The organism is Streptomyces sp. NPDC004031, from assembly GCF_053604375.1.
The window spans coordinates 115,343-168,474 of sequence record NZ_JBSGHL010000014.1 but is presented as its reverse complement, the minus strand read 5'-3'; the positions used below and the strand labels follow the sequence as shown (position 1 = coordinate 168,474).

General features: G+C 72.8%; 50 protein-coding genes and 7 tRNA genes (1 of these 57 cut by a window edge). 42 read left to right on the top strand and 15 right to left on the bottom strand.

Annotated features, from left to right (window positions below; translation table 11 throughout):
• Window positions 1-53: 53 nt before the first annotated feature.
• The 5 genes from ACWERV_RS12155 to ACWERV_RS12135 all read right to left on the bottom strand — a co-directional run bounded on the left by ACWERV_RS12155 (window position 54) and on the right by ACWERV_RS12135 (window position 525).
• Window positions 54-128: transfer RNA gene (locus tag ACWERV_RS12155), tRNA-Val, on the bottom strand.
• A 37-nt stretch (window positions 129-165) separates the two neighbouring features.
• Window positions 166-237: transfer RNA gene (locus ACWERV_RS12150), tRNA-Val, on the bottom strand.
• A gap of 34 nt (window positions 238-271) precedes the next feature.
• Window positions 272-343 (bottom strand) — tRNA-Val (locus ACWERV_RS12145).
• Window position 344: 1 nt separating this feature from the next.
• Window positions 345-418, bottom strand: a tRNA-Cys gene (locus tag ACWERV_RS12140).
• Window positions 419-452: 34 nt separating this feature from the next.
• Window positions 453-525 (bottom strand) — tRNA-Gly (locus ACWERV_RS12135).
• 290 nt (window positions 526-815) lie between these two features.
• Between ACWERV_RS12135 and ACWERV_RS12130 the strand changes: the two genes are divergently transcribed.
• The 3 genes from ACWERV_RS12130 to ACWERV_RS12120 all read left to right on the top strand — a co-directional run bounded on the left by ACWERV_RS12130 (window position 816) and on the right by ACWERV_RS12120 (window position 3,703).
• Window positions 816-1,964: a chorismate-binding protein gene (locus ACWERV_RS12130; protein WP_452931822.1), complete on the top strand. Its 1,149-nt coding sequence runs from the start codon at window positions 816-818 to the stop codon at window positions 1,962-1,964.
• Complete coding sequence (locus tag ACWERV_RS12125; protein ID WP_398180442.1) at window positions 1,961-2,782, top strand: aminotransferase class IV; 822 nt, start codon at window positions 1,961-1,963, stop codon at window positions 2,780-2,782. The genes ACWERV_RS12130 and ACWERV_RS12125 overlap by 4 nt, the downstream gene beginning before the upstream one ends.
• Before the next feature lie 117 nt (window positions 2,783-2,899).
• Window positions 2,900-3,703, top strand: a complete 804-nt coding sequence (locus ACWERV_RS12120; RefSeq protein ID WP_452931819.1) for a GNAT family N-acetyltransferase — start codon at window positions 2,900-2,902, stop codon at window positions 3,701-3,703.
• Between the two features lie 27 nt (window positions 3,704-3,730).
• On the opposite strand, the gene ACWERV_RS12115 is transcribed toward ACWERV_RS12120, so the two are convergent.
• Window positions 3,731-4,246: a DsbA family protein gene (locus ACWERV_RS12115; protein WP_452931817.1), complete on the bottom strand. Its 516-nt coding sequence runs from the start codon at window positions 4,244-4,246 to the stop codon at window positions 3,731-3,733.
• A gap of 123 nt (window positions 4,247-4,369) precedes the next feature.
• Between ACWERV_RS12115 and ACWERV_RS12110 the strand changes: the two genes are divergently transcribed.
• Together ACWERV_RS12110 and ACWERV_RS12105 are read left to right on the top strand one after the other, a co-directional pair.
• On the top strand, window positions 4,370-4,834 hold the full coding sequence (locus ACWERV_RS12110; protein ID WP_452931814.1) for a hypothetical protein: 465 nt from the start codon (window positions 4,370-4,372) through the stop codon (window positions 4,832-4,834).
• A 139-nt stretch (window positions 4,835-4,973) separates the two neighbouring features.
• Window positions 4,974-5,309 (top strand): hypothetical protein, encoded by a 336-nt coding sequence (locus ACWERV_RS12105; protein ID WP_452931849.1) that lies wholly within the window; start codon window positions 4,974-4,976, stop codon window positions 5,307-5,309.
• A 14-nt stretch (window positions 5,310-5,323) separates the two neighbouring features.
• Here ACWERV_RS12105 and ACWERV_RS12100 read toward each other — a convergent pair whose 3' ends face one another.
• A complete protein-coding gene (locus ACWERV_RS12100) occupies window positions 5,324-5,899 on the bottom strand; it encodes a CGNR zinc finger domain-containing protein (protein ID WP_452931812.1) in 576 nt (191 codons plus the stop codon).
• Between the two features lie 202 nt (window positions 5,900-6,101).
• Window positions 6,102-6,515, bottom strand: a complete 414-nt coding sequence (locus tag ACWERV_RS12095; RefSeq protein ID WP_003959770.1) for an SsgA family sporulation/cell division regulator — start codon at window positions 6,513-6,515, stop codon at window positions 6,102-6,104.
• A 191-nt stretch (window positions 6,516-6,706) separates the two neighbouring features.
• On the opposite strand from ACWERV_RS12095, the gene ACWERV_RS12090 reads away from it, so the two are divergent.
• From ACWERV_RS12090 to ACWERV_RS12075, 4 genes are all read left to right on the top strand, one after another.
• Window positions 6,707-7,120, top strand: coding sequence for a TIGR02611 family protein (locus ACWERV_RS12090; protein WP_452931809.1), 414 nt, complete (start codon window positions 6,707-6,709; stop codon window positions 7,118-7,120).
• Window positions 7,121-7,172: 52 nt separating this feature from the next.
• A tRNA-Val gene (locus tag ACWERV_RS12085) sits at window positions 7,173-7,244 on the top strand.
• A gap of 90 nt (window positions 7,245-7,334) precedes the next feature.
• On the top strand, window positions 7,335-7,796 hold the full coding sequence (locus ACWERV_RS12080; RefSeq protein ID WP_398180420.1) for an SRPBCC family protein: 462 nt from the start codon (window positions 7,335-7,337) through the stop codon (window positions 7,794-7,796).
• A gap of 38 nt (window positions 7,797-7,834) precedes the next feature.
• Window positions 7,835-7,906, top strand: a tRNA-Val gene (locus ACWERV_RS12075).
• A 78-nt stretch (window positions 7,907-7,984) separates the two neighbouring features.
• Here ACWERV_RS12075 and ACWERV_RS12070 read toward each other — a convergent pair.
• Window positions 7,985-8,425 carry a response regulator gene (locus ACWERV_RS12070; protein ID WP_452931807.1) on the bottom strand — a complete coding sequence of 147 codons (441 nt, stop codon included), beginning with the start codon at window positions 8,423-8,425 and terminating at the stop codon, window positions 7,985-7,987.
• Window positions 8,426-8,698: 273 nt separating this feature from the next.
• On the opposite strand from ACWERV_RS12070, the gene ACWERV_RS12065 reads away from it, so the two are divergent.
• From ACWERV_RS12065 to thrS, 5 genes are all read left to right on the top strand, one after another.
• Window positions 8,699-10,267 (top strand): sensor histidine kinase, encoded by a 1,569-nt coding sequence (locus tag ACWERV_RS12065; RefSeq protein ID WP_452931846.1) that lies wholly within the window; start codon window positions 8,699-8,701, stop codon window positions 10,265-10,267.
• Complete coding sequence (locus ACWERV_RS12060; RefSeq protein ID WP_452931804.1) at window positions 10,264-11,514, top strand: PP2C family protein-serine/threonine phosphatase; 1,251 nt, start codon at window positions 10,264-10,266, stop codon at window positions 11,512-11,514. The genes ACWERV_RS12065 and ACWERV_RS12060 overlap by 4 nt, the downstream gene beginning before the upstream one ends.
• A gap of 69 nt (window positions 11,515-11,583) precedes the next feature.
• Window positions 11,584-11,889, top strand: a complete 306-nt coding sequence (locus ACWERV_RS12055; RefSeq protein WP_398180408.1) for a DUF6400 family protein — start codon at window positions 11,584-11,586, stop codon at window positions 11,887-11,889.
• Window positions 11,873-12,118 (top strand): hypothetical protein, encoded by a 246-nt coding sequence (locus tag ACWERV_RS12050; protein ID WP_398180405.1) that lies wholly within the window; start codon window positions 11,873-11,875, stop codon window positions 12,116-12,118. Before ACWERV_RS12055 ends, ACWERV_RS12050 begins: the two co-directional genes overlap by 17 nt.
• Before the next feature lie 116 nt (window positions 12,119-12,234).
• Entirely contained in the window at window positions 12,235-14,217 is a 1,983-nt protein-coding gene (gene thrS, locus ACWERV_RS12045) for a threonine--tRNA ligase (protein ID WP_452931801.1), read from the top strand.
• 26 nt (window positions 14,218-14,243) lie between these two features.
• Here the strand turns inward: thrS and ACWERV_RS12040 are convergent, their stop codons facing one another.
• A complete protein-coding gene (locus ACWERV_RS12040) occupies window positions 14,244-14,903 on the bottom strand; it encodes a potassium channel family protein (protein WP_452931799.1) in 660 nt (219 codons plus the stop codon).
• Window positions 14,904-14,969: 66 nt separating this feature from the next.
• On the opposite strand from ACWERV_RS12040, the gene ACWERV_RS12035 reads away from it, so the two are divergent.
• Window positions 14,970-15,527 carry an HIT family protein gene (locus ACWERV_RS12035; RefSeq protein ID WP_452931796.1) on the top strand — a complete coding sequence of 186 codons (558 nt, stop codon included), beginning with the start codon at window positions 14,970-14,972 and terminating at the stop codon, window positions 15,525-15,527.
• An 18-nt stretch (window positions 15,528-15,545) separates the two neighbouring features.
• On the opposite strand, the gene ACWERV_RS12030 is transcribed toward ACWERV_RS12035, so the two are convergent.
• The gene (locus tag ACWERV_RS12030) at window positions 15,546-17,195 is read right to left on the bottom strand and encodes a hypothetical protein (protein WP_452931795.1); all 1,650 of its coding nucleotides are present in this window, start codon (window positions 17,193-17,195) and stop codon (window positions 15,546-15,548) included.
• A 190-nt stretch (window positions 17,196-17,385) separates the two neighbouring features.
• A complete protein-coding gene (locus ACWERV_RS12025; RefSeq protein WP_452931792.1) occupies window positions 17,386-19,602 on the bottom strand; it encodes an elongation factor G-like protein EF-G2 in 2,217 nt (738 codons plus the stop codon).
• 361 nt (window positions 19,603-19,963) lie between these two features.
• Between ACWERV_RS12025 and pgsA the strand changes: the two genes are divergently transcribed.
• The 15 genes from pgsA to ACWERV_RS11950 all read left to right on the top strand — a co-directional run bounded on the left by pgsA (window position 19,964) and on the right by ACWERV_RS11950 (window position 35,423).
• Window positions 19,964-20,632, top strand: a complete 669-nt coding sequence (gene pgsA, locus ACWERV_RS12020; protein WP_398180386.1) for a phosphatidylinositol phosphate synthase — start codon at window positions 19,964-19,966, stop codon at window positions 20,630-20,632.
• Window positions 20,629-21,591 (top strand): phosphatidylinositol mannoside acyltransferase, encoded by a 963-nt coding sequence (locus ACWERV_RS12015; protein WP_452931789.1) that lies wholly within the window; start codon window positions 20,629-20,631, stop codon window positions 21,589-21,591. The genes pgsA and ACWERV_RS12015 overlap by 4 nt, the downstream gene beginning before the upstream one ends.
• Window positions 21,588-22,748: a glycosyltransferase family 4 protein gene (locus ACWERV_RS12010; RefSeq protein ID WP_452931787.1), complete on the top strand. Its 1,161-nt coding sequence runs from the start codon at window positions 21,588-21,590 to the stop codon at window positions 22,746-22,748. The genes ACWERV_RS12015 and ACWERV_RS12010 overlap by 4 nt, the downstream gene beginning before the upstream one ends.
• Before the next feature lie 11 nt (window positions 22,749-22,759).
• Window positions 22,760-23,311 (top strand): LemA family protein, encoded by a 552-nt coding sequence (locus ACWERV_RS12005; RefSeq protein WP_398180377.1) that lies wholly within the window; start codon window positions 22,760-22,762, stop codon window positions 23,309-23,311.
• A 144-nt stretch (window positions 23,312-23,455) separates the two neighbouring features.
• Window positions 23,456-24,367 (top strand): pyridoxal 5'-phosphate synthase lyase subunit PdxS, encoded by a 912-nt coding sequence (gene pdxS, locus ACWERV_RS12000; RefSeq protein ID WP_398180374.1) that lies wholly within the window; start codon window positions 23,456-23,458, stop codon window positions 24,365-24,367.
• Between the two features lie 6 nt (window positions 24,368-24,373).
• Window positions 24,374-24,964 carry a pyridoxal 5'-phosphate synthase glutaminase subunit PdxT gene (pdxT, locus tag ACWERV_RS11995; RefSeq protein WP_452931784.1) on the top strand — a complete coding sequence of 197 codons (591 nt, stop codon included), beginning with the start codon at window positions 24,374-24,376 and terminating at the stop codon, window positions 24,962-24,964.
• A gap of 64 nt (window positions 24,965-25,028) precedes the next feature.
• Window positions 25,029-25,781: a YebC/PmpR family DNA-binding transcriptional regulator gene (locus ACWERV_RS11990; RefSeq protein ID WP_398180368.1), complete on the top strand. Its 753-nt coding sequence runs from the start codon at window positions 25,029-25,031 to the stop codon at window positions 25,779-25,781.
• Between the two features lie 116 nt (window positions 25,782-25,897).
• On the top strand, window positions 25,898-26,557 hold the full coding sequence (ruvC, locus tag ACWERV_RS11985) for a crossover junction endodeoxyribonuclease RuvC (RefSeq protein WP_452931843.1): 660 nt from the start codon (window positions 25,898-25,900) through the stop codon (window positions 26,555-26,557).
• Window positions 26,554-27,165, top strand: coding sequence for a Holliday junction branch migration protein RuvA (gene ruvA, locus ACWERV_RS11980; RefSeq protein WP_452931781.1), 612 nt, complete (start codon window positions 26,554-26,556; stop codon window positions 27,163-27,165). Before ruvC ends, ruvA begins: the two co-directional genes overlap by 4 nt.
• Window positions 27,166-27,269: 104 nt before the next feature.
• Window positions 27,270-28,379 (top strand): Holliday junction branch migration DNA helicase RuvB, encoded by a 1,110-nt coding sequence (ruvB, locus tag ACWERV_RS11975; RefSeq protein ID WP_398180362.1) that lies wholly within the window; start codon window positions 27,270-27,272, stop codon window positions 28,377-28,379.
• Window positions 28,380-28,539: 160 nt separating this feature from the next.
• Window positions 28,540-29,028, top strand: coding sequence for a preprotein translocase subunit YajC (locus ACWERV_RS11970; protein WP_452931778.1), 489 nt, complete (start codon window positions 28,540-28,542; stop codon window positions 29,026-29,028).
• A 79-nt stretch (window positions 29,029-29,107) separates the two neighbouring features.
• Window positions 29,108-30,892 (top strand): protein translocase subunit SecD, encoded by a 1,785-nt coding sequence (secD, locus tag ACWERV_RS11965; RefSeq protein WP_452931776.1) that lies wholly within the window; start codon window positions 29,108-29,110, stop codon window positions 30,890-30,892.
• Window positions 30,892-32,076, top strand: a complete 1,185-nt coding sequence (gene secF / locus ACWERV_RS11960) for a protein translocase subunit SecF (protein ID WP_452931774.1) — start codon at window positions 30,892-30,894, stop codon at window positions 32,074-32,076. The genes secD and secF overlap by 1 nt, the downstream gene beginning before the upstream one ends.
• Window positions 32,077-32,237: 161 nt before the next feature.
• Window positions 32,238-32,798 (top strand): adenine phosphoribosyltransferase, encoded by a 561-nt coding sequence (locus ACWERV_RS11955; RefSeq protein WP_398180350.1) that lies wholly within the window; start codon window positions 32,238-32,240, stop codon window positions 32,796-32,798.
• 165 nt (window positions 32,799-32,963) lie between these two features.
• Window positions 32,964-35,423 carry a RelA/SpoT family protein gene (locus ACWERV_RS11950; protein WP_452931771.1) on the top strand — a complete coding sequence of 820 codons (2,460 nt, stop codon included), beginning with the start codon at window positions 32,964-32,966 and terminating at the stop codon, window positions 35,421-35,423.
• A gap of 115 nt (window positions 35,424-35,538) precedes the next feature.
• On the opposite strand, the gene ACWERV_RS11945 is transcribed toward ACWERV_RS11950, so the two are convergent.
• Complete coding sequence (locus ACWERV_RS11945) at window positions 35,539-36,768, bottom strand: DUF349 domain-containing protein (RefSeq protein WP_452931769.1); 1,230 nt, start codon at window positions 36,766-36,768, stop codon at window positions 35,539-35,541.
• 170 nt (window positions 36,769-36,938) lie between these two features.
• The gene (locus ACWERV_RS11940) at window positions 36,939-37,799 is read right to left on the bottom strand and encodes a peptidylprolyl isomerase (protein ID WP_452931766.1); all 861 of its coding nucleotides are present in this window, start codon (window positions 37,797-37,799) and stop codon (window positions 36,939-36,941) included.
• Between the two features lie 358 nt (window positions 37,800-38,157).
• Here ACWERV_RS11940 and ACWERV_RS11935 point away from each other — a divergent pair, with 358 nt between their 5' ends.
• The 5 genes from ACWERV_RS11935 (at window position 38,158) to rpsD (ending at window position 43,240) form a co-directional block, all read left to right on the top strand.
• Window positions 38,158-38,871 (top strand): MBL fold metallo-hydrolase, encoded by a 714-nt coding sequence (locus tag ACWERV_RS11935; protein ID WP_398180338.1) that lies wholly within the window; start codon window positions 38,158-38,160, stop codon window positions 38,869-38,871.
• An 11-nt stretch (window positions 38,872-38,882) separates the two neighbouring features.
• Entirely contained in the window at window positions 38,883-40,145 is a 1,263-nt protein-coding gene (gene hisS / locus ACWERV_RS11930) for a histidine--tRNA ligase (protein ID WP_452931764.1), read from the top strand.
• Window positions 40,146-40,248: 103 nt separating this feature from the next.
• Window positions 40,249-40,908, top strand: a complete 660-nt coding sequence (locus ACWERV_RS11925) for a vitamin K epoxide reductase family protein (RefSeq protein ID WP_398180333.1) — start codon at window positions 40,249-40,251, stop codon at window positions 40,906-40,908.
• A 90-nt stretch (window positions 40,909-40,998) separates the two neighbouring features.
• The gene (locus ACWERV_RS11920; RefSeq protein WP_452931761.1) at window positions 40,999-42,357 is read left to right on the top strand and encodes a replication-associated recombination protein A; all 1,359 of its coding nucleotides are present in this window, start codon (window positions 40,999-41,001) and stop codon (window positions 42,355-42,357) included.
• A gap of 268 nt (window positions 42,358-42,625) precedes the next feature.
• Window positions 42,626-43,240, top strand: coding sequence for a 30S ribosomal protein S4 (rpsD, locus tag ACWERV_RS11915; RefSeq protein WP_398180326.1), 615 nt, complete (start codon window positions 42,626-42,628; stop codon window positions 43,238-43,240).
• A 21-nt stretch (window positions 43,241-43,261) separates the two neighbouring features.
• On the opposite strand, the gene ACWERV_RS11910 is transcribed toward rpsD, so the two are convergent.
• Entirely contained in the window at window positions 43,262-45,412 is a 2,151-nt protein-coding gene (locus ACWERV_RS11910; protein ID WP_452931758.1) for an ATP-binding protein, read from the bottom strand.
• 269 nt (window positions 45,413-45,681) lie between these two features.
• Here ACWERV_RS11910 and ACWERV_RS11905 point away from each other — a divergent pair, with 269 nt between their 5' ends.
• The 7 genes from ACWERV_RS11905 to aroC all read left to right on the top strand — a co-directional run.
• Window positions 45,682-46,098, top strand: a complete 417-nt coding sequence (locus ACWERV_RS11905; protein ID WP_398180319.1) for a DUF948 domain-containing protein — start codon at window positions 45,682-45,684, stop codon at window positions 46,096-46,098.
• 5 nt (window positions 46,099-46,103) lie between these two features.
• Window positions 46,104-46,442 carry a DUF6167 family protein gene (locus ACWERV_RS11900; RefSeq protein WP_398180316.1) on the top strand — a complete coding sequence of 113 codons (339 nt, stop codon included), beginning with the start codon at window positions 46,104-46,106 and terminating at the stop codon, window positions 46,440-46,442.
• Entirely contained in the window at window positions 46,442-49,111 is a 2,670-nt protein-coding gene (gene alaS / locus ACWERV_RS11895) for an alanine--tRNA ligase (protein WP_398180313.1), read from the top strand. The genes ACWERV_RS11900 and alaS overlap by 1 nt, the downstream gene beginning before the upstream one ends.
• A 44-nt stretch (window positions 49,112-49,155) precedes the next feature.
• Window positions 49,156-49,620: a Holliday junction resolvase RuvX gene (ruvX, locus tag ACWERV_RS11890; RefSeq protein ID WP_398180870.1), complete on the top strand. Its 465-nt coding sequence runs from the start codon at window positions 49,156-49,158 to the stop codon at window positions 49,618-49,620.
• Between the two features lie 101 nt (window positions 49,621-49,721).
• Window positions 49,722-51,623 carry an endolytic transglycosylase MltG gene (gene mltG / locus ACWERV_RS11885; protein ID WP_452931754.1) on the top strand — a complete coding sequence of 634 codons (1,902 nt, stop codon included), beginning with the start codon at window positions 49,722-49,724 and terminating at the stop codon, window positions 51,621-51,623.
• The gene (locus tag ACWERV_RS11880) at window positions 51,620-52,441 is read left to right on the top strand and encodes a shikimate dehydrogenase (protein WP_452931751.1); all 822 of its coding nucleotides are present in this window, start codon (window positions 51,620-51,622) and stop codon (window positions 52,439-52,441) included. Before mltG ends, ACWERV_RS11880 begins: the two co-directional genes overlap by 4 nt.
• A 117-nt stretch (window positions 52,442-52,558) precedes the next feature.
• Window positions 52,559-53,132 carry the 5' portion of a chorismate synthase gene (aroC, locus tag ACWERV_RS11875; protein ID WP_398180304.1) on the top strand. It continues 611 nt past the right edge of the window, so the window shows 574 of its 1,185 coding nt (coding positions 1-574); it begins with the start codon at window positions 52,559-52,561; its stop codon lies off the right edge, out of view.

Genomic DNA, 53,132 nt, shown 5'->3' with positions numbered 1-53,132 from the left:
GGCGCACCGGCCGTGGGCCCGTTATGCTGTGGCTGCGGGGCCCTCGGCCGTGCTGGTGGACGATACTGGGATTGAACCAGTGACCTCTTCCGTGTCAGGGAAGCGCTCTCCCGCTGAGCTAATCGTCCGGGATGGCGGGGCGCCGCCAGGGGGCGCCGTACCGAGTGCGCGATACTGGGATTGAACCAGTGACCTCTTCCGTGTCAGGGAAGCGCTCTCCCGCTGAGCTAATCGCGCGGGAAGGTGCTGCTCAGGGCCCGGTGGGGCCCAGTGGACGATACTGGGATTGAACCAGTGACCTCTTCCGTGTCAGGGAAGCGCTCTCCCGCTGAGCTAATCGTCCTTGGAGGTGGAGACGGGATTTGAACCCGTGTAGACGGCTTTGCAGGCCGTTGCCTCGCCTCTCGGCCACTCCACCAACAGCGGAGGATCCCGGAGGATCCCCCACATCGAGCGGACGACGAGATTCGAACTCGCGACCCTCACCTTGGCAAGGTGATGCTCTACCAACTGAGCCACGTCCGCAGGTCTGCTCCGCAACAACTCCGGGGCGACGCGTTGAACTCTAGCGGATTCCGGGTCCAGCTCAAAAACCGGTTTCCGCAGCGTGCCGGGCCAATGACGGCGAGTTGGTGCGCCCGGCGCCGCGGGAGCGCCCGGCACGCGCCCTCCGGGGCCCCTGTGCGGGCGGCGTGAAAGCCCTGCGTGCGTGCGGTGCGCGCCACCGCGCGACGCCCGCCCTGCCCCTCCCGCGGCCACCGGTCCGCTCACCCTAGACTCGGGTTCCGACCGCTCCAGCCTCCCGGGGAAGCACCGTGCGCGATCTCGTCCCGCTGGCCCGTTTCCACGGGCTCGTCGCCACCGGACTGCGTGATGTCACCGACGATCCCGCCGCCCTGGACTCCACGGGCTTCTGGGCGGTCGTCGCGGACTTCGAGGGCCGCACCGTCTGCGCGCGCTTCGCCGACGTGCACCGCACCCCGCGCTCCGGCGCCGGCCCGGACACCGGGGCCGCGACCGCCGCCCGTGCCGCCCGCTGGCGCGGCCCCGACCCGGCCGCCTGGACGTCCTCCATGGACCGCGCCGCCTACGAGGCGGGCGTGCACGCGATCCGGGCCCGGATCGCCGCCGGCGACGTCTACCAGGTCAACCTCTGCCGCGTCCTGCACGCCCCGCTGCCGCCCGGCCCCGGCGGCGAGGCCCCCGACGTCGACGCGCTCGCGGCCGTTCTGGAGCTGGGCAACCCCGCCCCGTACGCGGCGACCGTCCGGCTGCCCGGCCACGGGGTCGAGGTCGCCACCGCCTCGCCCGAACTCTTCCTGCGCCGCACCGGCACCACCGTCGAATCCGGCCCGATCAAGGGCACCGCGACCACCGCGGACGACTTCCTGCCCAAGGACCGGGCGGAGAACGTGATGATCGTCGACCTGGTCCGCAACGACCTGGGCCGGGTCTGCGCCACCGGTTCGGTCACCGTCCCCGCGCTGTGCGCGGTCGAGCCGCACCCCGGGCTGGCCCACCTCGTCTCGACCGTGCGCGGCGAGCTGCGACCGGGCGCGGGCTGGCCCGACCTGCTCGCCGCCGCCTTCCCGCCCGGCTCCGTCACCGGCGCGCCCAAGTCCAGCGCCCTGCGCATCATCGACGAGCTGGAGACGGCGCTGCGCGGCCCGTACTGCGGCGCGGTCGGCTGGGTCGACGCCGACCGCCGCACCGCCGCCCTCGCGGTCGGCATCCGCACCTTCTGGGTCGCCCGCGACGCCGCCGACCGCCCCGAACTGCGCTTCGGCACCGGCGCCGGCATCACCTGGGGATCGGACGCCGCGGGCGAGTGGGAGGAGACCGAGCTCAAGGCCCGGCGGCTGCTGGCGGTAGCGTCGGGTGCGGCGGGTCCCGAACCCACGCACGGGAACGGCACCGGCGACAGGAACGGCAGCGTCAGCGTCAGCGGGAGGACACAGCGGTGAGGATCTGGGTGGACGGTGGGCTGCGGGACACCGCGGACGCCACCGTGTCGGTGCTCGACCACGGCCTGACGGTCGGCGACGGCGTCTTCGAGACGCTCAAGGCCACCGACGGGCACACCTTCGCGCTGGACCGGCACCTGCGGCGGCTGACCCGCTCCGCGCTCGGCCTCGGCCTGCCCGAACCGGACACCGCCGAGGTCGCCCGCGCCTGCGAGGCCGTCCTGGCCGCCAACCCGCTGCCGCACGCACGCCTGCGGATCACCTACACCGGCGGCATCTCCCCGCTCGGCTCCGACCGCGGCGAGTCCGGCCCCACCCTCGTCGTCGCCGCGAGCCCCGCCCCCGCGCACCCCGCCGCCGGCGCCGTCGTCACCGTCCCCTGGACGCGCAACGAACGCGGCGCCCTCACCGGCCTGAAGACCACCTCGTACGGCGAGAACGTCGTCGCCCTCGCCCGCGCCCGCGAACAGGGCGCCACCGAGGCGATCTTCGCCAACACCACCGGGCGGCTCTGCGAGGGCACCGGCTCCAACGTCTTCGTCGTCCTCGACGGCCGCCTGCTCACCCCGCCGCTCTCCTCCGGCTGCCTCGCCGGCATCACCCGCGAACTCGTCGTCGAATGGTGCGGCGCCCTGGAGGAGGACCTGCCGTACGAGGCCCTCGGCGAGGCGGAGGAGGTCTTCGTCACCTCCTCCCTCCGCGACATCCAGCCCGTCACCCGCGTCGACGCCCGCGAACTGCCCGCGGCGCCCGGCCCGGTGACCGCGAAGGCGATGGAGGTCTTCGCCGAGCGGGCCGCGGCGCACCCCAACCCGTGACGCGCTGCGGCCCATGGCCAAGTGCCTTCTAGGCACCTGGCCTTGGGCCGCGCCGTACACTCGGCCGCACCCCGCCCGGGTGCCGCGCGGGGGAGGAGTGAAGGGGGAGCGGGACGCATGACGACGACGCTCAGACCGGCCGGGGAGGAGTACGCCCTGCGCGGTGGCGCCCGCTCCCGCGACTTCACCGTGTGCGTCAACGGCCGCCCCGTCGGCGGGCTCCGGCTGACCGCCGAGGCACCGGGCGGCTCGGGCCGTATCGACGCGCTCACCGTGGCCGAGCCCGACCGGCGGCGGGGCCGCGGCACGGTCGCCGCGCTCGCCGCGGAAGAGGTGCTGCGGCAGTGGGGCTGCACTCGGGTGACCGCCGAGATCCCGCGGGGCGCGGCCCACGGGCTGCGGATCGCGCACGCCCTCGGCTACACCGAGACCAACCGCGCCCTGGCCAGGGAACTGCCCGCCGGAGCCGCGCCCGCACCGCTCCCGGCCGGCTGCCGCCTCCACGAGGTGGACACCGGATCCGCCGCCGAGTGGCTCGCCGAACTGGAACACGGGTACGCCGCCGAGCTCGTGCGGACCGGCGTCCCCGCCGGGCGGGCCGCCGAGGAGGCCGCGGCATCGACCGCCGCCGCGCTTCCCACCGGCCGCCTCCTCGCCCTCGACGCGGACGGCGCCACGGTGGGCCGCCTGTGGCTCCGCACGGAGCCGCTGCCCGCGTGGGTGCTGGCCGTGGAGGTCCTCCCCGCGCACCGCGGCCGCGGCTTCGGCCGCACCCTGATGCTGGCCGCCGAATCCGCGTGCCGTTCCGCGGGGGTGCGGGAGGTCGGCCTGAACGTCTTCACCACCAACGCGGTGGGCCTCCACCTCTACGCCGCGCTGGGCTACGAGGTACGGTCCCGCTCCTTCTCGAAGGGCCTGTAGCCGGGGGCCTCCTTCGCCCCGGTACGCCTACGACAGGAGTGCGTCCGCCAGGGACTCGATGCGGGTGCGCAGGCCCTCCTGGGAGGCGCCGCCGTCGAGGCGTTCGCCGCCGATGACGTACGTGGGCGTGCCGGTCACGCCGATCGCGCGGCCCTCCGCCTCGTCCGCGTCCACGACGAGCAGGTGCCGTCCGTCGACGAGCGCGGTGTCGACCTCTTCCGCGTCCAGGCCCAGCTCGCGCGCGACCTCGACGAGCAGCGGCTCGCCCTTGGTGCCGAGTTCCTCCGCGCGGGCGAGCACCGCGTGCGCGTACTCCCAGCCGCGGCCCTGCGCGTGGGCCTCCTCGTACGCCTGCGCGGCGGCCAGCGCGTGCTGGTGCTTGGGCAGCGGGAAGTGCCGCAGCTGGATGTCGAGGGAGGCGCCGTACCGCTCGCGCAGGGCGGCGATGTCGCCGAGTGCGGTGCGGCAGTCGGGGCACTGGAGTTCGCACCAGACCTCGAGGACGACGGGCGAGGCGGGGGCGGCGGGGCCGGGGTGTTCCATGGGGCCAGTCTCCCACTCGCGGAGGAGGCGCCCCGGAGATCCCCCTGAACATCCGCGCCGACCGTGGCCCTTGGCGCCCGCGGCGAGGCACGATGGGGAGGGACCGACCGACGGGAGCCGCGAATGCTGACCACGACGCTGTGTGCCGCCCTGTCCGCGGGTGGACTGGGCATCGCCGTGATGACCGCCTACCGGCGCCGCTTCCTGGCGGCGACCAGGATCGCCGCGGTGTCGCTGCTGCCGGTGGGGCTGGCGATGGCGGGACTGGTGACGCTGGGCCGCAAGATCGGCACCGCCACCGCGCACTGGGCCGCCGACCTGGTCTTCAAGCCGACCGTGTGGATGGGCTTCGGTGTGCTCGCGGTCGCCGCGCTGCTGTACGGGGTGACGCGGCTGATCTCCGCCCGCCTCCCGGAGGGCGGCGGTGCGGCGGAGCGCGGCCCGGCGTCCGTGCGGGGCGGTGCGGCGGCTCCGGCGATCGCCGGGAACCGTCCGGCGGCGGTGTCCGGCCGCCGCTCGCGCGGGTCCGACAGCGGCCTGTCGGAGTTCGCCGACGTCGAGGAGATCCTCAAGCGCCGCGGCATCTGACCGCGTCCCGCCCCGCCCGCGTCCGCGGTGCGGGGCCCGTTCGACCGCGCTGCGAACGGCTCCCCCCGGAGTGCTGAAGATCACGGCGAAGTCCGCCGGGGGTGCCTCGGCACCCTGCGGGCTAGGCGAAGATCATCGTGTGCTGCCCACCACCGGCGACCGTGTCGCCGCACAGCGGCGGCCGGAGAGTGCCGTGCCGGCTGCCCCCGACGTCCTCGCCGTCCCCGCTCCGCGCACACCCGTGCGCACCCGGACCGTCGCGTGTCCGGCCCCCGCGGCCGCGGAGCCCGCGGGGCGTCCGCAGCCGGTGGCGGGCGAGGGGGAGGGGCGCGCCGAGGACGCCGTACCGGCCGGGCCCGCGGTGGAGCCGCAGGGGTGCCTGTACGCGCTGTCGCAGCCGCCGCTGATGCTGTTCCTGCTGGTCGTCGGCGGCCTGCTGGGCACGGGCGCCGCGTACGACCTGATCTTCCTGTGAGCCTGGGGCAGGTCCTAGACGGCTGCTTCCGCCGGGTCGCCCGACTCGCGGCGCCGGGCGCGGTACGCGGCGACGTGCAGCCGGTTGCCGCAGGTCCGGCTGTCGCAGTAGCGGCGGGAGCGGTTGCGGGAGAGGTCGACGAAGGCGCGGCGGCAGTCGGGGGCGTCGCAGCGGCGCAGCCGCTCCCGCTCGCCGGCGACGATCAGGAAGGCCAGCGCCATGCCGCAGTCGGCCGCGAGGTGGTCGGCGAGGGAGGCGCCCGGCGCGAAGTAGTGCACGTGCCAGTCGTAGCCGTCGTGGTCGGTGAGCCGCGGGGTGGTGCTCGCGGCGGCGATGAGCGTGTTGAGCAGGCCCGCGGCGGCCGCGTCGTCCTCGGCGGCGAAGACCTCGGCGAAGCGGGCGCGGACCGCCCGGACCGCGCTGAGGTCCTGCCCGTCGAGCCGTCCGACCTCGCTGATGTCCCGCCGTTCGACGAAGGCCCGCAGGTCGGAGAGTTCGGCGAGCCGCTCGCGGCCCTCGCTCGCGGGTGCGGTGTTGAGCAGATCCACCGCGCTGTCGAGCGCGCACCTGGTGTCATGGTTGATCAGCACGAAACGCTCCCTGCGCCGGCGTCGTCGTTCGGCTGCGTTCCGGTGACTCTAGCGTGCGAGAGCCGCCGCCGTGGGGTGTGTCGGCCCCACCGCGGCGGCTCTCGTTCCTGCGGTGTCAGGCGGCCGGCGCGGGCCTGCGCCGCCTTGGGTGTCCGGGCGGTCCCCCCGAGTAGGACCGGCCGCGGACGGTCGGTGACCGCGGCTAGCTCTCCGCGAGGATGTGGGAGAGCTCGGTGTCGAGGTCGAAGTGGCGATGCTCGGTGCCCGGCGGGACCGCGGCGTCCGTCCGCTTCAGGAAGGACTCCAGGGCCCGTGCGGGGGCTTCGAGCAGGGCTTCGCCCTCCGGGGAGCTGAGGGCGATGCAGACGACGCCCTGACCGTGGCTGCGGGACGGCCAGACTCTGACGTCGCCGGTGCCGGTGGGGCGGTGCAGCCCCTCGGCGAGCAGGTCGCGGGCGAAGACCCATTCGACCGTCTCTTCGGCTCCGGTGTGGAAGGTGGCGTGCACGGCATACGGATCGGCCGTGTCGTACCGCAAGCCCGCGGGTACGGGCAGTGAGGATTCGCTCGACACAACGAGGCGCAGGTGCAGCTCGCAGCTGACCGTGGTGTTCATAAGCGCCAGGGCCTTTCGCTCAGTGTGCGCTCGGGGATTCGCACGTCGGCGAAATCGACATGCCACCTGCGGGGACGTTGTAAACCCCTCTGAGGGGTTTGTGAGGCTTCTGGTAGCTCGTCCGGACTAGTGGCGAGAAGGGCGGAAGGGCCGTTTCGGCTAATGCCCCGACGTCCGGTACGTTGGCATATGTGATCGCGGAGAGTGACCAGATCGATGAAGCTGTGGCCAATGGTTCGCGGCTCGGTTCGCGTGCGCCGGAGTTCGTCAAGCGGTCACGGCCGCTGCACGCGGCGTGGCGGGCGGGGATCTTCGTCGTCGGCCTCGCGGTCATCGGCGGCGGCATCGTGCTGCTGCCGCTGCCCGGACCCGGCTGGCTGATCATCTTCGGCGGCATGGCGATCTGGGGGACCGAGTTCGTCTGGGCGCAGAAGGTGCTGCGCTGGACGCGCCGCAAGGTCGCCGACTTCGCCAGGGCCGCCGCCGACCCCCGGGTGCGCCGCCGCAACCTGCTGATCACCACGGCGGTCGTGCTCGTGCTCGCCGGGCTGGCGGTCTGGTACGTGCTCGCCTTCGGGTTCACGATGCCGTGGAAGGCGGTGTGAGGCCGACTGGTCGGGAGGGCCGCGCGGGTGCGGTAAAGTAGTCCGCACGCCGGGGCGATTAGCTCAGCGGGAGAGCACTTCGTTCACACCGAAGGGGTCACTGGTTCGATCCCAGTATCGCCCACCCCGGACCGAGGGTCCCGGAGCCGTCACAGGCTCCGGGACCCTCGGCGTTTCCGCCCCCGCCGCCCGGTCCCGCGCGCACACTGGCCCCATGGACTGGAGTCACTACCGATTCCGCAGCGTCTGGCGGCTGGCCGCCGATCCGGACACCGTCTACCGCGTCCTGGAACGCCCGGACGCCTACCCGCGGTGGTGGCCGCAGATCCGCGAGGTCCGGCAGACCGGCGCCACCACCGGCGTGCTGCGCTTCCGCTCCCTGCTGCCGTACGACCTCGTCGTCACCGCCCGCTCCACCCGCCAGGACCCCGGCGCCCGGGTCCTCGAAGCCGCGATGGAGGGCGACTTGGAGGGCTGGGTGCGCTGGACGGCCGCCCCGGAGGGCACCGGCACCCGGCTGCTCTTCGAGCAGCAGGTCGTCGTCCGCAAACCCCTGATGCGCCTTCTCGCCGCCCCCGGGCGGCCCTTCTTCCTGGCCAACCACACGCTGATGATGTACGCGGGCCTGCGCGGACTGCGCGCCCTGCTGGCGGACGGGCGCGGCCATGTCGTTTGAACGCGCGCCGCGTTCACCTGTAAGGTTCTCGATGTCCCGGGCGATTAGCTCAGCGGGAGAGCACTTCGTTCACACCGAAGGGGTCACTGGTTCGATCCCAGTATCGCCCACACTTTCCGAGACGTTCAGGGCCGCCCTTTCCGGGCGGCCCTTTCGTCGTTCCCGGGGGCGGGTCCCCCCGGCCGGGCTCAGTCCTCGCGGTGCGGGACGGTCGCCGTCTCCAGGAAGAACTGGTCGATGCTGCGCACCGACTCCAGGAAGTCGTCGAGGTTGACCGGCTTGGTGACGTACGCGTTGGCGTGCCGCTCGTAGGCCCCGCTCACGTCGGCGGGGGTCGCGGAGGTGGTGAGCACCACGACCGGGATGCTGCGCAGCTCGCCGTCCTCCTTGAGGACGCCGAGCAGCTCGCGGCCGTTCATCCGGGGCATGTTGAGGTCCAGGACGATCAGGTCCGGGCGCGGGTTGGCCGGGTCGCGGAGGTGGTCGAGCGCTTCGATGCCGTCGTCGGCCCGGGTGATGTCCCGGTCGATCCCCCTGCCGGTGAGTGCCTCCTCCACGAGGAGTGCGTCGGCGGGATCGTCCTCGACGAGGAGCACGCGGTAAGCGGGGTGCGGGACGAGGGAGTTCACTGCGGTGCTCCTGACGTTGTGGACGGCGGGGCGCCCGTACGGTCACCCGCAGGATATGCAGCCCCGGCGGCGTGGACAATCGAGCCTCCGCGAGACAGCGGCCGGGGCCTGTTCCCGGCGGCCGTTACGGGTACGATGGCGCCGTCCGCGACCGGGCCCGCAGTTCGCGTGTCACGCGGCAATCAGCACCGGCCGGTCGTGAGGAGCAGGGTGGACATCCGGATACCGCAGCAGTCCGCCGGGCCGCAGGAGGCACCGCGGCAGCCGCAGCCCGTGGAGGCCGGCCCGGACGGGGCCGGGCGCTGGACGACCCGGCGGTGGCTCACCGTCGGCGTCGCGTCCGCCCTCGCCGTCCTGCTGCTGCTCGGAACGGCGGGCGGCCTGCTGCTGGCCCGTTCCGCGACACTGACCGACCGCGTGCTGGCCGCCGACTCCGCCTTCGTCGCCGCCGTCCGGCTGGAGACCGCCCTGACCGACCAGGAGACCGGCGTCCGCGGCTACGGCCTCACCGGCCAGACCGGCTTCCTCGACCCCTACCGCACCGGTGTCAGCGACCAGCGCACCTTCGCCACCCGGCTGCGGACGGTCATGGGCGACCACGCCGACGTCGTCCGCGACCTCGACACGCTGGAGCAGCGGGCCGCTGTCTGGCAGGGGCGCATCGCCGAGCCCGTCGCCACCGCCCCGCCCGGCGCCCCGGTCGCCCTGGCCTCCGAGCGCGCCGACGAGGGCAAGAGCGAGTTCGACGCCGTACGCGACGCCGCAGGCCGGCTCCAGCAGACCATCCAGCACGCCCGCGAGGACTCCCGCGCCCAGCTGCACTCGGCCACCACCGAACGCGACGTCCTCTTCGCCGCGATCGGCGCGCTCATCGTCGGCCTGACCACCGCCGTCTTCGTCGGGCTGCGCCGCGGTGTGACGCGCCCGCTGGAGCGGCTGTCCGGCGACGTACGGCTGGTCGCCGACGGCATGTTCGACCACCCCGTCACCCCGACCGGACCGGCCGACCTGCGGCAGATGGCCGCCGGTGTGGAGTCGATGCGGGTCCGGCTGGTCCGCGAGCTCGCCCGCACCGACGCCAACCGGCTGCAACTGGACGAGCAGGCCACCGAACTGCGCCGCTCCAACGCCGAGCTGGAGCAGTTCGCCTACGTCGCCTCGCACGACCTCCAGGAACCGCTGCGCAAGGTCGCCAGCTTCTGCCAGCTGCTCCAGCGCCGCTACGCCGACCGGCTCGACGAACGCGCCGGGCAGTACATCGGCTTCGCCGTGGACGGCGCCAACCGCATGCAGACCCTCATCAACGACCTGCTCGCCTTCTCCCGCGTCGGGCGGCTGAACGCCGAGACCTCCGAAGTGGACCTGGAGCAGCTCTTCACCCGCACCGCCGACGCGCTGAGCGTCGTGGTCGAGGAGGCGGGCGCCGAACTGGAGCACGACCCGCTGCCCACGGTCACCGGCGACGCCACCCAGCTGGGCATGCTGCTGCAGAACCTGCTGTCCAACGCGGTCAAGTTCCGCAGCCCCGACCGACCGCCGCGGATCCGGCTCAGCGCCCACGCCGACGACGACGGCCTGTGGCACTTCGCCGTCAGCGACAACGGCATCGGCATCAGCCCGGAGTTCGCCGAGCAGGTCTTCGTCATCTTCCAGCGGCTGCACACCCGCGAGACCTACCCGGGCAACGGGATCGGCCTGGCCCTGTGCAAGAAGATCGTCGAATTCCACGGCGGGACCATCGCCGTCGACCCCGTCCACACCCCCGGGACGCGTATCGCCTTCACGCTCTCCGGGCCGTCCCCCGCCGCGGCGGCCGCCGCGACGCAGGAGAACCATCGGTGAACCTTGCGGCAACCGGGCCGGCGGACGCGCCGGCCCACCCCAGGCTGCGCGTTCTGCTCGTCGAGGACGACCCGGGCGACGCGCTGCTCGTCGAGGAGTACCTCGCCGACACCACCCTCGACGTCGACCTGACGTGGGTGCAGAGTCTGCACGAGGGCATCGCGCTGGCCACCCGGCAGGCGCCCGACTGCGTCCTGCTCGACCTGCACCTGCCCGACGCGCAGGGCGTCGGCGCCGTGCGCCGGGTGCAGGAGGCCTGCGGCGTCGCGGCCGTCATCGTGCTGACCGGCCTGGCCGAGGACACCGCGGGCGCCGACGCGGTGGCCTCCGGCGCGCAGGACTACCTGGTCAAAGGCTCCGTCACCGGCGAGCTGCTGGACCGGGCGATCCGCTACGCCGTGCACCGCAAACAGGTCGAGCACACCGCGGCGCAGCTGCGCGCCAACCAGCAGCGCGCGCAGGAGAACCAGCGGCTGGAACGCGGCCTGCTGCCCGTCCCGATGCTGCCGCCCGAACCCCGGGTCGTCCCGGCGTCCCGCTACCTGCCCGGACGCGAGGGCGCCCTGCTGGCCGGGGATTTCCTCGACGTCGTGGAGACCGCCGACGGCGTCGTGCACGCCGTCATCGGCGACGTCAGCGGCCACGGGCCCGACGAGGCCGCGATGGGGGTGTGCCTGCGGATCGCGTGGCGCACGCTGGTCCTCGGCGGCTACCGGGACGCCGCGCTGCTCGCGCTGCTGGAACGGATCCTGGTCGCCGAGCGCACCGACCCGGCCATGTTCGCCACCGTCGCGACGCTGCGGCTGGACCCGGCGGCCGGCCACGCCGACGTCACCCTCGCCGGGCACGAGGCACCGCTGCTGGTCGAGAAGGGCCAGGCGGCCCAGATCGCGGCCCGGCCCGGTATCGCGCTCGGCTTCCTGCCCGGCACCCAGGACTGGCGCACCTCACAGGTCGTGCTGCCCCCCGCCGGGGCCCTGCTGCTGTACACCGACGGGCTCACCGAGGGGCACGCGGGCAGCGGCCCGGAGCGGCTCGGCACCGAGGGCCTCATCACCGTCATCGCCGCCGCGCCCGAACCGTACGGCCAGGCCCTCCTTGACCACCTCACGGCCGCCACCCGCGCCCTGGACGGCGGGCGGCACCTCGACGACGTCGCCGTCCTGCTGCTCACCTGGGTGGCCACCGGCAGGCTGCCGGAGCCCAGGGCGCCGCAGAACGGACATGAGGTCGGTCACGGCAGGTAAGGGGACCCTTCCCTCGGGGCGGAACGGCTGGTAAGGATGGAAGGGTCCCCCCAGATCGGAAGTCCTGCCATGAACGCCGCCGATGCCCGCGATCCCCGCAATCCGGACCGCCCCGACCTCGTGCCCTTCAGCCTCGACCTGACGCGCGACGAGGTCCGGCGGCGTGCCGAGGTCGTCGCCGCGCTGGGCCCGGACTGGGACCCGGTCGAGGTGCTGCGCGGCGAGGCCGAGGCGTACGCGCTGCTCTACTCCGGGCTGGACGCCGAGCAGCAGCGCGTCCACGACGAACTGGTCGCGGCCGGGGTCCTGCCGGGCCGCGGGCCCGGACCGCAGGACGGGCCGGGGGAGGGGCCGGGCCGTGCGGCTGCCCATTGACCCCCAGGCCGACCCCGCCCGGCGGGCCTGGGTGGCCTGCCCCGGCTGCGACGACGCGCGTGACTGCGCGGCCTGCGCCGGCCGCCGCACCTGCGGGGAGCACTGGCGCTACCTGCTGTCCAACCGCGGCCCCGTCGTCCACCTCCAGTGCCCGCGCTGCACGCATGTGTGGTCGCTGAACACCCGGCCGGGCGCCGCGGGCCCCGGCGGCGGCTCCCCCTGCCCCTGAAGGCGGCCCCGCGGGCACCTGTGGACGGCCTGCGCGGGGGGACCTCCCGGCTCGGTACGATTCAGGCGTGCGGCGACCTCCGCCGCGGTCCGTAGACCTCAGTCAGGAGCAGACCGGTGTCAGACCTCCGTGTGATCATCAGACGCGATTCCGCCGAACCGGAAGAGCGGACGGTCACGACGGGCACGACGGCCGCCGGGCTCTTCGAGGGCGAGCGGTCCGTCGTCGCGGCCCGGGTCGGCGGCGAGCTGCGTGACCTGACGTACGTCCTGGCCGACGGCGAGACCGTCGAGCCGGTCGAGATCACCAGCGACGACGGCCTCAACATCCTGCGGCACTCGACCGCGCACGTCATGGCGCAGGCCGTGCAGGAGCTGTTCCCCGAGGCCAAGCTCGGTATCGGCCCGCCCATCAAGGACGGCTTCTACTACGACTTCGACGTCGACAAGCCCTTCCAGCCCGACGACCTCAAGGCCGTCGAGAGGAAGATGCAGGAGATCCAGAAGCGCGGCCAGCGCTTCTCCCGCCGCGTCGTCACCGAGGACGAGGCCCGCGCGGAGCTGGCCGCCGAGCCGTACAAGCTGGAGCTCATCGGCCTCAAGGGCTCCTCGGCCGGCAGCGAGGACGGCGCGGACGTCGAGGTGGGCGGCGGCGAGCTGACCATCTACGACAACCTCGACGCCAAGACCGGCGAGCTGTGCTGGAAGGACCTGTGCCGCGGCCCGCATCTGCCGAGCACCCGCCTCATCCCGGCCTTCAAGCTCATGCGCAACGCTGCGGCGTACTGGCGCGGCAGCGAGAAGAACCCGATGCTCCAGCGCATCTACGGCACCGCCTGGCCGACCAAGGACGAGCTGAAGGCGTACCTGGAGTTCCTGGAGGAGGCCGCCAAGCGCGACCACCGCAAGCTCGGCAGCGAGCTGGACCTCTTCTCCATCCCCGAGCAGATCGGCTCGGGCCTCGCGGTCTTCCACCCCAAGGGCGGCATCGTCCGCCGGGTCATGGAGGACTACTCGCGCCGCCGGCACGAGGAGGAGGGCTACGAGTTCGTCTACACCCCGCACGCCACCAAGGGCACGCTGTTCGAGACGTCGGGCCACCTGGACTGGTACGCCGACGGCATGTACCCGCCCATGCAGCTCGACGAGGGCACGGACTACTACCTCAAGCCCATGAACTGCCCGATGCACAACCTGATCTTCGACGCGCGCGGCCGCTCCTACCGCGAACTGCCGCTGCGGCTGTTCGAGTTCGGCACGGTCTACCGCTACGAGAAGTCGGGCGTCGTGCACGGCCTGACCCGGGCCCGCGGCTTCACGCAGGACGACGCGCACATCTACTGCACCAAGGAGCAGATGGCCGAGGAACTCGACAAGACCCTCACCTTCGTCCTCAACCTGCTGCGCGACTACGGCCTCACCGACTTCTACCTGGAGCTGTCCACCAAGGACCCGGAGAAGTACGTCGGCTCCGACGAGGTGTGGGAGGAGGCCACCGAGACGCTGCGCCAGGTCGCCGAGAAGCAGGGCCTGCCGCTCGTGCCCGACCCGGGCGGTGCCGCCTTCTACGGCCCGAAGATCTCCGTCCAGACGAAGGACGCGATCGGCCGCAGCTGGCAGATGTCCACCGTGCAGCTGGACTTCAACCTGCCCGAGCGCTTCGATCTCCAGTACACCGCCCCCGACGGCTCGCGGCAGCGCCCCGTCATGATCCACCGGGCGCTGTTCGGCTCGATCGAGCGCTTCTTCGCGGTGCTGCTGGAGCACTACGCGGGCGCCTTCCCGGCGTGGCTCGCGCCCGTCCAGGCGGTCGGCATCCCGGTGGGCGACGCGCATGTGTCCTACCTGGAGGAGTTCGCGGGCGAGGCGAAGCGCAAGGGGCTGCGGGTCGAGGTGGACGCGTCCTCGGACCGGATGCAGAAGAAGATCCGCACGCACCAGAAGCTGAAGGTCCCGTTCATGATCATCGTCGGCGACGAGGACATGACGAACGGCACGGTGTCCTTCCGCTACCGCGACGGTTCGCAGGAGAACGGCATCCCGCGGGACCAGGCGCTGGCCAAGCTGGTGGACGTCGTGGAGCGCCGCGTCCAGGTGTGAGCGCCCGCTGCCCCCGGTGCCGCCGCTCAGCGGTCCGGGGGCAGCTCGCCCTCGCGGGCGAAGACCTGGAAGAGCCAGGAGGAGAAGGAGCCGGTCACCGCGCCCAGCAGGGCCAGGCCCATCGCCATCAGGAAGGCCGCGATGGTCCGGCCGCCCACCGTGACCGGCGTGACGTCGCCGTAGCCGACCGTCGTGAGCGTCTCGCACACCCACCACACCGCGTCCCCGAAGGTGCGGATGGTGGCGCCCGGCGCGCCCCGCTCCTGCTGGTAGACGGCGAGCGCGCCCGCGAAGCCCATGAGCAGCGTCGAGATGCCCGCGTACGCGATGACGCGGCCGTACAGGCTGAGCCGCGGCTGCGCGTTGCGGCGCTGCATCACCTGGTAGATCTGCACCGCCCGCAGCGGGCGCAGCAGCGGCAGCAGCAGCACGACGGTGTCCAGCAGGTGGTGCGCGACGTAGCGCGGGCCGAAGCGCCGGCCGCTGAGCCGGACCCGCACCACGTAGTCGGCGAGGAAGCCCGCCCAGGTCGTGCCGATGACGGCGAGCAGCGCGGTGTGCGCGGCCCGCGGCAGCCCGGTGTCGAGCACGTGCACGGCGTAGGCGGCGAGGTAGAGCGTCGACAGCAGGAAGAGCGGGGTCTCGCTGCGGTTCTGCCAGCGCTCCAGCCGGTCGTGGTCCTCCATCGGGACAGGATCGCGGTACGGGCCCGGGGCCGGGCCCGGCGACACGCGCCCCGCCGGGGAAGTCCTATGCTGAGCGGCATGACGAGTGAGCCGGAGCACAGGCACGGGGCGGGGGTACCGGACGCGTTCCAGCGGCTGTGGACCCCGCACCGCATGGCGTACATCCAGGGGGAGAACAAGCCCACCGGTCCCGGCGCCGGCGACGGATGTCCGTTCTGCGCGATCCCGGCCGAGTCGGACGAGGACGGGCTGGTCATCAAGCGCGGCGAGCACGTGTACGTGGTGCTCAACCTCTACCCGTACAACAGCGGGCACCTGATGGTGGTGCCCTACCGGCATGTCGCCGACTACACCGAGCTGGACGCGGCGGAGACGCTGGAGCTGGCGGAGCTGACCAAGCGGGCGATGACGGCGCTGCGCGGCGCCTCGGGCGCGCACGGCTTCAACATCGGCATGAACCAGGGCGCCGTGGCGGGCGCGGGCATCGCCGCCCATCTGCACCAGCACGTGGTGCCGCGGTGGGGCGGCGATGTGAACTTCATGCCGGTCGTCGGCCACACGAAGGTGCTCCCGCAACTCCTGGCCGACACCCGCAAACTCCTCGCCGACGCCTGGCCCCGCTGAGGGCCCGGCCGCGCGGCGTCACGCGTCGTAGGCGTCGGCCTTCTTGGGCTCGGCGCTCTGCACCGCGCCGCTGAGGGAGGACGAGCGGCTGCTGAAGTGCGTGGTGTCCACGCCGTTCTCGGCCATGACCTGGATCGCGGCGGCGTGCACCGCGCGCAGCACGGGGGTCGCGGTGCGCAGCGCGTCGTCGGCCATGAAGCGGTGGCCCCACGGCTTGTCGACCCATGTGTGGCGCAGCCCGAACGGCTCGGGGAGCGTGAGGGTGCCGCCGAGGTGGTCCAGGACCGGCGGGAACCAGGTCAGCGGGGCGCGGGCGGCGAGCCGGACGACCTCGGTCGAGTCGATCAGCGGCAGGTTGACGGTCCTGGTCTCCCAGAACTTGACCGACTTGCTGACGGTCTTGGTCCTGGCCGAAGGGCCCGAGGTGAACAGCCCGTTGACCGGGCCGAGGGCGTGCGCGGTGACGTCGACCCGCAGGGTGTGGGCGAGCACGGTCACCGTCGTCATGAGGGTGATGACGAGGTTGCCGTCCCACAGGGTGAACTGGATGCCCAGGTAGTGGCGGTTGCCCTTGCCGAACTGCTGGGTGTTGCAGATCCGCTGGATCTCGAAGTCCTTGACGGTGAAGGCGTCGACCTCCGCGCCGGTCGGGCGGGAGATCTTCGAGGCGCCCTCGCCGGTCGGGACGACGATCCAGTGCCGTATCGACGGCTTGCTGAAGCCGCCGGTGTGCAGCGGGGTGCGCTCCAGCATCCGCAGCCGGTCGTGGATCGCGCGGATCACGTCCCAGCTGCGGAAGGGGTTGATGTCCTTGACGCCCTCGGCGGGCACCAGCTCCTCGGCCATGTGCCAGCTGCCCCAGCGGCTGCCCATGCCGAGTATCCCCTTGGGACCGGCGTAGAAGACGACGTTGCTGCGCTGCTCGGCGGAGAGCTTGGCGAGGGACTGGCGCAGCGTCTCGGCCTTGGTCTGGTTGGGGTTGCGCGGCACCGCCTCGGGGATCTTCGCGCCGACGCCGCTGCCCGCGACGAGGCCGCCCCAGCGGTCGCGCAGGTCCTTCGCGGTGCGCTCGCAGATCCGCTTGGCGTAGAACCAGCCGATGACCGGGACGATCATCATGACCCGGAAGTACTGCCGCCAGAAGCCGGAGAACGGTGGTACGACCGCCAGCAGCACGGCCAGCGCGACGGCGACGAAGAGCACCGCGCCGCCGAGCACGCCGTACTTCTTGCCGCCGGCCTTCGCGTTGCCGAGCGACTTGCGCAGCTGGAAGGCGCCGAGCCACAGCAGCACGCCGGGCAGGAAGAGCACGCCGAACACGCCCATCACGACGGTCAGCCGGGTGTCGCGCTCCTGCCGGATGCGGTTGGCGGCCAGGCAGTGCTCGACGACGGTCTGCGGCTCGACGCCGAAGGACTGCACGAGTTCGCCGCGGGCCCCGCCGAGCATCCGGGTCTGCACGGCGCGCGACCAGGCCTCGCCGAGGTTGGGCTCGAAGAGCGACAGCCGCGGGGGCTTGACCTTGGTGGCGTCGTTGATCTCGACCAGCGCCTCCATCTTGGAGTCCCGGTACGCCGCCGAGGCGAGCGCCTGCGTCGCGCCGGTCTCGCCGTCGGTGCCCGTGAGCGGGACCTGAGCCCCGGGGCTGAAGTCGAATCCGTTCGTCACCGATGCCCCCAGTCCGCCATGCCGCCGCACCACCCCGCTCCGACCGGCCCATTCCCCGCCGGAGTCCGTGTCACACGTTCGGAGCAGTCACCAGATTACCGGCGCGGCGGCCCGCGGTGGGGCCGCAAGCCGCCGACGCCTCGTCAACGCTCCGGCGTACGCCGGGTGTTGGCGGTGTCACGGGCCGGGGTCAGCCGGCCGGGACGGAGGTTCCCTCCTGCTCGCGCAGCTTCGCCGCGAGCGCCGCGGGCATCGGCTCGTGCCGGGCGTAGTGCCGGCTGAAGCGCCCGGTGCCGTGCGACAGCGACCGCAGGTCCACCGCGTAGCGGCCGATCTCGATCTCCGGCACGTCGGCCCGCACCAGGGTGCGTCCCGGTCCCGCGGGCTCGGTGCCCAGAACCCGCCCGCGGCGCGCGGACAGGTCGCTCATCACCGGGCCGACGTACGCGTCCGGCACCATCACCCCGACCTCGGAGACCGGCTCCAGCAGATCGATCCGGCACTCGGCCGCGGCCTCCCGCAGGGCGAGCGCCCCGGCGGTCTGGAAGGCGGCGTCGGAGGAGTCGACGGAGTGCGCCTTCCCGTCCGAGAGCGTGACGCGGATGTCGACCACCGGGAAGCCCATCGCGACCCCGCGGGCGGCCTGGGCGCGCACGCCCTTCTCCACCGACGGGACGAACTGCCGCGGCACCGCCCCGCCGACGACCTTGTCCACGAACTCGATGCCCGAGCCCGCGGGCAGCGGCTCCACCTCGATCTCGCAGATCGCGAACTGCCCGTGCCCGCCGGACTGCTTGACGTGCCGCCCGCGCGCCGCGGCCGGCCGCCCGAAGGTCTCCCGCAGCGGCACCCGGTAGGGCACCGCGTCGACCTGCACCCCGTACCGGCCGCGCAGCCGCTCCAGGGCCACCTCGGCATGCGCCTCGCCCAGGCACCACAGCACGACCTGCCCGGTCGCCCGGTTCTGCTCCAGCCGCATCGTCGGGTCCTCGGCGACCAGCCGGGACAGGCCCAGCGAGAGCTTGTCCTCGTCCGCCTTGCTGTGCGCCTCGATCGCGACGGGCAGCAGCGGGTCCGGCATCTGCCACGGCTCCATCAGCAGCGGGCGATCCTTGGCCGAGAGGGTGTCCCCGGTCTCGGCGCGGGCCAGCTTCGCCACGCACACCAGGTCGCCGGCCGCGGCGGACGGCACCGGGCGCTGGTGCTTGCCGAACGGCGAGGTCAGGGCGCCGACCCGCTCGTCCACGTCGTGGTCCTCGTGGCCGCGGTCGGCCATGCCGTGCCCGGACACGTGCACGGTGTCGTCGGGCCGCAGCGTCCCGGAGAAGACCCGCACCAGGCTGAGCCGCCCCACGTACGGGTCGGACGACGTCTTGACCACCTCGGCGGCCAGCGGCCCGTCCGGGTCGCAGGTCAGGGCGGTGCGTGCGCCGTCCAGCGCGGCGACCGGCGGCACCGCGCGCTCCAGCGGCGTCGGGAAGCCGCCGGTCATCAGCTCCAGCAGTTCGACGGTGCCCAGCCCCTGCCGGGCGCCCTCGGCGGCGGGGGCGGCGGCCAGCACCGGGTGGAAGGTGCCGCGGGCCACCGCGCGCTCCAGGTCGGCGATCAGGGTGCCGACGTCGATGTCCTCGCCGCCCAGGTAGCGGTCCATGAGGGTCTCGTCCTCGCTCTCGGCGATGATCCCCTCGATCAGCCGGTCGCGGGACCGCGCCAGCAGCGGCAGCAGGTCCTCGGGCGGATCCTGCGCGGCCCGCTCGCCGGAGGAGTAGTCGTACACCCGCCGGGTCAGCAGCCCGGCCAGGCCCGTCACCGGGGCGTGCCCGTCGGGTCCCGGCTCCCCGTGCACGGGGAGGTAGAGCGGCAGCACCGCGTCCGGGTCGTCGCCGCCCAGCTCGCGGGCGACCTGCGCGGCCGTCTCCTCGAAGCCGGCCCGCGCCGACTCCAGGTGCGTCACCACGACCGCCCGCGGCATGCCGACGGCCGCGCACTCGTCCCACACCATCCGCGTCGCACCGCCGACGCCCTCGCCGTCCTGCGCCGCCGAGACGACGAAGAGGGCCGCGTCCGCCGCCCGCAGACCGGCCCGCAGCTCCCCGACGAAGTCGGCGTACCCGGGGGTGTCGAGCACGTTGACCTTGACGCCGTCCCATGCGACCGGCACCAGCGACAGCTGCACCGAGCGCCCCTGCCGCTGCTCGATCTCGTCGTGGTCGGAGACCGAGCCGCCGTCCTCCACCCGGCCCGCCCGGTTCACCGCGCCGGTGGTCAGCGCCAGCGCCTCCACCAGTGTCGTCTTGCCCGCTCCGCTGTGGCCGACCAGCACCACGTTGCGCACCTGCTCGGGGCGGTCGGCCGCCGGTGCCCTTCCGGCGGCCCCTGGCTGTCCGTTCCTGTCGGCTGCACCCATGTGCACTCGCCTCCCGGCCTTGCCCGCGTGGGGTCCGCGCCCTCGCCACGGGGGCGCGCTCCGGGACACCGCGTCACGACCGCGCGTACGTTCCGAGGCGGCCTGGCGGCGACGCCCGCGGTCTTTCGACCTTCCCACGGCGGTCAGGCGGCGTCCATACGTCGTACCGGCGCCGGTCACCCGGGAAGCCTGCGGGCGGCCGCGGCCGGGGTGAGCGGCGGTTACGGCGGTGCCTGGCGCGTCCGCTCCCCGGCGGCTGGCTACGATGGGCCATCCGGCGGCGGACCACGGACCGCCACCGCAGGCGGCCGTGCGACGTACGGGACGCCGCGCTCACATTCTCCGACCTGTCGGGAAGGCCATGCTGAACAAGTACGCGCGTGCTTTCTTCACGCGTGTTCTCACGCCGTTCGCCGCGTTTCTGCTGCGCAAGGGGGTGACCCCGGACACGGTGACGCTCGTCGGCACCGCGGGTGTCGTCGCCGGCGCGCTGGTGTTCTACCCCATGGGGCAGTTCTTCTGGGGCACGGTCGTGATCACGCTCTTCGTCTTCTCCGATCTGGTCGACGGGAACATGGCACGCCAGATGGGCCGCTCCAGCCGCTGGGGCGCCTTCCTCGACTCCACCCTGGACCGGGTCGCGGACGGCGCGGTCTTCGGCGGCCTGGCCCTGTGGTACGCGGGCAAGGGCGACGACCTGGTGCTGTGCGCCGTCACGATCTTCTGCCTGGCCAGCGGCCAGGTCGTGTCGTACACCAAGGCGCGCGGCGAGGCGATCGGCCTGCCGGTCAACGTCAACGGCCTGGTCGAGCGCTCCGAGCGGCTCGTCATCACCCTCGTGCTGTGCGGCCTGTCCGGCTTCCACCGCACCTTCGGGGTGCCCGGCATCCAGTACCTGCTGCCGGTCGCGCTGTGGGTCGTCGCCGTCGGCAGCCTCGTCACGCTGATCCAGCGGGTCGTCACGGTCCGCCGCGAGGCCGCGGAGGCGGACGCCGCCGCGGCGGCCGCCGGCCAGGGGAGCAGCGTGTGAGCGCTGACGGCACCTCCCGCGCCGCCCGACTGCGGGGGAACCTCGTCGACGGCCTGTACGGGGCCGGCTGGGGCGCGGTGAAGACGCTGCCGGAACCCGCGGCGCGTGCCCTGGGCCGTACCGTCGCCGACGCCGCGTGGCGCCGGCGCGGCAAGGGCGTGCGGCGGCTGGAGGCCAACCTCGCCCGGATCGTGCCGGACGCCGGTGAGGACGCGCTGCGCGAGCTGTCCCGCGCCGGGATGCGCTCCTACCTGCGCTACTGGATGGAGTCCTTCCGGCTCCCGGCGTGGAGCAAGGACCGCATCCGCGGCGGCTTCACCCCCTCCGACGTGCACTACCTGACCGGCGGCATGGCCGCGGGCAAGGGCGTCATCCTCGCGCTGCCGCACATGGCCAACTGGGACCTCGCGGGCGCCTGGGTCACCACCAAGCTGGAGACGCCCTTCACCACCGTCGCCGAACGCCTCAAGCCCGAGACGCTCTACGACCGCTTCGTCGCCTACCGCGAGGGCCTGGGCATGGAGGTGCTGCCGCACACCGGCGGCAGCGCCTTCGGCACGCTCGCCCGGCGGCTGCGCGACGGCGGCCTGGTGTGCCTGGTCGCCGACCGCGACCTGTCCGCCTCCGGCGTCGAGGTCGACTTCTTCGGCGCGAAGACCCGTATGCCGGCAGGCCCCGCGCTGCTCGCCCAGCACACCGGCGCCCTGCTGCTGCCGGTCACCCTCTGGTACGACGAGTCGCCGGTGCTCCAGGGCACCGTGCACCCGCCGGTCGCGGTGCCGGACGAGGGCACCCGGGCGCAGCGCACCGCGGCGATGACGCAGTCGCTCGCCGACACCTTCGCGGCGGGCATCGCCGCGCACCCGCAGGACTGGCACATGCTCCAGCGGCTGTGGCTCGACGACCTGGAGCCGCGCACCCGCGCGGCGGTGACGGGCGAGGAAACGGGGACCGCGTGAGGATCGGGATCGTCTGCCCGTACTCCTGGGACGTCCCCGGCGGCGTCCAGTTCCACATCCGCGACCTCGCCGAGCACCTCACCGGGCTCGGCCACCACGTCTCCGTCCTCGCGCCCGCCGACGACGAGACGCCGCTGCCGCCGTACGTGGTGTCCGCCGGGCGCGCGGTCCCGGTGCCGTACAACGGGTCGGTCGCCCGGCTGAACTTCGGCTTCCTGTCCGCCGCCCGGGTCCGGCGCTGGCTGCACGACGGCGGCTTCGACGTCGTCCACATCCACGAGCCCAGCTCCCCGTCGCTGGGACTGCTCGCGTGCTGGGCCGCGCAGGGCCCGATCGTGGCGACCTTCCACACCTCCAACCCGCGCTCCCGGGCCATGATCGCCGCCTACCCGATCCTCCAGCCCGCGCTGGAGAAGATCCGGGCGCGCATCGCGGTGAGCGAGTACGCCCGCCGCACCCTCGTCGAGCACCTGGGCGGCGACGCCGTCGTCATCCCCAACGGCGTCGACGTCGGCTTCTTCGCGCGCGCCGAGCCCCGCCCGGAGTGGCAGGGCGACACCATCGGCTTCATGGGCCGCATCGACGAGCCCCGCAAGGGCCTGCCGGTGCTGATGCGCGCGCTGCCCGCGATCCTCGCGGCCCGGCCGCGGACCCGGCTGCTGGTCGCCGGGCGCGGCGACGCCGAGGAGGCCGTCGCCACGCTGCCGGAACACCTGCGCGGGCAGGTCGAGTTCCTCGGCATGATCAGCGACGAGGACAAGGCCCGGCTGCTGCGCAGCGTCGACCTGTACGTGGCGCCCAACACCGGCGGCGAGTCCTTCGGCATCATCCTCGTCGAGGCGATGTCGGCCGGTGCCCCCGTGCTCGCCAGCGACCTGGACGCCTTCGCCCAGGTCCTCGCGCAGGGCACCGCGGGCGAGCTGTTCGGCAACGAGGACGCCGACGCGCTCGCCGAGGCCGCGCTGCGGCTGCTGGGCGACCCGGAGCGGCGCGCCGCGCTGAGCGAACGCGGCCGGGCGCACGTGCGGCGCTTCGACTGGTCCGAGGTCGGCGCGGAGATCCTCGCCGTCTACGAGACCGTCGCCGACGGCGCCGCGCGCGTCGCCACCGACGAACGCACCCGGCTGCGCGGCATCTTCGGGCCGACGCGCCGGTAGCCTTGCCGCCCGTGACCACCACCATCATCTGGATCGCGGTCGCGCTCGTCGCCGTCGGCCTCTACCTGAGCTGGACCGCGGGGCGCCTGGACCGGCTGCACGCCCGTATCGACGCCGCGCGCGCCGCGCTGGACGCGCAGCTGCTGCGGCGCGCCTCGGTCGCCCAGGAGCTGGCGACCGCGGGCGTCCTCGACCCGGCCGCCTCGATCGTGCTGTACGAGTCCGCGCACGCCGCCCGGCAGGCCGAGCCCGAGCAGCGCGAAGTGGCCGAGAGCGAACTGAGCCAGGCGCTGCGCGCGGTCTTCCCGGACACCGAGGCGGTCGGCGAGGTACGCGCCGCGCCCGGCGGCACCGCGGCGGTCGGCGAGCTGACGCAGGCGGTGCGCCGGGTGCCGATGGCCCGCCGCTTCCACAACGACGCGGTGCGCGCGGCCCGCGCGGTCCGCGAGCACCGTGTGGTGCGCTGGCTGCGGCTGGCCGGGCACGCGCCCTTCCCGCTGGCCTTCGAGATGGACGACGAACCCCCCGCGCCGCTGACCGCGGAGGGCGCGGGCGTACCGTAGAAGGTGCCCGCGCAACCGGTGGCACCACCGGTGACCTGCGGCGGGAGCCACCCGAGGCGAATTGGCCCTTTCCCGCGGCCACGCCCCGCCGGACCATGGGTGGGGTTTGCCAGCCAGCCACCGTCATCAGTGAGTGAGGTCACCGTGTCCACCACACCGTCCACCGCCAGCACCCCCGAGACCGGCACCGCGCGTGTGAAGCGCGGCATGGCCGAGCAGCTCAAGGGCGGCGTGATCATGGACGTCGTCACCCCGGAGCAGGCCAAGATCGCCGAGGACGCCGGCGCCGTCGCCGTCATGGCGCTGGAGCGCGTTCCGGCCGACATCCGCGCGCAGGGCGGTGTGGCCCGGATGTCCGACCCCGACATGATCGAGGGCATCATCAACGCCGTCTCCATCCCGGTGATGGCCAAGTCCCGTATCGGCCACTTCGTCGAGGCGCAGGTGCTCCAGTCGCTCGGCGTGGACTACATCGACGAGTCCGAGGTGCTGACCCCGGCCGACGAGGTCAACCACTCCGACAAGTGGGCCTTCACCACCCCCTTCGTGTGCGGCGCCACCAACCTCGGCGAGGCCCTGCGGCGTATCGCCGAGGGCGCGGCCATGATCCGCTCCAAGGGCGAGGCCGGCACCGGCAACGTCGTCGAGGCGGTCCGCCACCTGCGCCAGATCCGCGGTGAGATCGGCCGCCTCAAGGCGCTCGACAACCACGAGCTGTACGCCGCCGCCAAGGAGCTGCGCGCGCCCTACGAGCTGGTCAAGGAGGTCGCCGAGCTGGGCAAGCTGCCCGTCGTGCTGTTCTCCGCCGGCGGTGTGGCCACCCCCGCGGACGCGGCCCTGATGCGCCAGCTCGGCGCCGAGGGCGTCTTCGTCGGCTCGGGCATCTTCAAGTCCGGCGACCCGGCCAAGCGCGCCGCCGCGATCGTCCGCGCGACCACCTTCTTCGACGACCCGAAGGTCATCGCGGACTCCTCCCGCGACCTGGGCGAGGCCATGGTCGGCATCAACATCGACACGCTGCCGGAGTCCGAGCAGTACGCCAAGCGCGGCTGGTAAGTACCGATGACCCGGCCCACCATCGGCGTGCTCGCCCTCCAGGGCGACGTACGCGAACACCTTGCGGCGCTGGCCGCGGCGGACGCCGCGGCCAGCCCGGTCCGCCGCCCCGAGGAGCTGGCCGGGCTCGACGGCCTGGTGATACCCGGCGGCGAGTCCACCACCATCTCCAAGCTGGCGGCGCTCTTCGGCCTGATGGAGCCGCTGCGCGCGGCGATACGCGACGGCCTGCCGGTCTACGGCACGTGCGCGGGGCTCATCATGCTCGCCGACAAGATCCTCGACCCCAGGTCGGGCCAGGAGACCTTCGGCGGCATCGACATGATCGTGCGCCGCAACGCCTTCGGGCGGCAGAACGAGTCCTTCGAGGCCTCCGTCGAGATGGCGGAGGTCCCCGGCGGCCCGGTGGAGGGCGTCTTCATCCGGGCGCCCTGGGTCGAGTCGGTCGGTGCGAGCACCGAGGTGCTCGCCGAGCACCGGGGCCACATCGTGGCCGTCCGGCAGGGGAACGTGCTGGCCACGTCCTTCCATCCGGAGCTGACCGGCGACCACCGGGTGCATGAACTCTTCGTGTCCGCCGTGCGCGCCGCGGGGTGATCCGATCCCGGTAGGATCGACCGAGCCGAAGAACAGCACTGTGTGACGCGAAGGAGACTGTCGGATGTCCGGCCACTCTAAATGGGCTACGACGAAGCACAAGAAGGCCGTGATCGATGCCAAGCGCGGCAAGCTCTTCGCGAAGCTGATCAAGAACATCGAGGTCGCGGCCCGGACCGGTGGCGCGGACCCGGATGGCAACCCGACGCTCTTCGACGCCATCCAGAAGGCGAAGAAGAGCTCCGTCCCGAACAAGAACATCGACAGCGCGGTCAAGCGCGGCGCGGGCCTGGAGGCCGGCGGCGCCGACTACCAGACGATCATGTACGAGGGCTACGGACCGAACGGCGTCGCCGTCCTCATCGAGTGCCTGACCGACAACCGCAACCGCGCCGCCTCCGACGTCCGCGTGGCCATGACCCGCAACGGCGGCTCCATGGCCGACCCGGGCTCGGTGTCGTATCTGTTCAACCGCAAGGGCGTGGTGATCGTCCCCAAGAGCGGGCTGTCCGAGGACGACGTGCTCGGCGCCGTCCTGGACGCGGGCGCCGAGGAGGTCAACGACCTCGGCGAGTCCTTCGAGGTGATCAGCGAGGCCACCGACCTGGTGCCGGTCCGTAAGGCCCTCCAGGAGGCGAACATCGACTACGACTCGGCGGACGCCAACTTCCTGCCCACCATGCAGGTGGAGCTGGACGAGGACGGCGCGCGCAAGATCTTCAAGCTGATCGACGCGCTGGAGGACAGCGACGACGTGCAGAACGTCTTCGCGAATTTTGACGTCTCGGACGAGGTCATGGAGAAGGTCGACGCCTGACGCGAGCAGCGGGCGGGCCGGGCGGGAACACACCTGCCCGGCCCGCCCTTTGTTGTCGGTGCGAACCGATAGCCTGCGGGAACGAGCGGACGAGTGTGCGAGGGAAGGGGGCGGCGGTGCGGGTGCTCGGCGTGGACCCGGGGCTCACCCGGTGCGGCATCGGCGTGGTCGACGGCACCGCGGGCCGCCGGCTGGCGATGGCCGGCGTCGGTGTCGTGCGGACCCCGGCGGACGCGCCGGTCGGCGAACGGCTGGTGCTGGTCGAGCAGGGGATAGACGCCTGGCTCGACGAGTACGGGCCCGACGCCGTCGCCGTCGAGCGCGTCTTCAGCCAGCACAATGTGCGGACGGTGATGGGCACGGCGCAGGCCAGCGCGGTCGCCATCCTGTGCGCCGCCCGCCGCGGCCTGCCCGTCCACCTGCACACCCCCAGCGAGGTCAAGGCCGCCGTCACCGGCAGCGGCCGGGCCGACAAGGCGCAGGTCGGAGCGATGGTGACCCGGCTGCTGCGGCTGGACGCACCGCCCAAACCGGCCGACGCGGCGGATGCGCTGGCGCTCGCCATCTGCCACATCTGGCGCGGCCCGGCCACCGACCGGCTGCTGCGCGCCGCCGCCGGACAGGCCGCGGCCGCCGGCGTACGCCCCCCGTCCGCGGTCGCCGCCCGCGCCGCCGCGGCCCGCCCCCGGCGGACCGCCGCCGCACCCCGTTCCGCCGCCCCTCGTTCCGCCGCACCCGGCACCGACGCCGTACGCACCCAGGAGTCCGCCCCGTGATCGCCTTCGTCAGCGGCCAGGTCGCCGCGCTCGCGCCCGACGCCGCCGTGATCGAGGTCGGCGGGGTCGGCCTGGCCGTGCAGTGCGCGCCGGGCACCCTCGCCGCCCTGCGTATCGGCGCCCCCGCCCGGCTGGCGACCTCGTTGGTCGTCCGGGAGGACTCGCTCACCCTCTACGGCTTCGCGGACGACGACGAGCGGCAGGTCTTCGAGCTGCTCCAGACGGTCAGCGGGGTCGGCCCGCGGCTGGCCCAGACGATGCTGGCCGTGCACGCGCCCGACGCGCTGCGGGCCGCGGTCGCCGCGGGCGACGAGAAGGCGCTCACCGCGGTGCCCGGTATCGGGAAGAAGGGGGCGCAGCGGCTGCTGCTCGAACTGAAGGACCGGCTCGGCGCTCCCGTCGGCACCGCCGCGGTGCCGGCCGCGGTGGCCGCGGGGCCCGCCGCGTGGAACGAGCAGCTGCACGCCGCGCTGCTGGGCCTCGGCTACGCGGCCCGCGAGGCGGACGAGGCGGTCGCCGCGGTCACCCCGCAGGCCGAGGCGTCGGCCGAGCCCAATGTGGGGGCGCTGCTGCGCAGCGCGCTGCAGTCCCTCAACCGCACCCGCTGACCACCCGCGCGCCCCCGCCGCGCGCCCCTCCGCCCGAACCCGACCGCGCCGACCGCGCCGACCGAACCGCCCGTCCGAACCGAGAGACCCGAGAGACCACACTCATGAACTGGGACGCCGCCGAAGAAGCCGCCGGCCCCGACCGCGCCGCCGACGCGTTCCCCGACCGGCTGGTGGGCGCCGTGGCCGACGGCGACGACCAGGCCGTGGAGGCCGCGCTGCGGCCGCGGGACCTGGGCGAGTTCGTCGGCCAGGAGCGGGTCCGCGAGCAGCTCGGCCTGGTCCTTCAGGCCGCCCGCCAGCGCGGCGGCACCGCCGACCACGTCCTGCTCTCCGGCGCCCCCGGCCTCGGCAAGACGACCCTGTCCATGATCATCGCGGCCGAGATGGGCGTCCCGATCCGGATCACCTCGGGCCCGGCCATCCAGCACGCGGGCGACCTGGCGTCGATCCTGTCCTCGCTCACCGAGGGCGAGGTGCTCTTCCTCGACGAGATCCACCGCATGTCCCGGCCCGCCGAGGAGATGCTGTACATGGCGATGGAGGACTTCCGGGTCGACGTGATCGTCGGCAAGGGGCCGGGCGCCACCGCCATCCCGCTGGAGCTGCCGCCCTTCACCCTGGTCGGCGCGACCACCCGGGCCGGGCTGCTGCCGCCGCCGCTGCGCGACCGCTTCGGCTTCACCGGGCACATGGAGTTCTACGCCCCCGCCGAACTGGAACGGGTGATCCACCGCTCGGCCGGTCTGCTGGACGTCACGATCGACACCGGCGGCGCCGCCGAGATCGCCGGGCGCTCCCGCGGCACCCCGCGTATCGCCAACCGGCTGCTGCGCCGGGTGCGGGACTACGCGCAGGTCAGGGCGGACGGCGTGGTCGACCGGGCGACGGCCGCCGCGGCCCTGGAGGTCTACGAGGTGGACGCGCGCGGCCTGGACCGGCTGGACCGTGCGGTGCTTCATGCCCTGCTGTCCCTTTTTGGCGGCGGTCCTGTGGGTTTGTCCACACTTGCTGTCGCCGTGGGGGAGGAGCGTGAGACTGTGGAGGAGGTCGCCGAGCCCTTCCTCGTCAGGGAGGGGCTGCTGGCCCGCACCCCGCGGGGCAGGGTGGCGACCGCTGCCGCATGGGCGCACCTGGGCCTCGTACCCCCGCAAGCCACCGGGGGGCAGGGCGCGGGAGGAGGACCGGGACAGACCGGGCTGTTCGGGCCGTGATACGGCCCGGCTCGTCCGTCCAGGAACCTCAGTACCATGCTTGGCGTTGTTCCAGCGGCGAGCCAGCGCTTAGACTCCGCCGACGCCCTTCCTCCGGAGCGGCACCTCAGATCCCGAAACCCAGGCCAGCAGCGTTGGCCGTGCGAAGGAACGTCAGACCGTGAATCCCCTGATCCTCATCTTCATCGTCGCGATCGGCGGCATGCTGCTCATGACGAGGTCCGCGAAGAACAAGCAGCGCCAGGTTCTCGAAATGCGGGAGAAGATGGAGCCCGGCGCCGGGATCCGTACCATCGGCGGCATGTACGCCGTGGTGAAGGAGGTCAACCAGGAGACGGTCCTGCTGGAGCTGACCGACGGCGTGCACGCGCACTTCACCAAGGGCGCCATCTCCGCCGTGCTCAGCGAGCAGGAGTTCAACCGCATCGTGCACGGCATCGAGCCGGACGAGATCGACGACGTGGACGACGAAGGTGCCGAGGCGGCCGAGGCCGCCGACACCGAGGCCACCGACGCCGACCGCGCGGAGGACACCGCGCAGGACGGCACGCACGGCGACGCCGTCGTCACGGCCGCCGACGGGGACCGCGTGGAACTGAAGAAGACCGAGGACGAGCCGGGGGCGGGCGGCTCGGGCCCCGCCAAGTAAGGGTCATTTTCGCGCAACACTCGTCACCGTCCCGCGGGCGTGCAGGCCCGGGTGCGGTAGGACAGGGAGACACAAGAAGGTGGCAGCAGCCAAGAAGGGCCGCAGGCCCTCGGGGAGCCAGGGTTACCCCGGGCGCGCTCTGGCCGTGATCCTCATCGCCCTGGTGGCGCTGACCGGGGGGATCTTCCTCACCGGTGACCGCACACCCCGGCTGGGCATCGACCTCGCCGGCGGCGTGAGCATGACCCTGACCGCCCGCCCCGGCCAGGGCGACGCGGTGAACAAGGCCAACATGAACACCGCGGTCAACATCATCAGCAACCGGGTCAACGGCCTGGGTGTCTCCGAGGCGGAGGTGCAGACCGAGGGATCGAAGAACATCATCGTCAACATCCCCAAGGGCACCAACGCCGACCAGGCGGAGAAGCAGGTCAACACCACGGCGAAGATGTACTTCCGCCAGGTGCTCGCGGCCACCGCCGGCACGCCCACGCCGACGGGCACGCCGACCCCGAGCGCCTCGGGCAGCGCCACCCCGTCCTCCTCCGGCACGCCGTCCCCCGGGGCGAGCAGCACGGCGACCCCCAAGGCCACCGGCAGTGCGACGAGCAGCCCCACGGCCAGCTCCTCCGCACAGGGCCGCGCGCTCAGCGGCGCCCTGACCTCCTCGGTCGACAAGGCGCCCACCCCGCTGCCCTCCCCGTCCGCGACGGACGGCAGCGGCGCGGCGCCCGACAGCGCCACCGACACCAGCGTCCCCGCCGACCTCCAGGCGAAGTTCGCCGCGCTCGACTGCACCAACCCCAAGCAGCGCGCCGCCGCCCAGGAGGCCGCCGGCGACCCGGCCAAGAAGGTCGTCACCTGCGGTGACGAGGGCGGGGTCTGGCAGAAGTACGTGCTCGGCCCGTCCGTGATCGACGGCAAGCGCATCTCCGGTGCCAACGCGGCCTTCGACACCCAGCAGGGCAACGGCTGGGTCGTCAACCTGACGTTCGACTCCAAGGGCGCCAGCCAGTTCACCTCGGTGACCAGCAACCTGGCCAGCCAGCAGGACCCGAACAACCGCTTCGCGATCGTCCTGGACGGCGACGTCCAGTCGGCTCCCTCGGTCCACGAGGCGCTGCCCGGCGGCAGCGCGCAGATCTCCGGCGCCTTCAAGCAGTCGGAGGCCCAGGACCTGGCGAACGTGCTCAAGTACGGTTCGCTGCCGCTGGCGTTCGACATCTCCGACAAGACCACGGTGTCCGCCGCGCTCGGCGGCGAGCAGCTGCACGGCGGCCTGGTGGCCGGCGCGGTCGGCCTCGCGCTGGTCGTGCTCTACATGTTCGCCTACTACCGCGGGCTGAGCCTGGTCGCCATCGCGAGCCTCATGGTCTCCGCGGGCCTGACGTACACGATCATGTGTCTGCTCGGCCGGGCCATCGGCTTCGCGCTGAACCTGCCGGCCGTCGCCGGTGCGATCGTGGCCATCGGTATCACCGCCGACTCCTTCATCGTGTTCTTCGAACGCATAAGGGACGAGTTGCGTGAGGGCCGGTCGCTGCAGCCCGCGGTGGCCCGCGGCTGGCCGCGCGCCCGGCGCACCATCCTGGTGTCCGACTTCGTGTCCTTCCTGGCCGCGGCGGTGCTCTACGTCGTGACCGTCGGCAAGGTCCGCGGCTTCGCCTTCACGCTGGGTCTGACGACGCTGCTGGACGTCGCGGTGGTCTTCCTCTTCACCAAGCCGCTGATGACGATCCTGGCCCGGCGGAAGTTCTTCGCCGAGGGCCACAAGTGGTCCGGGCTCAACCCGAAGAGCCTCGGAGTCAAGGCGCCGCTGCGCCGTGTCCGCCGTACCCACAGCACCGAGACGAAGGAAGCCTGATGTCCAAGCTCGGCACTCTCGGTCACCGGCTGCACCGCGGCGAGGTCAGCTACGACTTCGTCGGCAAGCGGAAGCTCTGGTACGGCGTCTCGATCCTGATCACGGTCGTCGCGATCGTCGGTCTGGTGGTGAACGGGCTCAAGCTCGGTATCGAGTTCAAGGGCGGCGCGGTCTTCACCACGCCGAAGGTCCCGTACTCGACGTCGCAGGTGCACGACATGATCTCCGGCGACACCGCCGGGCACCCGGCGACGATCCAGAAGCTGGGCAACGGCGGCCTGCGCATCCAGGTCAGCGACATCTCCACGCAGACCTCCAAGGAGGTCCAGCAGAAGATCGCCGGTGACCTGAAGCTCGCCCCCACGAAGATCGACGCGGAGATCGTCGGCCCCAGCTGGGGCAAGGAGATCTCCAAGAAGGCCCTCCAGGGTCTGGTCATCTTCCTGGTGCTGGTGGTCATCTACCTGGCGATCGCCTTCGAGTGGCGCATGGCCATCGCGGCACTCGTCGCCCTGCTGCACGACCTCACGATCACCACCGGCGTGTACGCGATCGTCGGCTTCGAGGTCACACCGGGCACGGTCATCGGTCTGCTCACGATCCTCGGTTACTCCCTCTACGACACCGTCGTCGTCTTCGACGGTCTGAAGGAAGCCACCAAGGACATCACCAAGCAGAACCAGAAGACCTACAGCGAGCTGGCCAACCGCAGCCTGAACGGCACCCTGGTGCGGTCCATCAACACCACGGTCGTCGCGCTGCTGCCGGTCGCCGCGCTGCTCTTCATCGGCGGCGGCCTGCTCGGCGCCGGCGTGCTCAACGACATCGCGCTCGCGCTCTTCGTCGGCCTCACCGCCGGTGCCTACTCCTCGATCTTCATCGCCACCCCGATCGTGGCGGAGCTGAAGGAGCAGGAGCCGCAGATGAAGTCGCTGCGCAAGCGGGTGCTGGCCAAGCGCAAGGCGGACGCGGCCAAGGCCAAGGAGGCCGCGGCCCGCGGGGAGGAGTTGGAGGAGCCCTCCGACGAGGCCCCCGAGGACGCCGAGGACGGCGACGACGAGGAGACCGCCTCGGCGGGCGCCGGCGTGGTCTCCCCGCGCGCCCAGAGCGGTACCCGCCCGCGCACCCAGCCGCGCAGCGGCGGGCGCGGGGGACGGGGCCGCCCGTCCGGCCGGCGGCGCTGACGCCGCGCACCGCACCGCAGGATCCCGCGGAAGCCGCCCGGTCGCCACGGCCGGGCGGCTTCCGCACGTCCGGCGGGGGACAATGGAGCGCGCGCCGCCCGCGCGCCCGCCCCCGCCCCCACCTTTGTCCCGACGACCGACCAGAGCCGAGGAACACCCTGATGACCACCACGGAGACCCCGTCCGCCGAGCTGCGCGAGCTGCTGCTCGCCCACATCAGGGACGTCCCGGACTACCCGGAGCCCGGTGTGATGTTCAAGGACATCACCCCCCTGCTGGCCGATCCCGGGGCCTTCGGCGCGCTCGTCGAGGCGCTCGCCGAGCTGTGCGCCCGGCACGGCGCCACCAAGGTCGTCGGCCTGGAGGCACGCGGCTTCATCCTGGCCGCGCCCGCCGCGGTGCGCGCCGGGGTGGGCTTCGTACCGGTGCGCAAGGCGGGCAAGCTGCCCGGCACGGTGCACGGACAGGCCTACCAGCTGGAGTACGGCACCGCGGAGATCGAGGTGCACACCGACGCCTTCGCCGCGGACGACCGGGTCCTGGTGATCGACGACGTGCTGGCCACCGGCGGCACCGCCGAGGCCAGCGTGGAGCTGATCCGCCGGGCCGGTGCCACCGTGGCGGGCCTCGCGGTCCTGCTGGAGCTGAGCTTCCTCGGTGGGCGCGAGCGCCTGCTCCCCGCGCTCGGCGGGGCGCCGCTGGACGCGCTCATCACCGTCTGACACCGTCCGGGAACCGCAGGTCCCCGGCGCCGGGCGCCCCTGGCGCCCCACGAACCGTGTCGCGTACCGCCCGGTGGCGCGGCGGGGGGCGCCCGAGCACCGCGCACGCCCGGGTGTCGGCCCAGGTCGATACCATGGGATTTCTACCGCGCGTGAGGAGTGCACTTGCCAGACAAGGCCCAGCCCCTCGGCGGCGCGGGCGGTACGGAACCGGCCCCGCGCGGCACGGACGCGCCCGCGCACACCCCGGCCGAGTCCGCGCCGAAGCCCTCGCCGCCCGCCGTCCGGCCGGTCCGCACCCCGGGCAGCGTGGCGCCGACCCGCCCCGGGGCGTCCTCCAGCCGGGTGCGCGCACGGCTGGCCCGGCTCGGTGTGCAGCGCTCCAGCCCGTACAACCCCGTGCTCGAACCGCTGCTGCGGGTCGTGCGGGGCAACGACCCGAAGGGCGACACCGCCCAGCTGCGGCAGATCGAGGCCGCCTACCAGGTCGCGGAGCGCTGGCACCGCGGCCAGAAGCGCAAGAGCGGCGACCCGTACATCACCCACCCGCTCGCCGTGACGACCATCCTGGCCGAGCTGGGCATGGACCCGGCCACCCTGATGGCCGGGCTGCTGCACGACACCGTCGAGGACACCGAGTACGGCCTGGACCAGCTGCGCCGTGACTTCGGCGACCAGGTCGCGCTGCTGGTGGACGGCGTCACCAAGCTGGACAAGGTCAAGTTCGGCGAGGCCGCGCAGGCCGAGACGGTGCGCAAGATGGTCGTCGCGATGGCCAAGGACCCCCGGGTCCTGGTGATCAAGCTCGCCGACCGGCTGCACAACATGCGCACGATGCGCTACCTCAAGCGGGACAAGCAGGAGAAGAAGGCCCGCGAGACGCTGGAGATCTACGCCCCGCTGGCGCACCGGCTGGGCATGAACACCATCAAGTGGGAGCTGGAGGACCTGGCCTTCGCCATCCTCTACCCCAAGATGTACGACGAGATCGTGCGGCTGGTCGCCGAGCGCGCGCCCAAGCGCGACGAGTACCTGGCGATCGTCACCGACCAGGTGCAGCAGGACCTGCGCGCGGCCCGGATCAAGGCCACCGTCACCGGACGGCCCAAGCACTACTACAGCGTGTACCAGAAGATGATCGTCCGCGGCCGGGACTTCGCGGAGATCTACGACCTGGTCGGCATCCGGGTCCTGGTCGACACCGTCCGTGACTGCTACGCGGCGCTCGGCACGATCCACGCGCGGTGGAATCCGGTCCCCGGCCGGTTCAAGGACTACATCGCGATGCCGAAGTTCAACATGTACCAGTCGCTCCACACCACGGTGATCGGACCCAGCGGCAAGCCCGTCGAGCTGCAGATCCGCACCTTCGACATGCACCGCCGCGCCGAGTACGGCATCGCCGCGCACTGGAAGTACAAGCAGGACGCGGTGGCCGGCGCGTCCAAGGTCCGCACCGACAGCCCGCGCTCGGACAAGAAGGACGACGCGGTCAACGACATGGCGTGGCTGCGCCAGCTGCTGGACTGGCAGAAGGAGACCGAGGACCCGGGCGAGTTCCTGGAGTCGCTGCGCTTCGACCTGTCGCAGAGCGAGGTCTTCGTCTTCACGCCGAAGGGCGACGTGATAGCGCTGCCCGCGGGCGCCACCCCGGTGGACTTCGCGTACGCGGTGCACACCGAGGTCGGTCACCGCACCATAGGCGCCCGGGTCAACGGGCGGCTGGTGCCGCTGGAGTCGACGCTCGACAACGGCGACCTGGTCGAGGTCTTCACGTCCAAGGCCGCCGGCGCCGGCCCGTCGCGCGACTGGCTGGGCTTCGTCAAGTCGCCGCGGGCGCGCAACAAGATCCGCGCGTGGTTCTCCAAGGAGCGCCGCGAGGAGGCCGTCGAGCACGGCAAGGACGCCATCGCGCGCGCCATGCGCAAGCAGAATCTGCCGATCCAGCGGGTGCTCACCGGAGACTCCCTGGTCACGCTGGCGCACGAGATGCGCTATCCCGACATCTCCGCGCTGTACGCGGCGATCGGCGAGGGCCACATCACCGCGCAGTCGGTGGTGCAGAAGCTCGTCGACGCGCTGGGCGGCGAGGAGGGCGCGACCGAGGACGTCGAGGAGATCACCGCTCCGCCGCAGACCGGGCGCGGCAAGCGCCGCGGCATCGCCGACCCCGGCGTGGTCGTCAAGGGCACCAGCGACGTGTGGGTCAAGCTCTCCCGCTGCTGCACGCCCGTACCCGGCGACCCGATCATCGGGTTCGTCACGCGCGGCAACGGGGTGTCGGTGCACCGTGCCGACTGCGTCAACGTCGACTCGCTGTCGCAGCAGCCGGAGCGGATCATCGACGTCGAGTGGGCGCCCACCCAGTCGTCGGTCTTCCTGGTCGCGATCCAGGTGGAGGCGCTGGACCGCTCCCGGCTGCTGTCGGACGTCACCCGGGTGCTGTCCGACCAGCACGTCAACATCCTGTCGGCGGCCGTGCAGACCTCCCGGGACCGGGTGGCCACCTCGCGCTTCACGTTCGAGATGGGCGACCCCAAGCACCTGGGGCACGTCCTGAAGGCCGTACGCGGCGTCGAGGGCGTCTACGACGTCTACCGGGTCACCTCGGGACGCCAGCGCTGACACAGGCCCGCAGCGGGGCCCTGAGCGCCGCCGCGGGCCCCGGGACGCGACAGCGAGCGGCCCCCGGTGCACGGAGCACCGGGGGCCGCTCGCTGTCGTACGCGGGGCCGGGAGGTCAGCCGCCGAACTCCTGGAGGCCCTTGAGCGCCTGGTCCAGCAGCGCCTGGCGGCCCTCCAGCTCGGCTGCGAGCTTGTCCGCCTTGGCGGTGTTGCCCGCCGCGCGCGCGGTGTCGATCTGGCCGCGCAGCTTGTCCACCGCCGCCTGGAGCTGGCCGGTCAGGCCCTGGGCGCGGGCCCGCACCTCGGGGTTGGTGCGCCGCCACTCGGCTTCCTCGGAGTCCGCGAGCGCCCGCTCGACGGCGTGCATCCGCGACTCGATACGCGGCCGGGCGTCGCGCGGCACATGGCCGATGCCCTCCCAGCGCTCGTTGATCGAGCGGAAGGCGGCGCGGGCCGCCTTCAGGTCCGTCACCGGCAGCAGCTTCTCGGCCTCGACGACCAGCTGCTCCTTGGCCGCCAGGTTGTCGCGCTGCTCGCCGTCCCGCTCGGCGAAGACCTCGGAGCGGGCGGCGAAGAAGACGTCCTGCGCCCCGCGGAAACGATTCCACAGGTCGTCCTCGGCCTCGCGCTGCGCGCGGCCCGCGGCCTTCCACTCGGTCATCAGCTCGCGGTAACGGGCCGCGGTCGGCCCCCAGTCGGTGGAGTCCGACAGCGACTGCGCCTCGGCGACCAGCTTCTCCTTGGTGCGCCGGGCCTGCTCGCGCTGCGCGTCCAGCGACGCGAAGTGCGCCTTGCGGCGCTTGGAGAACACCGACCGCGCGTGGCTGAAGCGGTGCCACAGCTCGTCGTCGCTCTTGCGGTCCAGCCGGGGCAGGCCCTTCCACGTGTCGACCAGCGCCCGCAGCCGCTCACCCGCGGTGCGCCACTGCTCGCTCTCCGCCAACTGCTCGGCCTCGGCGACCAGTTGCTCCTTGGCGGACCTGGCCTCCTCGCTCTGCTTGGCCTTGGCCGCGCGGCGCTCCTCGCGCCGCGAGTCGACCAGCGCGACGAGCGCGTCCAGCCGGCCCGCGAGCGCCGCCAGATCGCCGACCGCGTGCCCCTCGTCCACGGCCGCCCGCAGGTGCTCGATCGCGGCCAGCGCGTCCTTGGGCGCGAGGTCCGTGGTCTGCACCCGGCGTTCCAGGAGGCCGATCTCCACGACGAGCCCCTCGTACTTGCGCTCGAAGTAGGCGAGGGCCTCCGCCGGGGAGCCCGCCTGCCACGAACCGACCTCCTTCTCCCCGTCGGCCGTACGCACGTACACGGTCCCCGTCTCATCGACGCGGCCCCACGGGTCGCTGCTCACAGCGCCTCCTCCACGTGATGCCCGGCCGGGTGGCGGCTCGACGGCATCGTCCACAGTGTCTCCCCGGCGCATTCCCCGGGTGATTCTCCGGCCGGGCTGTGCGCACGGACCGGTCCAACGCCAACATAGGCGACCATCGCCCCGGCTGTCCGCATCCGATGCGGCGGGAATCAGGATTTGCCGACGGTCGCCTTGTTGATGACGACGGTGGCGTTCGGCGCCCCGTCGCCCTGCCCGCCGCTGTTCTCACCGGCGCCGGCGATCTTGTCCAGCACCTTGAGGCCGTCGGCGCTCAGGGTGCCGAACGGAGTGTAGTTGGGCTGGAGCGGGCTGTCCTTGTAGACGAGGAAGAACTGGCTCCCGCCGGTGTTCGGGCCGCTGTTGGCCATCGCCACGGTGCCCGCCGGGTACGTGACCACACCGCTGGCGTCGGCCTTGCCGAACGCCGTCAGGTTCTCGTCCGGGAGCGCGTAGCCCGGACCGCCGCTGCCGGAGGCCGTCGGGTCGCCGCACTGGAGCACGTAGATGCCCGCGGTGGTGAGCCGGTGGCAGCGGGTGTGGTCGAAGAAGCCGTTGTCGGCGAGGAACTTGAAGGAGTTCACCGTCTCCGGCGCCTTCGCCGCGTCCAGCGTGACCGGCATCGAGCCGCACGTGGTGTCGAGCGTGAAGGTGTACTTCGCGCCCTTGTCGATCGCCATCGCCGGCTTCGACTTCCAGGTCTTCGTGCCCGGGTTGCCCGCGGCGGGCTTCTTGCAGGGGTCGGGCGCCGCGGTGGGCGCCGAGGTCGCGCTGCCGGAGGCGCTCGGCGTGGTGGACGCGTCGGCGCTGGCCGCGTCGTCCTTCTTCTTCGAGCTGCCGTCGAAGGCCCCCGCCGCCCACGCCCCGCCGGTGCCCGCGAGCGCGACCACCACGATCGCCGCGATGCCCGCGGTGCGCTGGCGCGCCTTGCGCTGGTGACTCACCCTGCGTGTCTGCTGCCGCTCGAACTTCTCCCGGGCGAGCTGCCGCCGCCGCTGATCCTTGGTGACCACTTCGCCTGCTCCCGGTCGCTGGGCCGGACCATGCCGGCCGCCTCGTGTACGTACGTAGGTGTACGTCTGCGTCTGTCTTGGATGAGTCTGGTGCGGTTTGCTGTGTATCTGCTGGGGCGAATGTCCGACCCGCGGAAGCATTCTGCCGCAGGCCGTGTGAGCTGTGCTTTTGCTGTGGGTCCGCGGCGCGGGCGCGAACCCGTACGAGGGTGTGTGCGCAGATCTTCGCGTCCCGCGGCGGGTCGAGTCCAGTCCGCCAACACGCCGATGCACGCCCGATACGAGTTCGCGACCGCGATGTTCTCGCCGGTAGGCTCGTGAACTGCCGACACCGCCCGCGGACGACAGAAGGACGAACGTGCTCATTGCCGGGTTCCCCGCCGGGGCCTGGGGGACCAACTGCTACGTGGTCGCCCCCGCCGCCGGCGAGGAGTGCGTGATCATCGACCCGGGCCACCTCGCGGCCCAGGGCGTCGAGGACATGCTCGCCAGACACCGTCTCAAGCCCGTCGCCGTCGTCCTCAGCCACGGCCACATCGACCACGTCGCCTCCGTCGTCCCGGTGTGCGGCGCGCACGGCGTACCGGCCTACCTGCACCCCGCGGACCGCTACATGCTCAGCGACCCGGAGAAGGCGCTCGGCGGCACCATCGGCGCGGCCCTGATGGGGGAGCTGACCGTCGGCGAGCCCGACGACCTGCGCGAGCTCACCGACGGCGGCACGCTGTCGCTGGCCGGACTGGAGTTCTCCGTCGCGCACGCGCCCGGCCATACCAAGGGGTCGGTGACCTACCGGCTGCCGGAGGCCGCGGACGTCCCGTCCGTGCTGTTCTCCGGCGACCTGCTGTTCGCCGGCTCCGTCGGACGCACCGACCTGCCCGGGGGCTCCACGCCCGAGCTGCTCGAGTCGCTGGCCCGCGTGTGCCTGCCGCTCGACGACTCCACCGTGGTGCTGTCGGGGCACGGCCCCCAGACGACCATCGGCCGCGAGCGCGCCACCAACCCGTACCTGGGCGAGGTGGCCCGCGGCCAGGGAGCCCCGCACCCGGCGGCTCCCCGACGAGGATTGTGACGACTGCTGACGTGAGCACCATCCAGGCCCCCAAGGGCACCTACGACCTGCTGCCGCCGGACTCGGCGGCCTACCTCGCGGTGCGCGAGGCCATCGCGGCCCAGGCCCGCCGGGCCGGTTACGGCTACGTCGAGACCCCCGGCTTCGAGCACGTGGAGCTGTTCTCCCGCGGCGTCGGCGAGTCCACCGACATCGTGACCAAGGAGATGTACACCCTCACCACCAAGGGCGGCACCGAACTGGCGCTGCGCCCCGAGGGCACCGCCTCGGTGCTGCGCGCGGCGCTGGAGGCCAACCTGCACAAGGCGGGCAACCTCCCGGTCAAGCTCTGGTACTCCGGCTCCTACTACCGCTACGAGCGCCCGCAGGCCGGGCGTTACCGGCACTTCTCGCAGGTCGGCGCCGAGGCGATCGGCGCCGAGGACCCGATGCTGGACGCCGAGCTGGTCATCCTGGCTGCCGAGGCCTACCGCACGCTCGGGCTGCGCGACGTCCGGCTGCTGCTCAACTCGCTCGGCGACCGCGAGTGCCGCCCCGTCTACCGCGCCGCGCTCCAGGACTTCCTGCGCGGCCTGGACCTGGACGAGGACACCCGGCGCCGGATCGACATCAACCCGCTGCGGGTGCTGGACGACAAGCGCGAGTCCGTGCAGCGGCAGCTCACCGGCGCCCCGAAGATCTCCGACCACCTGTGCGAGGCGTGCAAGGCCTACCACGAGCAGGTGCGCGAGCTGCTGGACGAGGCGGGCGTGGCCTACGAGGACGACCCGAAGCTGGTGCGTGGCCTGGACTACTACACCCGCACCACCTTCGAGTTCGTGCACGACGCGCTCGGCTCGCAGTCCGCGGTCGGCGGCGGCGGGCGTTACGACGGCCTGTCGGAGATGCTCGGCGGCCCGGCGCTGCCGTCGGTCGGCTGGGCGCTCGGTGTGGACCGCACGGTCCTCGCGCTGCGCGCCGAGGGTGTCGAACTGCCGCTGCCGCGGGTCACCGACGTCTACGCGGTGCCGCTCGGCGACGAGGCCCGGCGGGTGCTCTTCGGCGCGGTGACGCGGCTGCGCCGGGAGGGCGTCGCCGCGGACCTCGCGTACGGCGGCAAGGGCGTGAAGAACGCCATGAAGTCGGCCAATCGTTCGGGCGCCCGTTTCGCGCTCGTCGCGGGCGACCGGGATCTCGCCGAAGGCGTGGCCCAGCTCAAGGACCTCGACAGCGGCGAGCAGATCGCGGTGCCGCTCGACGCGATCACCGCCGCGGTCAAGGAACGGCTGGCGTAAACCCCTCGTTCGTGTACGAGGGCGGCTCGGGCTTATTCCCTCCTGACCGCCCTCGTGCACAATGAATGTGCCCGCCCCCACGGACTCTGAGAGATCGGCGACCATGACGACTTCCGCGCTGGACGAGACGCGTACCTCCGGAGAGAGCGCACCACGCCCGGCCGCCGAAGGCATCGTGGCGGGCAAGGCGTTCACCTGGCTGCTGCTGGTCTGCGGCGCGCTGGGCCTGCTGGCCTCGTTCGTCATCACCGACGACAAGTTCAAGCTGCTGCAGGCCAAGGTCGAGGGCAAGTCGTACACCCCGGGGTGCAGCCTCAACCCGATCATCTCCTGCGGCAGCGTCATGGAGAGCGACCAGGCGCACGTCTTCGGCTTCCAGAACCCGATCATCGGCCTGGTCGCCTTCCCGGTCCTGATCACCCTGGCCGTGGGCATGTTCGCGGGCGCCCGGTACAAGGCCTGGTTCTGGTACGGGCTGCAGGCCGGCGGGCTGTTCGGCGTGTGCTTCATCAGCTGGCTCCAGTACCAGACGATCTACAACATCAACGCCATCTGCCTGTGGTGCTGCCTGGCCTGGATCGTGACCATCGCCACCTTCTGGTACACGGCGGTGCACAACATCAAGCACGGCCTGTACAAGGTGCCGGCCAAGGCGAAGGCGCTGGTGCTGGAGTTCCACTGGGTCGTGCCGGTGCTGTGGTACGGCATCATCGCGATGCTGATCCTGGTGCACTTCTGGTACTACTGGAAGACCGTCATCTGATCATGGACGGGCTGCCTCCGGGCGGCCCTCCGGCGGCCGCCGACCCCGCCCGCCACCCGGCTGTCAGTGCCGTGACCTAGGCTTCAGGACGTGGAGCCAGACCTTTTCACCGCCGCCGCCGAGGAACGCCGGGAGCGCGACCCGGGCGCCAGCCCGCTCGCCGTACGCATGCGCCCGCGCACCCTGGACGAGGTCGTCGGCCAGCAGCACCTGCTGCGGCCCGGCTCACCGCTGCGGCGCCTGGTGGGGGAGAGCGGCGGCGGCCCGGCGGGACCCTCGTCGGTGATCCTGTGGGGCCCGCCCGGCACCGGCAAGACGACGCTGGCGTACGTGGTGAGCAAGGCCACCAACAAGCGCTTCGTGGAGCTGTCGGCGATCACCGCGGGCGTCAAGGAGGTCCGCACGGTCATCGAGAGCGCCAAGCGGCAGTCCGGCGGCTTCCAGCGCGAGACGGTGCTCTTCCTCGACGAGATCCACCGCTTCAGCAAGGCCCAGCAGGACTCCCTGCTGCCCGCCGTGGAGAACCGCTGGGTCACGCTCATCGCGGCCACCACGGAGAATCCCTACTTCTCGGTGATCTCCCCGCTGCTGTCCCGCTCGCTGCTGCTGACCCTGGAGCCGCTCACCGACGACGACGTGCGCGGGGTGCTGCGCCGCGCGCTCACCGCCGAGCAGGGCCTCGCGGGCGCGGTGAGCCTGCCCGAGGACACCGAGGACCATCTGCTGCGGATCGCCGGCGGCGACGCCCGCCGGGCGCTCACCGCGCTGGAGGCCGCCGCGGGCGCGGCGCTCGCCAAGGGCGAGGGGGCCATCGCGCTCGCCACCCTGGAACAGACGGTGGACCGCGCCGCGGTCGCCTACGACCGGGACGGCGACCAGCACTACGACGTGGCCAGCGCCCTCATCAAGTCCATCCGCGGCTCGGACGTGGACGCGGCGCTGCACTACCTGGCCCGGATGATCGAGGCGGGCGAGGATCCGCGCTTCATCGCCCGGCGGCTGATGATCTCGGCGAGCGAGGACATCGGCCTGGCCGACCCGACGGCGCTGCCCACCGCCGTCGCCGCGGCGCAGGCGGTCGCGATGATCGGCTTCCCGGAGGCGTCGCTGATCCTGTCGCACGCCACCATCGCGCTCGCGCTGGCCCCCAAGTCCAACGCGGCGACCACCGCGATCGGCGCCGCGCTCGCCGACGTCAAGGCGGGGAAGGCGGGTCCCGTCCCGGCGCATCTGCGGGACGGCCACTACAAGGGCGCGGCCAAGCTCGGCCACGCCCAGGGCTACGTCTACCCGCACGACGTGCCCGGCGCCGTCGCCGCCCAGCAGTATCTGCCGGACGCGCTCGCCGGGCGCCGCTACTACGAGCCGACGCGCTACGGGGCGGAGGGCCGCTACGCCGACGTGCTGGAGTGGGTCCGCGGCCGCCTGGAGGGCAAGGGCGGCGAGTAGCCGCTCCCTCCCGCGCCGGGGCGTGATCTGCGGCACAGCGGGCGCGGCGGCCCGGTGGGCGGGAATCGGCCGGTCCCGGGCCGGGTTACGCTCGAACGGAGTGCGCGCGCCGTACGGCCGCTGGGCCGCCGGGCGCTCCTTCCTCTTCGGGACGCGGCTGACCGCGCCGCGGCCGTCTCCGGCCGCCGTGCGGGGTTCCCGGGTCGAAATCTGCGTACTCCTTCAGTTAAGGTAAGCCTTACCTAATTTCGATGGAGGTTCGACGCACGTGAACCAGTCGCGTCCCAAGGTCAAGAAGTCCAGGGCACTGGGCATCGCGCTGACCCCGAAAGCGGTCAAGTACTTCGAGGCCCGCCCCTACCCGCCGGGCGAGCACGGCCGCGGCCGCAAGCAGAACAGCGACTACAAGACGCGACTGCTGGAGAAGCAGCGGCTGCGCGCCCAGTACGACATCAGCGAGCGGCAGATGCAGCGCGCCTACGACGCCGCCAAGAAGGTCGCGGGCCTTCGCACCGGCGAGGCGCTGATCATCGAGCTGGAGCGCCGTCTCGACGCCCTCGTGCTGCGCTCCGGCCTGGCCCGCACCATCTACCAGGCCCGCCAGATGGTCGTGCACGGCCACATCGAGGTCAACGGGCGCAAGGTCGACAAGCCGTCCTTCCGGGTCCGCCCCGACGACGTCGTCCAGGTCCGCGAGCGCTCCCGCGAGAAGACCCCGTTCCTGGTCGCCCGCGAGGGCGGCTGGGCCGGTGAGGGCGAGACCCCGCGCTACCTCCAGGTCAACCTCCAGGCGCTCGCCTTCCGGCTGGACCGCGACCCCAACCGCAAGGAGATCCCGGTCATCTGCGACGAGCAGCTGGTCGTGGAGTACTACGCCCGCTGAGCCCGCGACCGGGCCCGCACATCAGCCCGCCGCCTCGGGAGAGGCGGCGGGCTCGTGCGTGCGGGGCGCGGGCGGCCGCGCCGCACCGCGCTGCTCCGCCGGGTCCGCGCCGCCGCGCCGCCGGTCCAGCGCCCGGTGCGCCGCCGCGTCCAGGCCCAGCAGGGCGCCCTCGGCGAGCGCCGCGGCGTAGGCCGTGTCGCCCAGCGCAGCCCGCACCCGCTGCTCGCACACCGCGTGCGGGGCGTTGAAGTACCGCGAGCCGAACAGCCGCAGCCCCACCGACTCCCACAGCCGCCGCGCCGCGCCCTGCAGCACCGCCGCCTCGTACGGCGCCCCCTCGCCCTCGGTGATGAGCGCCAGCAGCTCCAGCGCCAGCACCGCGCCCACCAGGTCGTCGAAGCTGTGGTCGATCGCCAGCGCCTCCTCGGCCAGCAGCCGCGCCCGGTCCGGCCGCCCCTCCAGCCAGGCCGCGTACCCCAGCACGTACAGCGCGTAGGCCAGCGTCCACCGCTCCCCGTGGTCCCGGCAGATGTCCCGGACCTCCTCCACCAGGCCCACCGCCTTGGCGACATCGCCCTGGAAGGCCACTGACATCGCCAGCTCCACCTGAGCCATCAGCACATTGCTGTTCAGCTCGCCGATGCTGCGGTAGCGCACCAGCGCGTCGCCGATGAAGCGCTCGGCGCGCGGCATGTCGTCCGAGACCAGCGCCAGGCAGCCCAGCCGGTGCACCGCGTACGCCTCCGCCGTAGCGTTGCCCGCCGCGACCGCCTGGTCCCGGCAGTCCTGGAGCACCGCGAGGGCGGCCGCCGAATCGCCCTGGAGCAGGGCGACATAGCCGTACACCCACATCGCCTTCGCACGTGCCTCGGTCGGCTCCGCCGACGCCTCCAGCGCCCGGTCCAGCCAGTGCCGGCCCTCCGCGAGCCGCCCGCAGCCCACCCAGCAGAACCACAGCGTGCCCGCCAGGTACTGGCCCACCGCCGGGTCCTCCGGCGGCTCGCCCGGCAGCCCGTCGAAGCTGAACTCCAGGGCCAGCCGCAGGTTCGGCAGGTCGGCGGCGACCCGCGCGGCCACCTCCGCCTGCCGCGGGCTGAACCAGTCCAGCTCGCACCAGGTGGCAAGGCCCAGGTACCAGTCACGGTGCCGGCGCCGCACCCGCGGCTCGTCGCCCAGCGCCGCGAGCCACCCGGCGCCGTACTCGCGCACGCTCTCCAGCATCCGGTAGCGGACCCGGCCCGCGCCGTCCTCCTCGCGGCCGAGCACGGACTGGGCCACCAGCGCCGCGACCGCCTCCACCACGTCCTCCTCGGCGAGCCCGGTGCCCGCGCACACGTACTCCGCGGCGTCCAGGTCGAAGTGCCCGGCGAAGACCGACAGCCGCGCCCACAGCAGCCGTTCGGCAGGACTGCACAGCTCGTGGCTCCAGCCGATCGCGGTGCGCAGCGCCCGGTGCCGCTCGGGCGCGCTCGGGTCGCCGCCGGTCAGCAGCCGGAACCGGTCGTCGAGCCGGTCGAGCAACTGCTCCACCGACAGCGCGCGCAGCCGCACCGCCGCGAGCTCCAGCGCCAGCGGCAGACCGTCGAGGCGGGCGCACAGCTCGGTGACGGCCGCGCGGTTCGCCGCGGTCACGGCGAACCCGGGCAGCACGGCCGCGGCCCGGTCGGCGAACAGCCGCACCGCCTCCGCACCCGCCGCCAGCGGCTCCAGCGGCAGCAGCCGCTCACCCGTGACGCCCAGCGCCCGGCGGCCCGCCGCCAGCACCCGCAACCCGGGGCTGCTCCGCAGCAGCTCGGCGACCAGCTCCGCGCAGGCGTCCGCGAGGCGGTCGAAGCCGTCGAGCACGAGCAGCATCTCGCGGTCGGCCAGATGCTCCACGAGCGCGGCACGCGGCGCCCGGCTGGTGTGGTCGGGCAGCCGCAGCGCCTCGGCGAGCGTGTGCTCCAGCAGGTCCGCGGCGGGCAGCGCGGCGAGCTCGGCCAGGAAGACGCCGTCGGTGAAACGGTCCTGCAAGGCGGCGGCCGCACACAGCGCGAGGCGGGTCTTGCCGACTCCGCCGGCGCCGGTCACCGTCACCAGCCGGTCCGCTCCGCGCAGGGCGTCCACGACCTGCTCCACATCGGCCGTCCGGCCGACGAATCGGGTCAGCTCCGCTGGGAGGTTCGTCCTCATGATTGACGGAGCGTACCCGTACGCTTTCGCTGCGTACAACGGTGCCTCGGGCTGCGCCTGCCGGTGGGGGCCGCGCCCCAGGGTGCCTCTTGCGGTGTCCCGCGCGACCTTCCGCCGGTGGGGCTGGTCGCGCGCAACCCACCGCTCACCGCAGGATCCCGCCACCGGCGGAACCCGGCACCCCCGGGGGTAAAGCGGTGCGGGGTCAGGTCCGCGGAGCGGTAAGGTCAGGAGTCACTGACCTGGGGACGAGAGGAAGGCGCGGCAAGGTGTCCGGTGGAGAAGTGGCCGGCGTAGCCGGCCTGATCGTGGCGGTGTTCTGGGCGATCCTCGTGTCGTTCCTGGCCGTCGCGCTGGCGCGGCTCGCCCGCACGCTGCGGAGCACCACGGAGCTGGTGGCCGGTATCACGGAGCAGGCCGTTCCGCTGCTCGGTGAGGCCTCGGACGCGCTGCGCTCCGCGCACGAGCAGCTGGACCGGGTCGACACGATCACCGCGGACGTGGCCGAGGTGACGGCCAACGCCTCCGCGCTCTCCTCCACTGTCGCCAGCACCTTCGGCGGGCCCCTGGTGAAGGTCGCGGCCTTCGGCTACGGGGTGCGGCGGGCGGTCGGGCGGCAGGCTCGGGCCGGCGCGGACGTGCCGGCCGCCAGGCGGCGCGGTCGCCGCAACCGCTCGAAGGACTGAGGCCCATGTTCCGCCGTCTGTTCTGGTTCCTGACCGGTGCCGCCACCGGTGTGTGGGCCACCACGAAGGTCAGCCGCGCGCTGCGCCGGCTGAGCCCCGACAGCCTCGCGGCGACGGCCGCGGACCGCGCGCTGGAGACCGGCGCGCGGCTGCGCGAGTTCGCCGCGGACGTCAGGTCGGGGATGGCGCAGCGCGAGGGAGAGCTGCAGGACGCGCTGGGCCTGACCGGCGGCGAGCCCGACCGGGCCGCGCCCCGCCCCGCACCGCGGGAACTGGACACCGACCTCCCGGCACCGCGCCGGGGCATCGCGTACAACACGTACGACCGGAAGGACGAACACTGATGGAGTCGGCAGAAATCCGCCGCCGCTGGCTGCGCTTCTTCGAGGAGCGCGGGCACACCGTTGTGCCGTCGGCGTCCCTCATCGCCGACGACCCGACGCTGCTGCTGGTCCCGGCGGGCATGGTCCCCTTCAAGCCCTACTTCCTCGGCGAGGTCAAGCCGCCCTTCGCGCGCGCCACCAGCGTGCAGAAGTGCGTGCGCACCCCGGACATCGAGGAGGTCGGCAAGACCACCCGGCACGGCACGTTCTTCCAGATGTGCGGCAACTTCTCCTTCGGCGACTACTTCAAGGAAGGCGCCATCCGCTTCGCCTGGGAGCTGCTCACCGAGCCCCTGGACAAGGGCGGTTACGGCCTGGAGCCGGAGAAGCTCTGGATCACCGTCTACGAGGAGGACGACGAGGCCGAGCAGATCTGGCGGGACGTCATCGGTGTGCCCGCCGAGCGCATCCAGCGGCTGGGCAAGGGACCCAACTTCTGGTCCATGGGCGTGCCCGGCCCGTGCGGTCCGTGCTCGGAGATCAACTACGACCGCGGCCCGGAGTTCGGCGCCGAGGGCGGCCCGGCCGTCAACGACGAGCGCTACGTGGAGATCTGGAACCTGGTCTTCATGCAGTACGAGCGCGGTGCGGGCGAGGGCAAGGAGGACTTCCCCATCCTCGGCGACCTGCCCGCCAAGAACATCGACACCGGCCTCGGCCTGGAACGCCTCGCGATGATCCTGCAGGGCGTGCAGAACATGTACGAGACCGACACCCTGCGCGTCGTGATCGACAAGGCCACCGAGCTGACCGGCGTACCGTACGGCCGCTCGCACGACTCGGACGTGGCGCTGCGCGTGGTCGCCGACCACATGCGCACCTCCGTGATGCTCATCGGCGACGGCGTGACCCCCGGCAACGAGGGCCGCGGCTACGTGCTGCGCCGCATCATGCGCCGCGCCATCCGCAACATGCGGCTGCTGGGCGCCCACGAGCCCGTGGCGGCCGAGCTGCTGGACGTCGTCATCGGCATCATGGGCCTGCAGTACCCGGAGCTGGTCACCGACCGCAAGCGCATCGAGACCGTCGCGCTCGCCGAGGAGGCCGCCTTCCTCAAGACGCTCAAGGCCGGCACCAACATCCTCGACACCGCCGTGACGGAGACCAAGGCCGGCGGCGGCACGGTGCTCGCCGGCGACCAGGCCTTCCTGCTGCACGACACGTGGGGCTTCCCGATCGACCTCACCCTGGAGATGGCCGCCGAGCAGGGGCTGTCGGTGGACGAGGACGGCTTCCGGCGGCTCATGAAGGAGCAGCGCGACCGCGCCAAGGCCGACGCCCGCGCCAAGAAGACCGGCCACGCCGACCTGTCCGCCTACCGCGAGGTCGCCGACCGCACCGGCGGCACCGAGTTCACCGGCTACGCCGTGGACCGCAACGAGGCCACCGTCGTCGGCCTGCTGGTGGACGGTCTGCCGTCGCCCGCCGCGACCGAGGGCGACGAGGTCGAGGTCGTCCTCGACCGCACGCCGTTCTACGCCGAGGGTGGCGGCCAGCTCGCCGACACCGGGCGGATCCGGGTCGAGGGCGGCGCCGTCGTCGAGGTACGCGACGTGCAGCAGCCCGTGCCCGGCGTCAGCGTGCACAAGGGCGTCGTCCAGGTCGGCGAGGTCACCGTGGGCGCCGCCGCGCTGGCCCAGATCGACCTGGTGCGCCGCCGGGCCATCGCCCGCGCCCACAGCGCCACCCACCTGACCCACCAGGCGCTGCGCGACGCCCTCGGCCCCACCGCGGCCCAGGCCGGTTCGGAGAACTCGCCCGGCCGCTTCCGCTTCGACTTCGGCTCGCCCGCTGCCGTGCCCGGCACGGTGCTCACCGACGTCGAGCAGAAGATCAACGAGGTGCTGGCCCGCGAACTCGACGTCACCGCCGAGATCCTGCCGATCGCCGAGGCCAAGCGGCAGGGCGCCATCGCGGAGTTCGGCGAGAAGTACGGCGAGCAGGTGCGCGTCGTCACCATCGGCGACTACTCCAAGGAGCTGTGCGGCGGCACCCACGTCGGCAACACCGCCCAGCTCGGCCTGGTCAAGCTGCTCGGCGAATCCTCCATCGGCTCCGGCGTGCGCCGCGTCGAGGCCCTGGTGGGCGTGGACGCGTACAACTTCCTCGCCCGCGAGCACACCGTGGTCGCCCAGCTGACCGAGCTGGTCAAGGGCCGCCCGGAGGAGCTGCCGGACCGGATCGCCGGGATGCTCGGACGGCTCAAGGACGCCGAGAAGGAGATCGAGCGCTTCCGCGCCGAGAAGGTGCTCCAGGCCGCCGCCGGGCTCGCCGAGGGCGCCGAGGACGTCAAGGGCGTCGCCCTGGTCACCGGCACCGTGCCGGAGGGCACCGGCGCCGACGACCTGCGCAAGCTGGTGCTCGACGTGCGGCAGCGCGTCAGCGGCGGCCGTCCGGCCGTGGTGGCCCTGTTCACCGTGGCGGGCGGCCGCCCGCTGACGGTGGTCGCCACCAACGAGGCCGCCCGCGAGCGCGGCATCAAGGCCGGTGAGCTGGTGCGCACTGCCGCCAAGACGCTCGGCGGCGGGGGCGGCGGCAAGGACGACGTGGCCCAGGGCGGTGGCCAGAACCCGGCGGCCGTGCCCGAGGCCGTGGAGGCCGTGCGGCGGCTCGTCGCCGAGAAGGCGTGAGCGTGCACGACGCATCTGACGGCACCGAGCCGCCCCGGCCCGCCATGCGGCGCGGGCGGCGGCTCGGTGTCGATGTCGGGGACGCCAGGATCGGGGTCGCCTCGTGCGACCCGGACGGCATCCTGGCCACCCCCGTCGAGACGGTGCCGGGCCGGGACGTGCCCGCCGCGCTGCGCAGGCTGGCGCAGATCACCGCCGAGTACGAGCCGATCGAGGTCGTCATCGGGCTGCCCCGGTCGCTCAACGGCACGGAGGGACCGGCCGCGGCCAAGGTGCGGGCCTTCGCCCAGGGTGTGGCGAAAATCATCGGCCCGGTGCCGGTGCGGCTGGTGGACGAGCGGATGACCACGGTGACGGCCGCACAGGGGCTGCGCGCGTCGGGCGTACGTGCGAAGAAGGGACGCTCCGTAGTCGATCAGGCAGCCGCGGTCATCATCCTGCAGAGCGCGCTGGAAGCCGAACGGCTGTCGGGTAAAGCTCCGGGGGAGAGCATCCAATCCTCTGTCTGATCGCGATACGGTAACGTTCCGCGCGACACGGCGGCGCCTCATGGCGCCGCCCGTTTCGCAAGGTCGGCAGGCCCGATGCCGACCGCGTACCAAGGGGACCGATGACTGACTATGGCCGGGGCTCCGGCTCCGAACCGTGGCACCCGGACGACCCGCTGTTCGGCGACACGTACGACCGGGGTCAGGGCCAGCAGCCGCCGCAGGGACAGTACGGCGGCGACTGGCAGGACCCGTACGCCTCGGGCCAGCACCAGCAGCAGTACCCGCAGCAGGGCACCGGCCAGTACCCGCAGACACCCCAGCAGCAGTACGGGCACCAGCAGGGCTACCCCCAGCAGCAGGGCCACACCGGCCAGTACCCCCAGCAGGGCGGCTACCCGCAGCAGGGCGGCTACGACACCGGCTCGCACCAGACGTACGACACCGGCAGCCACGGCACCTACGACACCGGCAGCCACGGGACGTACGACACGGGTGGCCACGGCACCTACGACACCGGCTCGCACGGCACGTACGACACCGGCTCGCACCAGACCGGCGGCTACGGCAACCCGGACGCGTACGGCCGCGGCCCCCAGGATCCGTACGGCCACCCGCAGCAGCAGAGCGGCTACTACGACCAGAGCGGCGGCTACCAGCAGCAGCAGTACCGCCAGCCGCAGCAGCCCCAGCAGCCCGGTCCCGGCGGCCAGCAGGCCATGGGCGCGCCCGGCCAGGGCCCCGGCCAGACCCCCGACCCCGGTCAGGGGCAGGGCCGGGTGCAGCAGCCCCCGGCCGGCACCCGCCCGCAGGAGCCGCGCAGCACACCGCTGCGCACCGGCCCGGCAGCCACCGACTGGGACGCCGACGAGGACAAGGGCCCGCGCGAGCACAACTTCTTCGCCAACCGCGACGACGACGATGACGACGACACCCCCGCGAGCACCGGCGGCCGCCGCACCGGCCGCGACCAGCAGGGCGGCCGCAAGCGCCGCAGCGGCTGCGCGTGCTTCGTCGTCGCCCTCGTGCTCGTCGGCGGCATCGCCGGCGGCGGCTACTACGGCTACGGCTTCTACCAGGACCACTTCGGCCCGGCCCCCGACTACTCCGGCCAGGGCACCGGCTCGGTGCAGGTGACGATCCCCAAGGGCGCGACCCTGACCACCATGGGCAACCTGCTCAAGGAGGCCGGCGTGGTCAAGAGCGTCGAGGCCTTCACCACCGCGGCCAACAAGAACCCCAAGGGCACGAGCATCCAGGCGGGCGTCTACTCGCTCAACAAGCAGATGTCGGCGGACTCCGCCGTCGCGATGATGCTCGACCCCAAGTCGCAGGACGCGATGATCATTCCCGAGGGATGGCGCGCGACCAGGGTGTACGCCGAGATCGACAGCAAACTCGGCCTGAAGGCCGGAACCACCGCCCAGCAAATCAAGGGCGCGGATCTGGGCCTCCCCGACTGGGCCAAGGGGAATCCGGAGGGCTTCCTCTTCCCCATGAAGTACAGCGTGGCCAAGACCATGAAACCGGTCGACCTCGTCAAACAGATGGTCGCCCAGGCCAACGCCGAATACAGCAAGGACGGGCTGGCGAGCGCCGCGCAGAAGGCAGGAAAGACACCCCTGGAGATACTGGAGATCGCCAGTCTCATCCAGGCTGAGGCCCAGGAGGCCGAGGACTTCGGCAAGGTGTCCCGGGTCGTCTACAACCGGCTCGACCAGGGCATGAAGCTCGAATTCGACTCGACGATCAACTACGCCATGGGCCGGTCGACGCTGACGACGTCCAACAAGGACATCCACTACAAGTCGCCGTACAACACCTACGACCACAAGGGCCTGCCGCCCGGCCCGATCGACAATCCGGGGCACGACGCCATAGCGGCCGCGCTCAACCCGACATCGGGCAACTGGCTCTACTTCGTCACCGTCAAGCCCGGTGACACCCGCTTCACCAACAGCTATGCGACGCACCAGAAGAACGTGCAGGACTTCAACGACTACCAGAAGGCTCACAGCGGATGACCGGCGCCCGCCGAGCCGCCGTGCTCGGCTCGCCGATCGCCCACTCGCTGTCCCCGGTGCTGCACCGCGCCGCCTACGCGGCGATGGGCCTCGACGGCTGGCACTACGACCGCTTCGAGGTCGACGAGGCGGCCCTGCCGGCCTTCCTCGGCGGCCTGGACCCGGCCGAATGGTCCGGGCTGTCGCTGACCATGCCGCTCAAGCGCGCGGTGATCCCGCTGCTCGACGAGATCACGCCCACCGCCGCCTCCGTCGAGGCCGTCAACACCGTGGTGTTCGGCCCCGGCGGGCTGCGCGGCGACAACACCGACATCCCCGGGCTGCTCGCCGCCCTGTACGAGCGCGGCATCACCACCGTGCCGTCGGCCGCCGTGCTCGGCGCGGGCGCCACCGCGTCCTCCGCGCTCGCCGCCCTCTCCCGCATCTGCACCGGCGAGGTGACCGCGTACGTCCGCAGCGACGCGCGCGCCGCCGAGATGCGGCAGTGGGGCGAGCGGCTGGGCGTGGCGGTGCGCACCGCCGACTGGGCGGATGCCGCCGCCGCGTTCGACGCCCCGCTGGTGATCGCCACCACCCCCGCGGGAGCCGCCGACCACCTGGCCGCCGCCGTACCGCAGCGGCCGGGCGCGCTCTTCGACGTCCTGTACCACCCGTGGCCCACCCCGCTGGCAGCCGCCTGGTCCGCCCGCGGCGGCACCGTCCTCGGCGGCCTCGACCTGCTCGTCCACCAGGCCGTCCTGCAGATCGAGCAGTACACCGGCCGTACCGGCGTACCCGTGGACGCGATGCGCGCGGCGGGCGAGGCGGCGCTGCGCTGACCTCGCGCGGGCGCTGAGCACCGGGCCCGTCCCGCACCCTGGACGCCCGTCCGGGACGTGCCGCGAAACGTGGGAGGATCGGGGCGAGAACGGCAGGGCTTTGTCGAGGGAGCACCGTTGAGCAGGTTGCGCTGGCTGACCGCGGGGGAGTCGCACGGCCCCGCACTCGTGGCGACACTGGAAGGGCTGCCCTCCGGGGTGCCCGTCACCACCGACCTGGTGGCGGACGCGCTGGCGCGCCGCCGGCTCGGTTACGGCCGCGGGGCCCGGATGAAGTTCGAGCGGGACGAGGTGACCTTCCTCGGCGGCGTGCGGCACGGCCGCACCATGGGCAGCCCGGTCGCGGTCATGGTCGGCAACACCGAGTGGCCCAAGTGGGAGCAGGTCATGTCGGCCGACCCGGTCGACCCCGAGATCCTCGCGGGCCTCGCCCGCAACGCCCCGCTGACCCGGCCCCGGCCCGGCCACGCCGACCTCGCCGGGATGCAGAAGTACGACCTGGACGAGGCCCGCCCTGTGCTGGAGCGCGCCAGCGCCCGGGAGACCGCGGCCCGTGTCGCGCTCGGCGCCGTCGCCCGCTCCTACCTCAAGGAGACCACCGGCATCGAGATCGTCTCGCACGTCGTCGAACTCGCCGCCGCCAAGGCCCCGTACGGCGTGCTGCCGGTGCCCGCCGACGAGGCCCGGCTCG

Coding starts and splice junctions, on each gene's coding strand:
- ACWERV_RS11900 (WP_398180316.1), top strand. CDS start 46,104: ATGTTCCGCCGTCTGTTCTGGTTCCTGACCGGTGCCGCCACCGGTGTG.
- ACWERV_RS12040 (WP_452931799.1), bottom strand. CDS start 14,903: ATGGAGGACCACGACCGGCTGGAGCGCTGGCAGAACCGCAGCGAGACC.
- ACWERV_RS11955 (WP_398180350.1), top strand. CDS start 32,238: ATGACCACCACGGAGACCCCGTCCGCCGAGCTGCGCGAGCTGCTGCTC.
- ACWERV_RS12120 (WP_452931819.1), top strand. CDS start 2,900: ATGACGACGACGCTCAGACCGGCCGGGGAGGAGTACGCCCTGCGCGGT.
- ACWERV_RS11910 (WP_452931758.1), bottom strand. CDS start 45,412: ATGAGGACGAACCTCCCAGCGGAGCTGACCCGATTCGTCGGCCGGACG.
- ACWERV_RS11925 (WP_398180333.1), top strand. CDS start 40,249: ATGACGACTTCCGCGCTGGACGAGACGCGTACCTCCGGAGAGAGCGCA.
- ACWERV_RS12115 (WP_452931817.1), bottom strand. CDS start 4,246: ATGGAACACCCCGGCCCCGCCGCCCCCGCCTCGCCCGTCGTCCTCGAG.
- ruvB (WP_398180362.1), top strand. CDS start 27,270: ATGAACTGGGACGCCGCCGAAGAAGCCGCCGGCCCCGACCGCGCCGCC.
- ACWERV_RS12095 (WP_003959770.1), bottom strand. CDS start 6,515: ATGAACACCACGGTCAGCTGCGAGCTGCACCTGCGCCTCGTTGTGTCG.
- ACWERV_RS11990 (WP_398180368.1), top strand. CDS start 25,029: ATGTCCGGCCACTCTAAATGGGCTACGACGAAGCACAAGAAGGCCGTG.
- alaS (WP_398180313.1), top strand. CDS start 46,442: ATGGAGTCGGCAGAAATCCGCCGCCGCTGGCTGCGCTTCTTCGAGGAG.
- ACWERV_RS12025 (WP_452931792.1), bottom strand. CDS start 19,602: ATGGGTGCAGCCGACAGGAACGGACAGCCAGGGGCCGCCGGAAGGGCA.
- ruvX (WP_398180870.1), top strand. CDS start 49,156: ATGCGGCGCGGGCGGCGGCTCGGTGTCGATGTCGGGGACGCCAGGATC.
- ACWERV_RS12055 (WP_398180408.1), top strand. CDS start 11,584: ATGAACGCCGCCGATGCCCGCGATCCCCGCAATCCGGACCGCCCCGAC.
- mltG (WP_452931754.1), top strand. CDS start 49,722: ATGACTGACTATGGCCGGGGCTCCGGCTCCGAACCGTGGCACCCGGAC.
- ACWERV_RS11880 (WP_452931751.1), top strand. CDS start 51,620: ATGACCGGCGCCCGCCGAGCCGCCGTGCTCGGCTCGCCGATCGCCCAC.
- secF (WP_452931774.1), top strand. CDS start 30,892: ATGTCCAAGCTCGGCACTCTCGGTCACCGGCTGCACCGCGGCGAGGTC.
- ACWERV_RS12080 (WP_398180420.1), top strand. CDS start 7,335: ATGGACTGGAGTCACTACCGATTCCGCAGCGTCTGGCGGCTGGCCGCC.
- pgsA (WP_398180386.1), top strand. CDS start 19,964: ATGCTGAACAAGTACGCGCGTGCTTTCTTCACGCGTGTTCTCACGCCG.
- ACWERV_RS12110 (WP_452931814.1), top strand. CDS start 4,370: ATGCTGACCACGACGCTGTGTGCCGCCCTGTCCGCGGGTGGACTGGGC.
- ACWERV_RS12035 (WP_452931796.1), top strand. CDS start 14,970: ATGCTGAGCGGCATGACGAGTGAGCCGGAGCACAGGCACGGGGCGGGG.
- pdxT (WP_452931784.1), top strand. CDS start 24,374: ATGACCCGGCCCACCATCGGCGTGCTCGCCCTCCAGGGCGACGTACGC.